We start from the raw sequence: 56,439 nt of genomic DNA, 5'->3' as shown, positions 1-56,439 counted from the left end.
CGGTGTCAGGAGTGCGATGCGGCGGCGCCCTCGGCGCGCGGCGCCGCGGTACGGCCGTGGGGGCGGTGGCGTCAAGGTCATCACTCATGTCTCGGTCGGCGGATGCGGCGCGGGCGGATCCGGGCATGCATTGTCATGCCCCGCACAAGGGTGGGACGAGAATCCCGACTGCCCCCGAAGGAGTCAAGGGTCCGGGACGGACGACCTGATGGAGCGTCGGCCCGCGCGGAGCCCGCCGGGCACGGCCGCGGCCGGGGCGGGAAGGCGACCGGACAGCGGACAGTGGCCGGATCCCGCCGGTCCCGGCGGGGGCCGATCCTAGAGTCGCCCGTATGAGCGAACAGAACGACATCGTCCAGGACGGCGGCTGGTCGCGGCGCGGAGTCCTGAGGGCCGCCGCGGCGGGTGCGGGCACGGTCGCCGCCGTGGGCGCCGGAGTCTCCACCGCGCACGCCGACGGCCGCCGGCGCGGCGCGCCCACCTTCGTCCTCGTCCACGGCTCCGCGAGCAACTCCTACGGCTGGGCCCCGGTCCTCGCCGAACTGGGCCTGCGCGGACACCGGACGATCGCCGTCGACCTCCCCGGCCACGGCCTCGGCGCCTACTTCCCGCTCTCCTACCAGGCGCCGCAGGACCTGGAGCGGCTGGGCACCGAGCCCTCACCGATCGGCAAGGTCACGCTGGCGGACTTCGCGGAGCACGTCGAGGGCGTCGTGCGCGCCGCCCACCGCAACGGTCCCGTGATCCTCGTAGGGCAGAGCCTGGGCGGAGCGACGCTGAACGCGGTCGCCAACCGGGTGCCCGAACTGATCGCCCACCTGGTGTACGCCTCCGCCTTCTGCCCGACGCGGCACATCTCGGTGCTCGACCTGATGAGGGCCCCCGAGGGCTCCTCCAGCTCCCTGTTCCGGATCCCGGCCGTCAGGACCCCGCCGGAGCTGGGCGTCAACCGGGTCAACTGGCGCTCGGCCGACCCGGCCTTCTTCGCCGTGATGAAGGAGGCGCTGGCCGCCGACCGGCCGGACGCCGAGGTGTGGGCGCTCCTCAACACCCTGGAGCCCGACGAGTCCGCGGCGATCGCGACCGCCGACTCCCGCGGGCTGGCGGACCGCTGGGGCAGGGTGCCGCGCACGTTCCTCCGGTTCACCGAGGACCGCTCGATCCCCCTCGCACTCCAGGACCTGATGATCCGCGAGGCCGACGGGACCACCCCCCGCAACCGCTTCCGCGTACGCTCGGTCGCCGCCCCGCACGTCGGGCCGCGCGACGCGGCCGTATGGGGGGACGAGCTGGAACGGGTCGCGGAGCTGTCCCGCTAGGTCGTCGTGGCCGGGGCGCCTAAGGTCGAGGTATGAGCGCGACGGTCGTGGTGTACGAGTACGACGACACCGCGGGAGCGGCGCCCGGGGACCGGGCGCCGGTCCGCGTGCACGCGGCGCCCGCCGCCCCCGGGCAGAGCACCGTACCGGGGCCCAGGACGCTGTGCGGCAAGGACACCTTCGCCATGGGGACGGCCCCCTGGCGGCCCGCCGAGCACCCCGGGTCGGGCTGGTACCCCCCGGAGCACGCGGACCGGACCTGCCCCGCCTGCGACGACGCGGCCTCCGGGGGATGATCAGCGGCCTGGTGCCATGTCGTAGGTGACCCACATGGTCCGCGTCGCCACCTGGTCGTACTTGGACCGCGCCCGGTGGTTGTCGTCGGCGGTGATCCAGCGCACCACGCTCCAGCCGCGCTCGGCGGCGAGCTCGCGCAGGGCCCCGAGCAGCAGGTCGGCGGCTCCGGACCCGCGGTGCTCGGGGGCCACGAACAGGTCGTCCAGGAAGCAGCCGACGGTCGCGGACAGCGGCCGGGCGAACGGCCGGTAGTGCGCCAGCCCCAGCAGCCGGCCTCCGGCGTCCTCGGCGACCAGCGCGTTCACCTCGTGCCCGGGGTCGTTCACCCACGCCCACACCGTGCCGGCGGCCTCCTCCGTCTGCTCCACCCGGTAGAAGTCGGCATAGCCCCGGTACAGGGCGCGCCACTGGGCGAAGTCCCCGGGCCGGACGGCACGGACCTGGATGTCGGACATGTGCGGCAGCTCCTGTGATCGACGGACCGGCGGACCGATGGACCGGCGGCCGACGCAACGTAGCAACCCGCCGTCCGCCCCGTACCTGTCCACTGAGGTGCCCCGCCCACCGGCGTTTTCTCCACGGCGGAGGGTTCTGGCCGCCGGCGGCGGAGCCCGGCTGCCGCCCCAGGCACCCGGCCCCGGCGGCGGTCGGACGGTCCCCCCTTGAAGGAACGATCCGGCGGGGGGTTAGCATATGAGCGCCGCCTAGCTCGAAAGATAAAGTCTGTGACTGTCAACGAGGACTCGTTCGCCAACTGGAAGACCCGCGAGGAGATCGCGGAGTCGATGATCCCCCTCATCGGGAAGCTGCACCGGGAACGGGACGTCACGATCCTGCTCCACAGCCGTTCCCTGGTGAACAAGTCGGTCGTGAGCATTCTCAAGGCCCACCGCTTCGCCCGGCAGATCGACGGCGAGGAGCTGTCGGTCACCGAGACGATGCCGTTCCTCCAGGCCCTCACCGCCCTCGACCTGGGCCCGTCCCAGATCGACATCGGCATGCTCGCCGCCACGTACAAGACCGACGACCGCGGTCTGTCGGTCGATGCCTTCACCGCCGAGGCCGTCGTCGGCGCCACCGGCGAGAACAAGATCGAGCGCCGGGAGGGGCGCGACGTCGTCCTCTACGGCTTCGGCCGCATCGGCCGCCTCGTCGCCCGCCTGCTCATCGAGAAGGCCGGCTCCGGCAACGGTCTGCGCCTGCGCGCGATCGTGGTGCGCGGTGGCGGCGAGCAGGACCTGGTGAAGCGGGCCTCGCTGCTGCGCCGCGACTCCATCCACGGCCAGTTCCAGGGCACCATCACGGTGGACGAGGCGACGAGCACGATCCTCGCCAACGGCAACACCATCAAGGTGATCTACGCGAACGACCCGTCCGAGGTCGACTACACCGAGTACGGCATCAACGACGCCATCCTCATCGACAACACGGGCAAGTGGCGCGACCGCGAGGGCCTCTCCAAGCACCTGCGCCCGGGCATCGACAAGGTCGTCCTGACGGCCCCCGGCAAGGGCGACGTCCCCAACATCGTCCACGGCGTCAACCACGACACCATCAAGCCGGACGAGCGGGTCCTGTCCTGCGCCTCCTGCACCACCAACGCGATCGTCCCGCCGCTGAAGGCGATGGACGACGAGTACGGTGTGCTCCGCGGCCACGTGGAGACCGTCCACTCGTTCACCAACGACCAGAACCTGCTGGACAACTACCACAAGGCCGACCGCCGCGGTCGCTCCGCGCCGCTCAACATGGTCATCACCGAGACCGGCGCGGCCTCCGCCGTCGCCAAGGCGCTGCCCGACCTCAAGGCCCCGATCACCGGCAGCTCGATCCGCGTCCCCGTCCCGGACGTCTCGATCGCCATCCTGAGCCTGCGCCTGGGCCGGGAGACCACCCGCGAGGAGGTCCTCGAGTACCTCCGCGGCGTCTCGCTGCACTCGCCGCTCAAGCGCCAGATCGACTTCACCACCGCTCCCGACGCCGTCTCCATGGACTTCGTCGGCTCGCGCCACTCCTCGATCGTCGACGCGGGCGCGACCAAGGTGGACGGCGACAACGCGATCCTCTACCTCTGGTACGACAACGAGTTCGGCTACTCGTGCCAGGTGATCCGCGTGGTCCAGCACGTCTCCGGGGTGGAGTACCCGACCTACCCGGTCCCGCAGGTCTGATCCCGCCCCACCCGCGTGATCCGGTGCCCCGCCGACTGCCGTCGGCGGGGCACCGCCGCGTTACCTGGACTGCGGAGCCGACGGTCACGACACCGACTGCAAGATCGAGGGCGGCTCCATGCAGCTCAGGTCGGACGCCGGCCACCTCACCCGGAACCCGCTCCTGACCGGAGCCTCCCTCGGCCTGGCGGGGGCCCTTGTGCGAAGGCACGGAGCGGGCCGTGCGCCGAAGGGAAATCCCATGGTTTCCCCCAGTGGGTCTGGAGGATCCCGCCCCGATACGTTCGCCAGGTTCTGTACGTGGTGAAGGGGGGAAGTCGTGGGAGCAGTGGCGTCCGTACTGGCGGCGGCGGTGCTGTGGGGGACGGTGGGGCCCGCCCAGCTGTGGGCGGACTCCGGCGTGCACCCGGTGTCGCTCGGAGCCTGCCGGATGCTGCTGGGCGGGCTCGTGCTCAGCCTGCTGACGGTGCGTCCGGCGGGGCTGCGCACCCTGCGCGGGCCCGGAACGGGCCGGTGGCTCGGGCTGAGCGTGCTGGTGACGGCCGCCTTCCAGGTCTCCTTCCTCCAGGCGGTGGAACGCGGCGGGGCGGCCCTGGCGACGGCCGTCGCCTTCGGGACCGTGCCCGTGGCCGGCGGGCTGTGCGCCCGCCGGCTCTCCGGTGAGCGGCTCACCCGCCGCTGGCTGTGGGGGACGGGCTGCGCCGTGCCGGGCATCGCGCTGTTGCTGCTGCCCGGCAGCGGGGCGCGCGCCGATCTGCCGGGCGTGGCCTTCGGCGTGGTGGCCGGGGCGAGCTTCGGCGTGTACATCGCCGCGTCGAAGCGACTGGCCGCAGGGGGCGCGGACCTCGGCGCGGCGGCCCCGGTGAGCGTGCTGTGCGCGGGGCTGCTGGTCTCCCCGTACCTGATGGTGGCTCCCGAGGGGCTGGCCACCGGCCGCTCGCTCGCGCTGATCGGCTGGCTGGGCCTGGGCACCACCGCCCTCGGCTACCTGCTGTTCACCCGGGGCGTCGGCCGGCTCAGCGCCGCCACGACGGGGACGCTGAGCCTGACCGAGCCGCTGGTGGCGACGGTGCTGGGGGTCGCGGTGCTGGGCGAGCGACCCGGGACGCCGGCGGCGGCCGGCGCGGCGCTGATGCTGCTCGGGCTGGTCCTCGTATCCCTGCCGGAGCGGCACCGGGAACCCGCACGCCCGTCGCAGCCTTCGACCCCCTCGCGGCGGGAGCCGGTCTAACGGTCGTGGTAGGCGGTCATGTTCGTCCGGACGCGGTCGGAGAAGAACATCGGGCCTATCGCGTCGGCCCAGGCCATGCCGTCCGGGGTCAGTCCCAGCGTGCCGCCCTTCTCCCGCAGCCAGTTCCGCTTCAGCAGGAAGTCGAGCCGGGGCCCGAAGTCGTCCTCGAAGCGCGTCGCGAAACGCCGCTCGTAGGCGCTGGTGCTCAGGCCCGTGGACTCCAGCAGGTGCTGGAGGACGTACATCCGGCGCCGCTCGCCGTCGTCCATCGCGAACGCCCACTGCGCGCGCCGGAACCGCTCCGTCGGAGTGGCGATGTAGTCGTCGATGATCCGCCGCACCTCCGGCACCGCGACCGCGTAGTCGGTGGTGTAGTGCAGGCCGGTGGTGAAGGAGCGGGCGCCGACGCCCAGGCCGACCATGCCGGCCTGCTGGTTGTACTCGCTGATGCCGCTGCCGTCGGTGTCCTCGGCGGCGGCGGTGCCGGAGCGGCGGAAGACCCGCATGGAGGTCTGCTCGTACCCGGCGGACAGCAGGTGGTCACGGCCGTAGCGGTAGAGCCGCAGCCGCTGGTCGTTCCAGTCCTGGAGGGTCTTGGCGTGGCGGGTGCTCAGCCCGGTCAGCGGGCGCACGTACAGCGGGTAGAGGTAGATCTCCTCCGGCTCCCAGGCGAGGGCGGCGTCGAGCGAGACCCTGAAGGTGCGCTCGGTCTGGCCGTCGATGCCGTAGATGAGGTCGATGTTGAGGATCGGGAACCGCGCCTCCTTGAGGCGGGCGAGCGAGGCCTCGACCTCGGCCCGCTTCTGGGGCCGTACCGCCGCGCGGGCCTCCTCGTCGACGAAGCTCTGCACACCGATGCTCAGCCGGGTCGCGCCGCGTTCGGCGAGTACGGCGATCCGGTCGGCGGTCGCGGTCGCGGGTGAGGTCTCCACGGACCAGGAGGCGGCCTTGAGGTCGGCTCCCATGATGTTCTCGCTGATGTCGCAGAGGCGGGTGAGCTCGTCCGCGGTCAGGTAGGTGGGGGTGCCGCCGCCGAACGCGGCGAGGGTGAAGCGGATCGGCTCGCCCTTGGCCTCCAGCGCCTCGCGGGTGACGCGGGCCTGCCGCTCCAGGGTGGCGAGGAAGTCGCGGGTGACCTCCTCGGGGGCTCCGGTGCGGGTGAAGAGGTTGCAGAAGCCGCAGCGCATCTCGCAGAAGGGGACGTGCGCGTAGAGGGAGAGCGCGTCGAGGCGCTCCCCGGCCCACAGGTCGCTGAGCAGCGGGCCGTTCTCGAGCAGGCGGTACGCCTTCTGGTGCGGGTAGGCGTACACGTACTGCTCGTACGGGGTTTCGGGATCCGTGTCGGAGGAGGAGCCCGGGAAGGTCGGCGTCGGCAGCAGAACGGGCGTCGTCATAACGGGAAGCGGCTCTCTTTCGGAAGGGATCTCACGCGGATGACGTCACTCTTGGTGACAGGGCGTCACCTTAGGTTCGTGCTCGGGCCGTTTTCTGTAGTGCAATTCCCATGAACCGGCTTTCGGTGTGTAGAGCTTCATATGTACTTTTTGTGGAAGCCGGGGTTCCGTACCGGAACGGCCCGGTATGGGAATCCGCCGCGCTCGCGGCGGCACCGGGTGCTGGGGTATCCGTGTCCGGCATGGAGAGCACCCAGAGCACCCAGAGCACCAAGAGCACGAAGAGCGCGAAGAGCGCGCGGAGGCTCCTCGTCGCCGCCGGCGGTGGCGGCGACGCGATCACGGCCGCCATGGTCCACGCCGCCCTGCACGGTGCGGACACCCCGGCCCTCGTCCTGACCTACGCGTGGGAGCGGCTGGTCGTCGACCCCGTCCCGGGGCCCCGGCGCACCACCGACTTCCACGGCACCGAGTCCGTCGCACCGGACCTCGCCCTGGTCACCCCCGCGACGCGGCCCGCCGCTCCGGCCGGCTCCCTGCTCCCGCGCCTGTCCGGCGAACTGCGGCCGCGGCTCGGGCTGCTGGACCCCTACGGCGGCACGCTCGGCCTGACCCGCCAGATCGCGGCGGCCGCCCGCTGGTGCCGGGCCGACCGGATCGACCTCGTCGACGTGGGCGGCGACATCGTGGCGCGGGGCGACGAGCCCACCCTGCGCAGCCCGCTCGGCGACGCCCTCGCCGTCGCCGCCTGCGCGGGCACGGGACTGCCGGTCCGCGTGTACGTGGCCGGGCCCGGCCTCGACAACGAGGTGCCCCCGCACGCCCTGCTGCCACGGCTCGGCGAGCCGGCCTTCACCCTCGACGCCGCGCACACCGAGCCCGTGAACGGGGTCTTCCACTGGCACCCCTCCGAGGCCGGCGCCCTGCTGGTCGCCGCCGCCCGCGGGGTGCGCGGGGTCTGCGGCACCCGGGACGCACCCCAACCCGTACGCCTGGACGCCCGGGCCGCCGGCGTCCACCGGCTCACCCTGGACCGCGTCCTCGCCCTCAGCCCCCTCGCCCGGGCGCTGGCCGGCACCCGCGGCCTGGAGGAAGCCGAGGAGGCCTCCCGCGCCGTGTGCGGCTTCTCGGAGATCGAGCGGGAACGCCGGCGCGCGGCCGCCCTGCCCGCCGCCCAGCCCGCCCCGCGCCCGGACCGGGACCCCGCCCGGGTCGGGGCCCGCTTCGCCGCCTGGGAGCGTGCGACGCTGGCGGAGGGGATCGCGTACGTCACCACCCGCAGGATCACCGAGGAGCTCGGACTGAGCGGCGGCGAGGCCCGCGGCCTGTTCGCGGCCCTGGGCGACCGCCGCACCGGGCCGCTGTGGCGGCTGGGCCCGGCCGCCGGCGACCGCGGGCGGGACGGGGCTGTCGGCGCGGGCCGCTAGGCTTCTCGGATGGCCCTTCCGGACGCTTCCCCCGAGATCTCCGACTCCCTGCAGGTACTGCACCGCGTATTCGGATACAGCTCCTTCCGCGGCGAGCAGGAGCAGATCATCGAGCAGGTCGCCGGGGGCGGCGACGCCCTCGTGCTGATGCCGACCGGCGGCGGCAAGTCGCTCTGCTACCAGATCCCGGCCCTCGTTAGGGACGGCACCGGCATCGTGATCTCCCCGCTGATCGCGCTCATGCAGGACCAGGTGGACGCGCTGACCGCCCTCGGGGTGCGGGCCGGATTCCTCAACTCCACGCAGGACCCGTACCAGCGGCAGGCCGTCGAGCAGGCCTTCCTCGCCGACGAGCTGGACCTGCTCTACCTGGCGCCCGAGCGGCTGCGCACCGAGGGCACCCAGCGGCTGCTCGACCGGGGCAAGGTGTCCCTGTTCGCGATCGACGAGGCGCACTGCGTGGCCCAGTGGGGCCACGACTTCCGGCCCGACTACCTGGCCCTGTCGATGCTGCACGAGCGGTGGCCGAAGGTGCCGCGGATCGCCCTCACCGCCACCGCCACCGAGGCCACCCACGCCGAGATCGCGGCGCGGCTGGGCCTGGAGGACGCCCGGCACTTCGTCGCCAGCTTCGACCGGCCGAACATCCAGTACCGCATCGTCGCCAAGGACAAGCCGCTGGCGCAGCTGCTGGAGCTGATCAGGACCGAGCACGACGGGGACGCCGGAGTCGTCTACTGCCTGTCGCGGGCCTCGGTGGAGAAGACCGCCGCCTTCCTGGTGGAGCAGGGCATCGACGCCGTGGCCTACCACGCCGGCATGGACGCCCGTACGCGCGCCGCGAACCAGTCGCGCTTCCTGCGGGAGGACGGGGTCGTGGTGGTGGCCACGATCGCCTTCGGCATGGGCATCGACAAGCCCGACGTGCGCTTCGTGGCCCACCTGGACCTGCCGAAGTCGGTCGAGGGCTACTACCAGGAGACCGGCCGCGCCGGCCGCGACGGGGAACCGGCCACCGCCTGGCTGGCGTACGGCCTCCAGGACGTGGTCCAGCAGCGCAAGCTGATCGACGGCTCCGAGGGCGACGAGAACCACCGCCGCTCCCTGGCGGCCCACCTCGACGCCATGCTGGCGCTGTGCGAGACCGTCGACTGCCGGCGCGTCCGGCTGCTCGCGTACTTCGGGCAGACCGGCGAGCCCTGCGGCAACTGCGACACCTGCCTGACGCCCGCCGAGTCCTGGGACGGGACGGTGGCGGCGCAGAAGCTGCTGTCCACGGTGTGGCGGCTGGCGCGGGAACGGCGCCAGAAGTTCGGCGCCGGCCAGATCATCGACATCCTCCAGGGGAAGAAGACGGCCAAGGTCATCCAGTTCGACCACGACGCCCTGTCGGTGTTCGGGATCGGAGCGGACCTGAGCACCGCCGAGTGGCGCGGGGTCGTACGCCAGCTGCTGGCGCTCGGACTGCTGGCGGTCGAGGGCGACTACGGCACCCTCGTGCTGACCGACGCCAGCGGCGAGGTGCTGGGCGGGCGCCGCACCGTCCAGATGCGCAAGGAGAAGGCACCGGCCGCCCCCTCCCGGAAGGAGTCCGGCTCGCGCTCCGGCAAGAGCGCCCGGGTACCGGTCGACCTGCCCGCCGCCGCCGTGCCGGTCTTCGAGGCCCTGCGCGCCTGGCGGGCCGCGACGGCCCGCGAGCAGGGCGTCCCGGCGTACGTCGTCTTCCACGACGCCACGCTGCGGGAGATCGCCACGCGCCTGCCCGGCACGGTCTCGGAACTGGCCGGCGTCGGCGGGGTCGGCGAGGCCAAGCTCACCAAGTACGGCGAAGGGGTCCTCGAGGCCCTGGCCGGCTTCGGCACGGCACCGGCCGCGCCCGCCCCGCTCCCGGCCACGGCGGATGCCGCCGCCGAACCCCCGCCGCCCCAAGAGCCGCCGTACGGCGAGGAGCCGCCCTACGACCTGGACGAGGACCCGCCCTGGGACGACTGGCGATAGCGCCTGCCGTCAGAACGGCGCGGGCCCGGCTTTGCGACCGGCCCCGTTCCGGCCGGGTCCGGGCCGCTCCCTCGCCGGACGGGCACGTCAGGGCCGTGTCAAAGATCGGTCCGCTTGTGCGAAGGGGACGTCAGGAAGTACCCCCGGAGGAGTCGGCCGGGCACAGACTGGTGATGCGACGGAGCCGGCCGACGGCCGACGGCGCGCCCGCCGGAGCACGGTCCACCGTGGGGGTAAGACCGTGCGCCGGGGCCGCGCGCCGTTTCCGGTCGCACCACAGGGGCCGTCCGGCCTCCGGTATGGGGATACCGGCGACCGGACGGCTCGGTGCTTGCGGGGGCCCGGAACGGGCGCCCGTTCAGACGCCCGCGTAGGCCGCGAGGTGCTCCGCGGTGAGGGTGGAACCGGCGGCGACGAGGTCGGCGGGAGTGCCCTCGAAGACGATCCGGCCGCCGTCGTGTCCGGCGCCCGGACCCAGGTCGATGATCCAGTCCGCGTGCGCCATGACCGCCGGGTGGTGCTCGACGACGATCACGGACTTCCCGGAGTCGACCAGCCGGTCGAGCAGGCCGAGCAGCTGCTCCACATCGGCCAGGTGCAGCCCGGTCGTCGGCTCGTCGAGGACGTAGACCCCGCCCTTGTCGGCCATGTGCGTGGCCAGCTTCAGCCGCTGCCGCTCACCTCCGGACAGCGTGGTGAGCGGCTGGCCGAGGGTCAGGTAGCCGAGCCCGACGTCCGAGAGCCGGCCGAGGACGCGGTGCGCGGCCGGGACGCGGGCCTCGCCGGACCCGAAGAACTCCTCGGCCTCCCGCACCGGCATCGCCAGCACCTCGCTGATGTCACGGCCCCCGAGACGGTAGTCCAGCACGGACGCCTGGTAGCGCTTCCCCTCGCAGTCCTCGCAGGTGGAGGACACGCCGGCCATCATCCCCAGGTCCGTGAAGACCACCCCGGCGCCGTTGCAGGCCGGGCAGGCGCCCTCGGAATTGGCGCTGAACAGGGCCGGCTTCACGCCGTTGGCCTTGGCGAACGCCGAGCGGACCGGGTCGAGCAGCCCCGTGTACGTCGCCGGGTTGCTCCGGCGCGAGCCGCGGATCGGGCCCTGGTCGACGCGGACCACGCCCCCCTCCGCGGGGATCGACCCGTGCACGAGCGAGCTCTTGCCGGAGCCGGCCACCCCGGTGACCACCACCAGCACCCCGAGCGGAACGTCCACGTCGACCCCGCGCAGGTTGTGCGCGTCCGCCCCGCGGATCTCCAGGGCGCCCGCGGGCTTCCGTACGGTCTTCTTCAGACCGGTGCGGTCGCCCAGGTGGCGGCCGGTGACCGTGCCGGAGGCCCGCAGCCCCTCCACGGAGCCCTCGAAGCAGACCGTGCCGCCCGCCGTGCCCGCCCCGGGGCCGAGGTCGACGACGTGGTCGGCGATCGCGATCGTCTGCGGCTTGTGCTCCACGACGAGCACCGTGTTGCCCTTGTCGCGCAGCCGCAGCAGGAGCTCGTTCATCCGCTGGATGTCATGGGGGTGCAGCCCCGTGGTGGGCTCGTCGAAGACGTAGGTGACATCGGTGAGCGCGGATCCGAGGTGGCGGATCATCTTGACGCGCTGCGCCTCACCGCCCGACAGGGTGCCCGCCGAGCGGTCCAGCGCGAGGTAGCCCAGACCGATCTCCACGAAGGAGTCCAGGGTGTGCCGGAGCTTTTCCAGCAGCGGTGCCACCGAGGGCTCGTCGAGGCCGCGGACCCATGCGGCCAGGTCGCTGATCTGCATGGCGCAGGCGTCGGCGATGCTGATCCGCCCGATCCTCGAGGACCGGGCCTCGGCCGTGAGCCGGGTGCCCTCGCACTCGGGGCAGGTGGCGGAGGCCGTGGCCCGCTCCACGAACGCCCGGATGTGCGGCTGGAGCGCGTCGATGTCCTTGGACAGCATCGACTTCTGGATCTTCGGGATCAGCCCCTCGTAGGTGAGGTTGATGCCGTCGACCTTGATCTTCGTCGGCTCCTTGTGGAGGAGGTCGTCCAGTTCCCTCCTGGTGTACTCGCGGATCGGCTTGTCCGGGTCGAAGAAGCCGCAGCCGCCGAAGATCCGGCCGTACCAGCCGTCCACGCTGTAGCCGGGGACGGTGAGCGCGCCCTCGTTGAGGGACTTGGAGTCGTCGTAGAGCTGGGTGAGGTCGATGTCGGAGACGCTGCCGCGGCCCTCGCAGCGCGGGCACATGCCGCCGGTGCGGTTGAAGGTCGCCTTGACCGTCTTCTTGGAGCCCTTCTCGACGGTGATCGCCCCGCTCGCCCGGACCGAGGGCACGTTGAAGGCGTACGCGCCGGGCGGGCCGATGTGCGGCCGGCCGAGGCGGCTGAAGAGGATGCGCAGCATCGCGTTGGCATCGGTGGCGGTGCCGACGGTGGACCGCGGGTCGGCGCCCATCCGCTGCTGGTCGACGATGATGGCCGTCGTCAGCCCTTCCAGGACGTCGGCCTCCGGCCGCGCCTGCGTGGGCATGAAGCCCTGCACGAAGGCGCTGTAGGTCTCGTTGATCATCCGCTGGGACTCGGCGGCGATCGTGTCGAACACCAGCGAGCTCTTGCCCGAGCCCGAGACGCCGGTGAACACGGTCAGCCGGCGCTTGGGGATCTCGATGTCGACGTCCTTGAGGTTGTTCACGCGGGCGCCGTGCACGCGGATCAGACCGTGGCTGTCGGCGATGTGGGGCGCGGGCGACCGCGTGTCCGTCCTCTTGGCCATGCTCTTCGTGTCTCCATCGTTCGGTCCGGCCGCTTCCGAGCAGTATGTCCGCTACGGCTGCGCCGGTGCGGCGTGGCCGCCGCACCGTCCGACAGCCACGCTATGCCGGGTCGGGGCTCCGGCGCTTCTCGATTCCTGACCGGTCCGCCGCCGGGCCCGCGGTGCGAGTGCGGCGGCCCCACCGGCGGGTACGGGGCCGGCGCGCCGAGGAAGGCCCCGTCCGGCATCTGCCGGCGGTCGTTCCACAGCGCAAAGCCCACCTCAACGGCGCGCCCGGCAAGGCTGCTTCCGGCCAAACGGACCGGTGCGACCCGGCGGATACCTGCCGGGCGGCGGCACCCCTCGCGCTAGTGTGCGTACGTGAACTCTCATGTCGTCATAGGCTTCGGGCCCGCCGGAGCCGCCACCGCTCGGCTGCTCGCCGAACGGGGCCACTCAGTCAAGGTCGTCACCGCCTCGGGCCGGGCCCCGGAGCCCGGCATCGAGCACGTCGCACTGGACGCCCGGGACACCGGGCGGCTGACCGAGGCGGCGCGCGGCGCGGTCGCGCTCTACCACTGCGCCGCACCGCCCTACCACCGCTGGGCGGGTGAATGGCCGGCGCTGGTCGCGTCGGTGTGCGCGGCCGCCGAGGCCACCGGTGCGGTCCTGGTCATGCTGGGCAACCTCTACGGGTACGGCCCGGTGGACGTCCCCATGACGGAGGACCTGCCGCTCGCCGCGACCGGTCCCAAGGGGCGGGTCCGCGCGGCCGGCTGGGAACGGGCGCGCGCCCTCCACGAACAGGGCCGCGTCCAGGCCGTCGAGGTGCGGGCCTCCGACTTCTTCGGACCCGGCGTCACCGACGGCGGGCACCTGGCCGCCCGGGTGGTTCCCGCGCTGCTGCGCGGCAAGCCGGTCTCCGCCCTCGGCGACCCCGACGCCCCGCACAGCTGGACCTACCTTCCCGACGTGGCCAGGGCCCTGGCCGAGGTCGCGGGCGAGGAACGGGCCTGGGGCCGGGCCTGGCACGTGCCGACCGAGCCCCCGCTGTCCGTCCGGGAGATGGCCGGCCGGCTGGCCGCCGAGGCGGGAACCGGTCCCGTCGCCGTACGCGGGCTTCCTCCCGCCGTCCTGGGCATCGGGTCGCTCTTCTCCCCGCTGCTGCGCGAACTCAAGGAGATCCGCTACCAGTTCGACCGCCCGTTCGTCGTCGACGCGAGCGCCTACGAAGCCGCGCTCACCGAGCGGGCCACCCCCGTCGACGAGCAGGTGAAGGCCACGGTGGCGTGGTGGCGCGAGCGGCTGGCGGCCGGCCGATGACCCCGCCGGCCACCGTGACCCGCGACGACATCGCCGTCGTCGGCATGGCGTGCAGGTTCCCCGGCGCCCGTGACGTCAACCAGTACTGGCGCCTCCTGACGGACCCGCGCCCCCAGTTCTCCCCGGTACCCGACTCGCGGTGGCGTGCCGCCGCCTTCCTCAGCGACGACTTCCGCGACACCTCGGCGGCCTACACCGACACCATGGCCCTGCTGCCGGACGTGGACCGCTTCGACGCCGCCCACTACGGCATCCCGCCGCGCCGGGCCAGGGCGATGGACCCCCAGCACCGGCTGCTGATCGACCTCGCCCGCGAGGCCCTCCAGGACGCGGGATGGGAGGCGGACGGTTTCGACCGCGAGGAGACCTCGGTCATCACCGCGCTCACCGAGAGCGGCTACCGCCAGCTCAGCACCATGCGGCTGCGGATGCGCCAGCTGGCCGGGGGCGAGTTCGGGGCGCGGGCGGCCGACCCCGGCTGGCGCGAGACGGTCCGCGCGGTCGACGGGCTGCACGGCACCTCCGCCGCCGGACTGCTGCTCAACATGGGCCCGAACACCATCAGTTCGGTCTTCGACCTGCACGGCGAGAGCTATGCCCTCGACTCCGCCTGCTCCGGCGGCCTCATGGCCGTGGCCAACGCCGTGCACGCGCTGCGCGCGGGCCGCTCCCGCATCGCGCTCGCCGGCGGCGCCCAACTGGTCCTCACCCCCGACCTGCTGGTGGGGCTGTGCCGGATCGGCGCCATCTCGCGCAGCGGCCGGTGCCTGCCCTTCGGGGCGAAGGCCGACGGCTTCGTCCTGGGCGAGGGCGCCGGCGTCCTGGTCCTGCGGCCGCTCTCCGACGCCCTGGCCGCCGGCGACCGCGTCTACGCGGTGATCCGCGGCGTGGGCACGGCCAACGACGGGACCGTGCAGGGCGGTATGCACCCGCAGGCCGCCGGCCAGCTCCGGGCCCTGCGCCGCGCCTACCGCGACGCGGACCTGACGCCGGACGCGGTGGGCTACCTGGAGGCGCACGGCACCGGCACCACGGTGGGCGACCCCGTCGAGCTCGCCGTCCTGCGCGAACTGCGCGGCGAGGAGGCACCGCCGGCCTACCTCGGGGCGGTGAAGGCGGTGGTCGGGCACTCGCTGAACTCCGCCGGCATGGCCGGGCTCATCAAGTCGGTACTGGCCGTGCACCGGGGAGTCATACCCCCGCAGCCGGAGTTCCAGCCGGCCGACGCCTCCCTCCTCGACGGCGCGCGGCTCACCGTCCCCACGGCGCCGGTCCGCTGGCCGGAGAGCGGCGGACCGCGGCGGGCCGGGGTGAGCGCCTTCGGCTTCGGCGGCACCGGCGTCCACATGGTGGTGGAGGAGGCCCCCGCACCGGCGGCACGTACGGCGCGGGCGGAGGGCCCGCACGTGCTGGTGCTCACCGCCCGCGACCGGGCGGGGCTGGCCCGCCACGCGCGGGAACTGGCGGAGGTCATCGCCGAGGACAGGCCGGAACCGGCCGCGGTGGCGGACACCCTGGCCCGCCGCGCCCCCCTCGGGGAACGCCTCACCCTGGTGGTGGAGGACACCGTCGACGCCGTCGCGCGGCTGACTGAAGCCGCCGCGCGCGTGGAGGCGGGCCGTACGGGAGATCCCGTCGCGCGGCCGCTCCCGGTGCCGGGGGAGCGAATACCCCCGTGCACGCTGCCCCCGAGCCCGCTCGCCCCGCGCCGCCACTGGGCCGTGGACGAGTCGGCGCGGGAGCTGTCCGGCCCGGACGCGCCCGCGGACGCGTACGGGACGGACCGGCCGGAAGCGGGCCGGGCGGCCCCGCACGGCGGCGGCTCCGTCGCCACCGCCGTGCTCGAGGAGGTGTCGCGGGCCGGCGTCTTCCCGCTCTCCGACCTGCACCCCGGCATGACGCTCGTGACCGACCTCGGCTTCGACTCCCTCATGCTGCAGGAGCTGGAGGTCACCATCGGCAAGCGCGTGCCGGGCTTCCGGACCGAGGAACTCTTCTCGGCCGGCCTCACCATCGGCCGGCTGATCGCGCTGGCCCGCGGTGATGAGGACGGCACGGCGACGACCGTCCCCGTCACGGAACCGGTTCCCGCCGAAGCGCCGCCGACGTGGAGCGCCGACTCCGCCGACATCGACGAGTTCCCCGAGGTGGCCCGGTTCGAGGAGCGGCTCGATGCGGTCACCGGCAGCACGGAGGGCTCCCCGTACTTCCGCGTCCACGAGGGCACCATCTCCGACACCACGGTCATCGGGGGCCGCCCGTACCTGTCCTTCGGCAGCTACAACTACCTGGGGATCTCCGGCCATCCGGCGGTCAACGAGGCCGTGCACGAGGCCGTGGACCGGTACGGGACCTCGGTCTCGGCGAGCCGCGTGCTCTCCGGCGAACGGGACCTCACCGTCCGCCTGGAACGGGCCCTGACGGACTTCCTCGGCGTCGGGGACTGCCTGGCGCTGGTGAGCGGCCACGCCACCAACGTCACCGCCATCGGCCACCTCGTCGGCCCCGGGGACCTCGTGGTGCACGACGCGCTCGCCCACGACAGCATCCTCCAGGGCTGCGCCCTGTCCGGTGCCGCCCGGCGCCCCTTCGAGCACAACGACATGGGCCGGCTCGAGCAGATGCTGAGGCTCAACCGGTCCCGGTTCCGGCGGGTCCTGATCGCCGTGGAGGGCGCGTACAGCATGGACGGTGACCTCGTCGACCTGCCCGCCGTGATCGAGCTGAAGAAGCGCTACGGAGCCCTGCTGATGGTGGACGAGGCGCACAGCATCGGAACGGTGGGCGAACGCGGCCGGGGCGTCGGCGAGTTCTTCGGCGTCGACCGCTCCGATGTGGACCTGTGGATGGGCACCCTCTCCAAGGCCTTCGCCAGCTGCGGCGGTTACCTCGGCGGCTCGGCCCGGATGGTGCGCTGGCTGCGCCACACGCTCCCCGGCTTCGTCTACAGCGTCGGCCTCACCCCGGCCAACGCGGCCGCGGCGCTGGCCGCCGCCGAGCTGATCGCCGCGGAGCCGGAGCGGGTGCGGGCGCTGAGACGCAACTCCGAGCTCTTCCTGGGCCTCGCCGGCGCGGCCGGTCTGGCCACGGGCTCCAGCGCCGGAACGCCGATCGTGCCGTGCATCCTGGGGGACTCGGCGAAGACGCTGCGCGTGGCGGGCGGACTCTTCGGACGGGGCGTCGTCGCCGATCCGATCTTCCACCCCGCCGTGGAGGAGGGGCTGTCGCGGCTGCGCTTCTTCATCACCAGCGAGCACCGCGAGGACGACATCCGGCGCGCGGTCGCCCTGCTGGCCGAGGAGGTGGCGTCCGCCAGGAGGTAAGCCCATCTCAGATCAGGGTGCGTTCGATGCGGCTGAGCGTGGCGCTCTTGACGGGCCGGTCGCCCTCTTGTGCGTCCGCGTCGGTGCCGTGCCGCTGTTCGGCGCTGCCCATCCGCTGGGAGAGCAGGTAGGCGATGATCTCCGCCTCCTGCTCCTGGACGTCGTCGTAGGTCGCGCGCAGGAGCATGTCGCGCACGATGTCGGGGTCGAGGTCGGGGAAGAGGAGGCGGGCGGCCGCCTCGTCCAGTCCGCCGGCCCCGCGGTGGCAGCAGATGATGTGGCCCAGCTCGTGCAAGATGATGTGCTCCTGATGCGCGCTGGTGGTGTTGGCGTCGTAGAAGATCAGGTCCTCGTCGCGGGCGGCGACCCACATGCCGCAGGGGTGCGACGAGGGCATCTGCATCGGGACCAGGATGATGGGGCGGTCGCGGACCTCGCCGAGGTGGCGGCAGAGCTCGGCCACGTCGGGGGCCTCGGGGAGGTCGAGTTCGGCGATCCGCCGGGCTCCGGCCTTCCGGAGCTTCTTGAGCCGGCTCCGGCGGTCGTGGTCGGCGGCCCGCTCCTTCCAGGCGCCCCTCATTCGGGTTCGCTGGAGTCGGTGACGGGGGGAAGGCCCTGCAACTGCCGGTACTGGTCCATGATGGCCGTGATGGCCTGGAGGTTCTCCTTCTTCATCCCCGCCGCCCGCATCGCCACGGCGCGTACCCCGGACTGCCGCAGCGCCTCGATGGCGGCGACCTGGCTGAGCACGGACTCGGCGACCTTGTCGTCGAAGAAGTAGGCGACCGAGACGCCGAAGAAGCGGGCGAGGGCCGCCAGCAGGTCGGGCGAGGGGTTGGAGCGCTTGCCCGTCCGCAGCTGGGACAGGTACACACCGCCGACCTTGAGTTCGGGATTGGCCCGCTTGAGTTCCTCCGCGACCTCGGCATTGGTCCAGTGCTTGCCCTTGGGGCGAACGGTCTTGAAGAGGTCGTCGAGGCGCACTGCGAGCAGGGGCCGGTCGCCGGCCTCGGTCTCAGTCTCGGTCATTGGTGATCCTTCCTCCCGTCACCTCCTCGGTATAGCCCTTGGCTATACGTCAGTTTCACAGATTAGCGGTCAGTTGACAATTGGGCTGGACTCCGCCAACGTTGGGTCTCGCCGATAGCTGGCAGTTAACTCGACTCACGGGGGTTCGTCGGTTGGCTTGCCGGTGAAAAACGGACTGGCCCGGCCCTCGGGGGATGGGCCGGGCCAGTCCGGGCGGTGTCCGCCCGTCCCGCCCCGTGCGGAGACGGGGGGCAACGGGGGAGCTGCCCGCCCGGTTTGACGGGGGATGCAAACCGGGCGGGAGCTTCAACTCGCGGTGCCGAGCTTACTGTAGGCGGCCGCGACTTGGGTGAGCCATGCCACCTCCGCCGTGAAGTTGTCGGTGTCGCGGTCGTCGAAATCGCCGGCGTCCTTGTTGTCGTGAGGGACTGTCCCGTTCCGCTTGGCGAGCAGAGCCTGCTTGATCTGCGCCGCCTCCGTGAAAGCCTGCCGCGACTCCTCGCTGGCCTCCTGGCCCGGACCCCCGGCACCCGGTGCGGTGCGGTCGATGTAAGGGCGCAGATCGCGCCATCCGTCGCGTATCTCGACGACCCGGCGGTGGAGGCGGTAGTCCATCTCCGAGACGGAGGCGCCCGGCGGCTCCAGCGCGATGTCCGGGGAGGACTCGTACAGGTCCCGCCACAGCGGGTAGAGGGCCCGGTAGGACCGGTAGCTGCTCGCCCAGCCCAGGAGCCTGGTGGCCGAGGGGCCCCAGGAGGAGTTGGTGAGGCTCAGCGAGAGGATCACGATGCCCGCGGCGCTGAAGATGTTCGACGCGAGCTTCCAGACGCCGATGTCGATCCCGGCCGCCGCCGTCAGGATGTTGACCGTCCGCGCCGAGCAGTACAGGAAGAGGACCACCGCGGCGACGCGGAGCATCCGCAGCGCCTGCCGCAGCGAGGCGTTGTCCGTCATCCGGGCGTAGGGCCCGCACTGGCGGAAGATCGTGACGCACGGAACGGCCTGCGACACGATGAAGGCCAGGAGGTACGTGAGGACCAGCGGCTGGCCGCTGCCCGTGTCGAAGTCCGACGACGGCCGGCCCGGGCCGTCGGCGAGCAGGAACAGCGCGACGAGGAGCACGTTCAGGCCGATGCCGGTGACCGTCCACCAGCGGGCCCTGCGGACCGCCTCCTCGTCGGCGTCCGCCCACTTGAGCAGGATGATCTGCGAACTCACGCAGAAGGCGACCGCCGCCAGGTGCATGAGGAGGATGGCGAGGTTGCCGACGCCGAGGAAGCTGCCGCCGCCCATGGCGACCGCGCCCATCGTGAAGGTCAGGCACTGGAGCAGGAGGGTGGTGATCAGCGCGCGGTAGGCACTGTCCTTCCAGCTGCGCCGTGCCTGGCACAGCCGGTAGACGAGCGCCGCGTACGAGGACAGCGCGGCTATGACGAAGCAGAGGGTTCTGGTGGTGTTCACGTCCTGGATTTTCTGCGGGTGCCGCGGGGGCGGCGGACGGTCAGTCGGTCGTCTCGGCCAGGGGGACGTCGAGGCCGACGGCCTCGGCCGCGACGGCGATCGCGTAGTCGAAGAAGGCGGCCTCGTCGCTGACGCTGTCGTGGGTGCGGCTGAAGACCTGGAAGACCAGCAGGCCGATCAGGTTGCTCCAGAGGACGATGCCGCGTTCGATGATGTCCGAGAACGGAGCCCCCGGCACCCCGCCGAAGGCCGCCACGGCCTCGGGCAGGAGCAGCTGCCGGGCGGGCGGCGTCCGCCGGGGCGGAGTGAGTTCACCGGCCTCCAGTGCCGACCGGATGATCCCGGCGAGGACCGCGGGCGTACGCGAGGCGGGCGGGACCGTGTCCTGCGGGGCGTGGTACCCCGGTACGGGCGAACCGTAGATCAGCGTGAACTCGGCCGGGTTCTCGAACGACCAGCGCCGCAGTGCCCGGGTGGCCGCGAGGAGACGCGCACCGGCCGGGGCCCCTTCGGCCGCGGCGGCCGCGTCGGCCCGCTCCATCGCGGCGCCGGAAGCGTCGTACGCGTCTATGACCAGGGCGGTCAGCAGGTCGTCCCGGTGCGGGAAGACGGCTTCCACGTCGCTGACGGCGAGACCGCTCTCGTGCGCCACGGCCTCCGGGGACAGCGCCGCCGCCCCCAGCTTCGCCAACTGCGCACGCGCGGCGTCCTTGACCACGGCCGCCCGGCCCGTGTCCTCTGCGTTCGAACTCGTTGTGGAAACGTCCATGCCGGAACCGTACCCGCCGCACGACGGCGGCCGGGAGCACGGCCTCCCGGTCACCGGGGCAGGGTGTCGAGTTCCGGCCACCGCCGGACCGGGCCGCCGCCCCCGGACTCATCGCGGCGTCGCCGGAGCCGGCAACGGAGCCCCCGGGCCGGGGGCCGGGCCGGGGTGGCGTACCGCCGGCCGGGGCGGGTAGGGACCCGGCAGGAGCCGCTTCCAGCAGCCGGAGGAGCCATGACCCGCAGCGTCCACGAGGTGATGACCTCGAACCCGGTGACGGTGGAGAAGCTGACCTCGCTGGCCGAAGCCGCACGCGTGATGCGGGACGCCGGCATCGGGGACGTCCTCGTCGTCGACGGGGGCCGGCTGCACGGCATCGTGACCGACCGCGACCTCGTCATCCGGGGCATGGCCGAGAACCGGGACCCGGCCGAGACGACCGTGCACGCGATCTGCAGCACCGAACTGCTCACCGTCGGACCCGGCGACGACGTCCACCACGCCGTCGCCCTCATGCGCCGCAACGCCCTGCGCCGCCTGCCCGTCCAGACCGAGGACGGAGAACTGGTGGGCGTCGTCACCCTCGGCGACCTGGCGGTGGAAAGCGATCCGGGCTCGGCCCTCGCCGCCATCGCGGCCGCCGAGCCGGACACCTGAAGCGCGCCCGTCGGCGGAGGAAGGGAGGTGGTGCCGTCGTGAACGCGTCCATCCCCCTGATCTCCGTCCCTGACGGCCGGGTACTGATCCCCGCCGACGAGGTGACCGCCCTGTTGCGGCACGTCGCGGGGGAGTGGCTGCACACCGTGAGCCGGGGCGGGGCGCAACTCGACCCCGGAACGACCCTCCGCCTGGCGGGCGTGCTGGCGGCCTTCGCGGACCAGATCGACGTGGAATGCATCGGTTTCATGCCCGTCCCCGGCGAGAACCCCCGCCCCGGGCCCTGAGCGCCGGACCGTCGGCCCCCTCCCGTGTTACTGCGCGGTAAGCAATGATGGCGGGCGACCACTCAGAGGGCGGGGGCTGATCAGCGGTGACCACTTTCGAAGAACGGGCCACGGTGCACGCGTTCCGGGACGACGCCCTGGGCGAGCACGACGCCGTCGGTCTCGCCGCGGCGATCCGGCGGGGCGAGGTCTCCGCCGCGGAGGCCGCCCGCGACGCGCGGGAACGGGTACGGGCGGTCGAGGCCCGGCTGCACGCGGTCCAGGCGTACGCGGACACCGCCGCGCGCACCGGCGCCGCCGTCGGGCCCTTCGCCGGGGTGCCGACCTTCGTCAAGGACAACACCGACTACCGGGGGCTGCCCACCGGCCACGGCAGCGCCGCCTTCCGGCCCAGGGAGGCCCGGCGGCACGCGCCGTTCGCCCGGCAGTTCCTGAGCAGCGGGGTCACCGTGCTGGGCAAGACCCGGATGCCCGAGTTCGGCTTCAGCCCCACCACCGAGTACGAGGGCGCCGAGCCGGTGCGCAACCCATGGCACACCGGCCACTCCGCCGGCGGCTCCTCGGGCGGCAGCGCGGCGCTCGTCGCCGCCGGAGCGGTGCCCGTCGCGCACGCCAACGACGGCGGCGGCTCGATCCGGATCCCCGCCGCCTGCTGCGGGCTCGTCGGCCTCAAGCCGACCCGCGGGCGGGTCGTGCCGAACGAGCAGAGCCGCCGGCTCCCGCTCGACCTCGTCACCGACGGCGTCGTGAGCCGGTCGGTCCGCGACGCCGCCGCCTTCCTCGCCTCCGCCGAGACGTACTGGCGCAACCCCGGGCTGCCGCCCGTCGGCCTGGCCGAGGGGCCCTCCGGGCAACGGCTGCGCGTCGGCTTCCTGCTGGACTCCCCGAACGGCGTCCGCTCCGACCCCGCCACCCGGGCCGCGGTCAGCCGGACGGCGGCCACCCTCGAAGGGCTCGGCCACACCGTGGAGCCGGTGGAGATCGCCATCGACCCCGGCTTCACCGACGACTTCCTCACGTACTGGGGGATGCTGTCCTTCCTCCTCGGCGTCACGGGCCGCACCCTCGGAGCGGACTTCGACCGCGGCCGCATGGACGGCCTCAGCCGGGGGCTGCGCGAGACGTACCTGGAGAACTGGCGCCGCACGCCCGGAGTGCTCAGCCGGCTGAAGCGCACGAGGGAGGCGTACGCGGCCGCCTTCCGCGGGCTGGACCTCGTGCTGTCCCCCGTGCTCGCCCACACCACGCCGCCGATCGGCCACCTCAGTCCGGCCGTTCCCTACCCGGCGCTGATCGAGCGGATCCTCGCGTACGTGGCGTTCACTCCGGTCGACAACGTCGTCGGCACACCGTCGGTGTCGCTCCCCGCCGAGACGACCACGGAGGACGGACTGCCCGTCGGGGTGATGTTCTCCGCCCGTCCCGGCGGCGAACGCACCCTGCTGGAGGTCGCGTTCCAGCTGGAGGCGGAGCGTCCGTTCCGGCGCATCCAGGACCGGTGACACGGCGGGCGCCGGGCGGGTGACCGCCGCGCCCCGGGCGCCGGCCGTCCGTGTGCGGGCGGCTCCTGACGGCGCGTTCAGTTGGTGGGGTGCCATTCGGACAGGACGATGGTGGCGTCGTCGTGCAGCCGCTGGTCCTGGTGGGTGAGGAGGTCCAGGACCAGGCGGCGCAGGGCCTCGGGGGCGGTGGCGCCCGAGGCCATGGAGCGGATGACGGTGTCGGCCAGCCGGTCCTCGCCGAACAGCTCCCCCGCGGCGGAGCGGGCCTCGATCACGCCGTCGCTGTAGAGCAGCACCCGGTCACCGGGCTGGAGCCGTGCCCGGTCCTGCCGGGGAGGCTCGTGGGCGTGGGAGCCCAGGCCGAGGGGGAGTTGGGCCGGGCGTTCCAGTGCTCCGGGCAGGACGTGGCCGTTGCGGATCAGCAGGGGCGGCGGGTGGCCGCAGTTGACCCAGGTGAACTCTCCGTGCCCGGTGTCGAGGTTGGCGAGGATCCCGGTCATCAGCCGGTCCGGGATCCACTGCTGGAGGGTGCGTTCGATGGTGACGGCGATCTCGGTGAGCGTGCCGCCGGAGCGGCGGGTGGACCGGCAGGCGGCCAGGCCGGCCGCACTGGCGCCGCCGGAGGCGAGGTCGTGCCCCATGGCGTCCAGCAGGGTCACGTGCAGCAGGCCGTCGCTGAAGTTGTGGTCGAAGGCGTCACCGCCGATGTCGTACGCCGGTTCCAGGACGGCGGTCGAGGTCGCCTGGCTGGTACCGATCGTCCGCGGCGGCAGGAACCCCCACAACAGCTCCGCCTGCAGCGTCATGGGCCGGCTGCGGCTCCTGACGACGAGGGGGTCGTTGTGCGCGGACTTGGAGACGACGATCAGCGTGGCCAGCGCCGCCAGGGCCCGGCAGACCTCCAGGCCGCCCTCGTCCAGGGCCGCTCCGGAAGCCTTCATGACCCCGATCCGCTCGACCCCGTCGATCATCGGCAGCCATGCGGTGGTGCGGTCGCGCGAAAGCTGCGTGCGCTGACCGCGGTACGCCAGACCGGCCAGGGAACCGTCGATGTCGAGGGCCTCCGCCTCCCGGTCCGCCTCCGCCGCTTCCGCCGGGCCGGGCCGGGGGGTGGCGAGCTGGGGCAGGGCCAGCAGGCGCACCTGCTGCACGTCGGCCACGTACAGGCGGGTCCCGGCCAGCCCCAGCCGCTGTGCGGCCTGGTCGACCAGCGCCGGTACCTGGCGTGCCGAGGCGTCGTGCGAGCGCTCCAGCACCCAGCCGAGGACGGAGCCGGGCAGGTCCTCCCCCCGCCGCGTGGTCACGGGGCGGCTCCTGCCGGCGGGCCCGGGGTGCGCGTCGGGCCTTCCCGCACCCGTGCCGGGACGCTCACGGCTCGCGCCAGGCGTCGGTCTCCAGGTGCGAGCCCGCCATCGGGCCCATGCGGAGCATCCCGCCGTCCACCGCCCAGGAGGCCCCGGTCACGTAACCCGAGCCGGGCCCCGCGAGGAAGGCGACGACCGCCGCGACCTCACGCGCGTCGCCGGGGCGCCCGAGGGGGATCCCGGGGCGCGCGACCGAGCGGACGTCGACGTCCTCCTGGCCGGTCATCGGGGTGGCGATCTCGCCCGGGGCGACGGAGTTCACGGTGATCCCGTACTCGGCGAGTTCCAGGGCCATCACCTGCGTGAGCAGGCCCAGCCCGCCCTTGGCGGCGCAGTACGGAGCGGTACCGACGCGGGGCTGGTGCTCGTGCACCGAGGTGATGTTGACGATGCGCCCGCCCCGCCCCTGCGCGATCATCCAGCGGGCCGCCCGCTGGCCGCACAGCAGCGGTCCGACCAGGTCCACGTCCAGGATCCGGCGCACCGTGTCCAGGTCCAGCTCCAGGAAGGGCTCCGATACGCCGGTGCCGGCGCAGTTCACCAGGACGTCCAGGCCCCCCAGCTCCCTCGCGAGACCGTCCACCGCCTCCGCCGCCCCGGGCAGCCGTGACAGGTCCATCCGGGCGACGGCGGCCCGGTGCCCGGACCGGGCCACCTCCTCGGCGGTCTCCCGGGCCCCGGCCTCGTCGGAGTGCCAGGTGATGCCGACGTCCGTCCCCGCGTCGCGGGCGAGCGCGACCGCGATGGCGCGGCCGATCCCGGAGTCGGACCCGGTCACCACGGCCGTGTGCGGAGCGAAGGGCCGCGGCCCGCCGGCGCCGGTCACGGCAGTCCCCGCCGGGGCGCCGGGCCCGCGCGCCGTCCGACCGCCGGCGCATGCCCCCGCGCCGGCTTCGCAGGGCGTTCGCGGGAGCGCCGCACCGCCTTGAGCCGTCCGTCCATGACAAGCACCGCCTCGTACTCGGTACGCCGCCCCGCCCGCGTCCGCGGACGGCGGCGGCTGTGCGTCAGAGGGCCAGCACGATCGCGTACACCAGGAAGAACAGGGCCACCAGGACCGCCAGGGCGACGATGACCGCGAGCGGGCCCTTGGCCCACCCGCGCTTCAGCGGGCGGTAGGGGCCGGCGCCGGAAGAGGTGCTCGCCTCGCCGGGAGGGGTCTCGCCGGGCGGAACCGAGCCGCCCGGTTCCAGGCCGGGGGTGGTGCGGGGATCGGGGTCAGGATTGTGGGTACTCATGTCCGGCGTGTCCCCGCAATCCGGACACCCATGCCGGGCGGGGCGGAGTTCCCGAGGAGACCTGCACCGACCTGGTGTCCGGCGGCGAAGCCCGGGCAGACGGGCCACCAAGAGCGTCGTCGGGCCCCGCGGACGCGGGGCCCCGGGCCGGCCGGGTGCCGATGCCCCAGGACCGCGCCCCCCACCGAACCAGCGGGAGAGAACATGCCCGAGAAGTACGAGCCGGAGCAGCCCGTGGCCGCCGACACCACCCCCGCGGACCACGTACCCGGCAAGCCCGCCGCCGCCTCCCCCCGGCGGGAGGAACCGACCAGTCCGCGCCCGCCGCTGCCCCCCAAGGCGGACCAGGAGGGCCCCGAGACGGTCAGTCCCACCGGCCAGGCCACCGGGGCGGAAGGAGCGCGCGACGCCCAGAGCGGGGCGTACCTGACCAGTGCGCAGGGCACCCGGCTGTACGAGACCGACCACTCGCTGAAGGCGGGCCCCCGGGGGCCCGTACTCCTGCAGGACCACCACCTGCGCGAGAAGATCACGCACTTCGACCACGAGCGGATCCCCGAGCGCGTCGTCCACGCCCGCGGGGCCGGCGCGCACGGAGTCTTCCGCGGTTACGGCGCCGCGGGCGAGGTCTGCAGGGCGGCCTTCCTCGGCCGGGACGTCGAGACGCCCGTCTTCGTCCGGTTCTCCACCGTGCTGGGCTCGCGCGGATCCGCCGACACCGTGCGGGACACCCGGGGCTTCGCGGTGAAGTTCTACACCGAGGAGGGCACCTTCGACCTGGTGGGCAACAACATCCCGGTGTTCTTCATCCAGGACGCCATCAAGTTCCCCGACGTCATCCACGCCGGCAAGCCGCATCCCGACCGGGAGATCCCGCAGGCCCAGAGCGCGCACGACACCTTCTGGGACTTCGTCTCCCTGCACACCGAGGCGACCCACCACACCCTCTGGAACATGTCCGACCGGGGCATCCCCCGCTCGTACCGGATGATGGAGGGTTTCGGGGTCCACACCTTCCGGCTGGTCAACGAGGCGGGCGAGACCGTACTGGCCAAGTTCCACTGGAAGCCGAAGCTGGGCGTGCACTCCCTGACCTGGGAGGAAGCACAGATGATCGGCGGGACGGACCCGGACTTCCACCGCCGCGACCTCTTCGACGCCATCGAGTCCGGCGCCTTCCCCGAGTGGGAACTGGGCATCCAGGTGTTCCCCGACACCCCGGAGCAGACCTTCGAGGGCATCGACCTCCTCGACCCCACCAAGATCGTGCCGGAGGAACTCTCCCCGGTGCAGGCCATCGGCCGGCTCACGCTGAACGCCAACACCAAGAACTTCTTCGCCGAGACCGAGCAGGTCGCCTTCCACCCCGGGCACCTGGTGCCGGGGATCGACATCACCGACGACCCGCTTCTCGCCGGCCGGCTGTTCTCGTACCTGGACACGCAGATCAGCCGCCTCGGAGGCCCCAACTTCGCCCAGATTCCGGTCAACCGCCCGCACGCCCCCGTCAACGACATGCTGCGGGACGGCATGCACCAGACCGCCGTGCACACCGGCGTGGCGCCGTACCGGCCCAACAGCCTGGACGGCGGCTGCCCCTTCCTGGCGGGCGCGGAATCGGCCGCCTACATCGAGGCGCCCGTGCGGGTGCCCGAGGCGAGCAAGAGCCGCGAGGCCGCCGCCTCCTTCTCGGACCACTTCAGCCAGGCGCGCATGTTCTGGCTGAGCATGAGCCCGCCGGAGCGCGAGCACATCGTCGCCGCGTACAGCTTCGAACTGGGCAAGTGCTACGAACAGGCCGTCAAGGAACGGATGCTGGGCAACCTCGCGAACATCGACCCCGAACTGTGCGCCCAGGTGGCCGCCGGGCTCGGGCTGCCCGCTCCCGCCCCCACCGTCCCGCTCGCCGAGGTCGAACCCAGCCCGGCCCTGTCCCAGCTGGGGCGGACCTGGCCCGTCGACGGCCGGGTGATCGGCATCGTCGCCGACCCCGCCGGGGAACCCGCCGAGGTGCGCGCCGTGCAGCGGGCCGCCTCCGCCCGGGGCCTGCTCCCGCTCGTCATCGCCCCGGCCGGCGGCACGCTCGACGGCGAAGGAGAGCCGGTGGCCGTCCAGCGCACCTTCGCCACGGCGCGGTCGGTGGAGTACGACGCCGTCGTCCTCGCCGGCGCCCCCCGGCCCGCCGCCGACGCCCGGGGCGCCCGTGACGCCAAGGCGGGCACGCCCGGCGCGACGGAAGTCGACCCGCGCGTGCTGCTGCTGATCGCCGAGGCCTACCGGCACGGCAAGGTCCTCGCCGGCTGGAACGGGGGCGAGCTGGCGCTGGAGGCCGCCGGCATCGCCCCCGACGAGCCGGGAGTCATCGTCGGGGACTCGGGCTCCTCGGTGCTGGACGCGCTCACCGGGGCACTGGAGAAGCACCGGGTCTGGGAACGCTTCCCCGCGCCGGCCGCCTGAGAGCGGAGCCCTGCCGGCCGGCGCGGTCGCGCCGGCCGGCACAGGCCTGATCGGCGGCGTCCGGACGGGTGACGGAGCACCCGCCACGGCGGGTCGCCTGACGGGGAGCGCCCGGGCCGAGACGATGGCGGGCGTTCGGCGGGCCCACCGCCCCCGGCCCCGACACCGACAGGGAGCACTCCGTGCTGGAAAGAAAGCGTCGCAAGAACGCCACCGAGGTCACCTTCGTGCTGCCCGAGGGTGACCCGCCGGGACCGGTCAGCGTCGTGGGGACGTTCAACGACTGGCGACCGGGCACACACGTGCTCGCACCCCGCCCCGACGGCAGACGAGCGGTGACCGTCGAGCTTCCGGCGAAGGCCACGCACGCCTTCCGGTACCTGGCCGCGGGGGACTACTGGTTCAACGACGAGAGCGCCGACGGACACGACGGCGCCAACAGCCGCCTGCGTACCTGAACGCCCGCGCACCTGAACGCGGCGGAGGGAGCCGTGCCGTGCACGGCTCCCTTCTGCGATCGGAGCGCTGACCCGCGAGCGGTGTCAGGACTCCTTGCCGCGCCCGCTCATCGCGTCGCGCAAGCGGTCCACCAGCCCCATGCCGGGCGCCAGGAGCTTGTTGGCGGGCGGAGTGTCGGGAGCCGAAGGGTGCGGCCGGGTCGGCGCGGTCTTCTTCGCCGTCCGGACCTTGTCACCGAGCGTGCCGAGCATCTCCGGGCCGCACGCGGTCCGCAGCCGGGGGAACAGGTTCTGCTCCTCGTCGGCCACGTGCTCGCGGATCTCCGCCATCAGCTTGGAGGCCAGCATGTCGAAGCGGGGGTCGCCCACCTCGCAGCCCTCCAGGTCCTTCATGATGCGCTCGGCCTCGGCGTGGTCCTCGAGCTCCTTGTCGGCGAGCGCGTCGCCGTTCGGCAGCTTCTCCCGTACGGCCGGGTACAGGTAGGACTCCTCCGCCACGGAATGGCGGACCAGTTCCATGATCGCCTGGTCTGCGTACTCCTTCCTGCGGGCATCACCCGGAGGAAGGGCTTCCATCTTGCCGAAGATCTTCTCCACCTCCCGGTGGTCGGTGGTCAGCTCTGCGATGACGTCACCGCCGTGTCCCATCGTGTCCCTCCTCGATCGGTCGGAATGAGCCGCGCCTTTCCATTCCAATGGCGTTTATTCGGTCATTAAGGTGAGGGGAGGAAGCCCGCACCCCGCCCTGGAGGCCGCCGTGTCCACGGACAGCGCGCTGGCGCCGCTCATCGCGGCCACGGCGCAGTGGTTCGACCGCGCGTACCCGTCCGGGCGCGGCGCGCTCCAGCGGGGCCTCGCGCAGGCCCAGTCGCGCCAGGCCGTCACGCTCGCCGCCTGGCTCCGCTATCCGACGCGGCTCGACGTGCACCTCGTGGCCCTGACCGGACCCGGCGGCTCGGGCAGACTCGACTGGATCACCGGATCGGACTTCGCCCGCGCGGCGGAGACCGCCGACCCGCGGGCCGTCGCGTGGCGGACCTGGGTGGACGAGGTGGTCGCCAGCTGGGCCGCGTGCCTGCTGGGTACGCCGTCCCTCGCCGAGGCGGCGGCGCGGGCGGTCACCGGCACGGAGCACGTGGGGACGGTGCCCGTCTCCTTCCGCCGGCTGACCGAGCCGGACCCGTACGACCACCGGGGCGCGGCGCTGCTGCGCCACCCCGACCTGCTGGCCCCGGTGGCGGACCTCCACCGGGGCCGGCTCCTGGCCCGTCTGGAGGCCCCGGCCTGAGCCGCCGGCGGGGCCTCGTACGAGTCGGCGGAACGGCCCGTCCCGCGCTCCTGCGGCCGCCGTGCCCACTGGAACCGGACGTGCGGGAGGTGTGAGGATGGGGGCATGGGCGATTGGCGGGAGATGGAGCGTCGTGGACCCCGTACCCTCCGGTGACGGCCGGCCCCCCTCCGGCGAGCGGGAGGTACGCCGGCTTTCCGAGGCCTTCGCGGGAGCCGTGACGGGCGTGCCGCGACCGGACGCCCCCGCCGCTCTCTGCCGTGCCTGCGTCGACCTGCTGGACATCACCGGGGCGTCCGTCTCCCTCGCCGGGGACGCGGACGCGCGCGTGCTGTGGTGGTCCTCCGACGAGCGGGCCGCCCGGCTGGCCGAAGCGCAGTACACCCTCGGGGACGGCCCGTGCCGCACGGCGATCGCACTGGCGGCGCCGGTCCTCGCCGCGGACCTGACCGGTGGCCAGGACGCCCGCCGCTGGCCCGTCTTCGCCGAGCAGGCCGTGTCCCTGGGCGTCAGGGCGCTCTTCTCCCTGCCCCTGGGCGGCGGGGGGATCGCCGTGGGGACCCTCGACCTCTACCGCGACACCCCGGGGCCGCTGTCGGAGCGGGACCAGTCGTTCGCCTTCCCGGCGGCCGACGCGATCACCACCGCGCTGCTCGCCCTGCACGCCGGGGAGGCGACGACGGGCGGGCAGCCCGACGGGTGGCTGGACGGGGCGGAGACCGACCACGAGGAGGTCCACAACGCCACAGGAATGATCATGGTGCACCTCGGGGTGTCTCCCGAGGACGCCTTGGCCCGCCTGAGGGCACACGCCTTCGGCCACGGACAGACCGTGACCGAGACGGCTCGCGACGTCATCGCCGGGAGGATCAGGTTTCATGAGTAGGCCCGCCCCGTGGCAGGACCGCGACAGGGAAACGGTGACGGCATGAGCCGCGAAGAGAGCATCATCGAGGCGTTCGTGAGCCTCAACGACATCACGGCCGACGACATCGATCCGCTGGTCCTGCTCCGGCGTCTCATCGACAGCAGCGTCCGGCTCACCGGCATGGACGCCGCCGGGGTCATGCTCGTCAACGCCCGCGGACAGCTGCGGCCCGTCACCGCGACCTCCGACGTGGTGGCGGTGACCGAGATGTTCCAGGGGCAGATCGCCCAGGGCCCCTGCGTCGACGCCTTCACCACCGGAGAGCCGGTCCACGCCGGGGACCTCGCCGAGCACGAGGACCGCTGGCCGGACTTCACGGCCCTCGCGGCCGCCGCCGGATACCGGGCCGCCCACGCCCTGCCCCTGCGGGTGCGCCACCAGCAGGTGGGAGCCCTCAACCTCCTCGCCCACGCACCCACCGGGCTCACCGAACCGGAAGCCCGCCTCCTCCAGGGACTCGCCGACACCGCGGTCACGGCCGTGGTCACCTGGCAGTCGGACACGCCGCGCCCCTTCGACATCGTGACCCGTATCCAGAGCGCCCTCTCCGGCAAGGCGGTCGTCGACACCGCGGCCGGCATGCTCGCGGCCGCGGCGGGCATCACCCCGGCCGAGGCCTCCCAGCACCTCGTGGCGTACGCGGCGGCGCACGGCCGGCGCCCGACCGAGGTCGCCGACCGGCTCGTACGGCGCACGCTCACCCCGGAGGCCGTCCTGCGGCCGGAGCCGGCCGTGTAGCCCCCGCCTTCCCGACCGTCCCCCGGCGGCGGACGCGCACCCGGTGCCCGGCGCCGCGTGCCCGACGCGGCCCACCGGTGGCGGACGGGGCCGGTCCGTGAACGGGCCTGGCGGCCCTCTCGGCGCTGCTGGAGGCGGGCTGAGTGCGGACCCCGGGGAACTGCTCGCGGTCCTGGCGCGTTGACCAGGGCGGAAGCATTCGCGGGGCCGCCGGGGCGGCAGGGGGGACGCAGGCCTTTCTCATGAGCACCACCGAGCACGAGCCCAGCACCGAGCAGATCAATACCGGGCACAGCAGCACCGAGCACCTCAGTACCGAGCACATCGGCGCGGGGGACGGGGCGCGGGCCGCACGCGTCGTGGCCGTCAGCAGCAATGCCGCGTACTCGTTCAGCAAGCCGAACCGGGAGAGCATCACGCTCCTCACCGGCCTCGGCGTCGAAGGCGACGTGCACGCCGGCGTCACCGTCAAGCACCGCTCCCGCGTGGCCCAGGACCCGACGCGGCCCAACCTCCGTCAGGTGCACCTGATCCACCGGGAACTGTTCGACGAGGTGGCGGAAGCCGGCTTCCGCGTCGAGCCGGGCCGGCTCGGGGAGAACGTGACCACCGAGGGCCTGGACCTGCACGCGCTGCCGACGGGGACGCTGCTGCGCCTGGGCGAGGAGGCGGTGGTGGAGGTGACGGGCCTGCGCAACCCGTGCCCGCAGATCAACGCCTTCCAGGACGGCCTGCTCAAGCAGGTCGTCGGCCGGGACGAGGAGGGCCGCGTGGTCCGCAAGGCCGGGATCATGGGCGTCGTCCACCGGGGCGGCAGGGTCCGCCCCGGTGACACCATCACCGCCACCCTCCCGCCGCTGCCGCACATACCGCTCGAGCGCGTCTGACGGGAGGGGCGCGGCTCCGGTCCCCCGCGGTGGGAGCGAGGGTCAGTAGTAGTCCCGCATCAGGGCCGTCGACCACTCCGGCTGGCGGGTCTCGCCGCGCGGGCCGAATTCCTCCATGTACGGCTTGAGGTCGAGCACGGGGGTGCCGTCCACCGCGTCCAGGCCCTCGACGTGCACGTCCAGGCCGTCCACCTTCAGCACCCTGCACCGTGACAGGCCGATGCGGTTGGGACGGTTCTTGCCGCGCTGGGCGAAAATGCCCACCAGGGGCCAGTCCTGGTTCCCCCGCGGGTGCCGGGCGCCCGTCTCGATCTTCTCCACCGGCACCCGGTCGAAGTGGTAGACGACCTCGACGTGCGAGAAGTCCTCCAGTCCGTAGAGGGCTTCGGGGCCGAACCGGCCGGAGTCCAGCCGGATCACCGCCCGCTCCCGTCCCCAGTCGTCGTCGACGGCCTCCGCCCGGCCGCCGACCACCACGCCCACCGGCTGCGACTCCACCATTGCGTTCCCCCGTCCGTCGTTCCCGTGTTCCGCACCGCGCGCTCAGGCCGGCCGTACCGCCACGCCGTCCAGTGCGGCCAGCAGGCCGGGCAGCTCCGGCAGTCCGGTTTCCCCCTCGAGGGGGACGGCCAGGACCGCGCCCGGTTCCTCGTCCAGCAGGACGAAGGCCGGGCCGCCGGTCCGGGCCACCAGCGACCAGCCGGGCCCGTCGGCCCGCAGGGTCCGTACGCCCTCGCCCGCGAAGGCCGACCGGACCCGCCCCGGCGGCGGTGCCTGCCGGGCGTAACCGGCGGCCTCCCGCAGCGCCCGCGCGAGCCCGGGGTGCACGGCTGCCGCCGCCCCGCCGTCCTCCGCGACGCGCTCGCTCCAGTCCGCCCACTCCCGGCCGACCTGGTCCGCGCCCAGCCGTCGCTGCACCGGCCCCCACCCCTGTGCCGAGGGGGGAGACAGCGGCACCCGACCCGTGCCGTCCGCGCCCTGCTCCGGGTCGTGGGGCTCCGGAATGCCAGCCGTCGACACCGTCAGCTCCAGCGGCCAGCCCGCCAGCGAGGCGACGATCGTGCGCTCGTCGGGCGACAGGTCGTAGTCCATGCCGCAGTCCCAGGAGGCGATGGCGGTGGCCACGAGCGAGACGTCGTCCACGACGACCGTCCAGCGCGCGCCCTCCTCGTCCTGTCCCAGCACCAGCCCGTACCCGTCGGCGACCGGCGGTACCCCCAGCAGCGCGCAGGCCTCCGGGAAATCGTCGCCGAACACCGCCGGGAACTGCGTGGGGGTCAGCAGCACGGCCGTCAGCACGTACAGCGAGCCCCCGTCCTCCTCGTCGGACACGTGGCCTCCCGATCGCGTTCTCGTCGGCGCACCTTAACCAGCCGGTAACTCGCGCGTCGAGACCCGGCGGGCGTCGATTTCCAAGCCCGCTACCTGCACGTAGAGTTGGGGCCCCGCCACGGAAAGGGAGACCGGTGCAGCGTTACGACCGGCTGAGGGAGATCCTCCGGCTCGACCCCGACCAGGACTTCCTGGCCATCTACCGGCTCACCGCCACCTACGAGTTCCCCTGGGACTTCACCCGCGCCCTCGAGCTCGCCCTCTTCCGGACCTACGCCGTCCCCTCCATCGGCGCGCTCCTCGCCGAGACCGCCGAGTTCACCGACCGCGCGCAGAAGCGTTACGACGACACCGCGCTGCTCCTCGACGCCGTCGTGGAGCACGGTTTCGAGAGCGACACGGCGCGCACCGCGATCCGCCGCGTCAACCAGATGCACCGCAGCTACGACATCTCCAACGACGACATGCGCTACGTCCTGTGCACGTTCGTGGTGATTCCCGCACGATGGCTCGACGTCTACGGCTGGCGCCCGCTGACCCACCACGAGCGCCGGGCCTGCGCCAACTACTACACCGCACTCGGCCGACGCCTGGGCATCACGGACATCCCGGGCTCCTACGAGGAGTTCGAGGCCACCCTGAACGCCTACGAGGAAGCCCACTTCGGCTGGGACGAGGGCGGCCGCAAGGTCGCCGACTCCACCCTCGACCTGATGGCCTCCTGGTACCCGAAGCCCCTCGCCCCCGCGGTGCGCGGCGCGAGCCTCGCCCTGCTCGACGAGCCGCTGCTGAGCGCCTTCCGGTACGAGACCCCGAACCCCGCCGTCCGGCGGCTGGTCCGGGGCGCCCTTCGGCTGCGAGGCCGCGCGGTACGGCTGCTGCCGCCGCGCGCGGCCCCCCACTACGCCCGCCAGAACCCGGAGATCAAGGGATACCCCGACGGCTACGACGTCGGCGAGCTCGGCACCTTCCCCGTGCCCGGCGCGGGCGGCTGCCCCGTGCCTCACCCGCGCCGTCCGGCCGGAGCCGAGGCCCAGCCCCCGGCGTAGCCCCCGGGGCCGGGCGGGTGCGGGCGCGCGGGCCGGCGTACGACATGGTCTCCTCGGGCGTCGTGCCGCTTACCGGATGCGCTCGGCCAGGACGAGGAAGCGGGTGTCCTCGTCGGCGTAGGAGGTCATCCGCCAGCCGGAACCGGACAGCAGCGGGCCCAGGTTGTGCTCGGCCCGCAGATCGTCCGGGGTCAGCTCGCGGCCGTGGCGCGCGGCGAGTGCGACTCGCCCGATCGGGTGAAAGAGCGCGAGCCGGCCGCCCGGGCGGACGACGCGGGCGAGCTCGCGCAGGTTCGCGGCGGGATCGGGCAGGTGGGCGATCAGTCCGGCGGCGAAGACCGCGTCCAGTGCCCCGTCGCGCAGCGGAAGCCGGGCCACGTCGGCGCGCAGCAGCGCCCCGGCGCGGTCGCGCCCGGCCTGCCGCGCCTCGGTCAGCATCTCCTCGGTCAGGTCCACGCCGATCACGGTTCCGGACGGCCCGACGGCTGCCCGGAGCGGGACCATGGCCCGGCCGGTCCCGCAGCCCGCGTCGAGCACCCGGTCCCCGGGCCCCACGCCGAACTCCGCCACGGCGGTCGCGAAGGCGGGCCCGTCCTCCGGGAACTTGCTGTCCCAGGCGGCTGCGCGTGCCCCGAAGAACTCCTGCACATGTGTGTGGTCTTCGTTCGTACGGCTCATACGGCTCATGCCCCCATGATCCCGCACCAGCCCCGGCCCCTGCGGACGGTGCGCAAGGTGGCACGTGGTGTGATCGGAGATGAACGTCTCTCTGTCATATTCCAGCAGTTACAGCTGCTTTCGAAATGCTCCCCTTGTTCGCGCCCTCACCCGGACTAGCGTCCCGTGGCCATGGGACACCTGGACCACGCCGCCTATGGCTGGCTGACACCCGCACTGTCATATGTGATGGCATCGATCGGCGCCGCCCTGGGCCTGCGCTGCACCGTCCGCGCACTCGCCGCGACCGGCGCCTCCCGTCGCAACTGGCTCCTCACCGCCGCCTCCGCCATCGGCACCGGCATCTGGACGATGCACTTCATCGCCATGCTCGGCTTCCACGTCACCGGCACCGAGATCCACTACGACGTGCCGATGACCCTCCTCAGCCTGCTCGTCGCCATGGCCGTCGTCGGCGCGGGGGTGTTCGCCGTCGGCTACGGCAAGGACCGCCGCCGCTCCCTCGTCCTCGGGGGCCTGACCACCGGACTCGGGGTCGCGAGCATGCACTACCTCGGCATGGCCGCCCTGCGCCTGCACGGCCGGATCGAGTACGACCCGCTCACCGTCGGGCTCTCGGTCGCCATAGCCGTCGTCGCCGCGACCGCGGCGCTCTGGGCCGCCCTCAACATCAGGTCACCGCTGGCCGTCGCCGTCGCCTCCCTCGTCATGGGCGTCGCCGTCAGCAGCATGCACTACACCGGAATGGCGGCCGTCGCCGTCCGCGTCATGCCCTCGGACGCGGCCCTGCCCGGCGCGAGCGCCATGCAGTTCATCTTCCCGCTCGCGGTCGGGCTCGGCTCCTACCTCTTCATCACCGCCGCCTTCGTGGCGCTCTCCCCGACGGCGGACGAGTGGACGGCGCCGGCGGCCCAGCGGACGGCGGCCCGGCGGACGGCGTCGGCTCGGGCGCACGCACCGGGGGCGCCGGCTCCGGCCGCCGCGGCTCCCGGCTCCGGTCCCGGCTCCGGTCCGGGCCCGGTGCCGCGCTCCGGGTCCGCGCCCGCTGCCGGGCGCCTCGGGGAGGGCGCCGTCCCCTCCCGCTGACACCCCGCCCACCCCGTGGATCCGTACCGCCCCGGAACGAGGAGCCATGCGCACACCCCGCAGAAGACCGGAGCCGGCGCCGCCGCGGCTCCCCGCGCCCGCCTCGCGCGGCCGCCGCGCACACGCCGGTCCCCCCGCGACGGAAGCGCCGGAGTCCGAGTTCCGGCGCCCCGCCCCGCCCGGAGGCGCCCGGGCCCGCGGCGGGCCGTGGATCCGGCTGCGGCCCGCCACCGTCCGGGCGAAGATCGTCTCGCTGCTGATGGTCCCGGTCGTCTCGCTGCTCGCCCTCTGGGGCTTCGCCACCGTCGGCACCGCCCAGGACATGGCCCGGCTGGGCCGTGTCCGCGAAGCCGACGCCGCGATACGCGCGCCCCTCGACGCCGCCCTCGCCGAGATCCAGGCCGAACGCCGCGCCGCCGTCCGCTTCCTGGCCGACCCCGCCTCCGGGGAGGCGTCCGCCCTCGGGCAGCAGGCCCGGCGCACCGACGAAGCCGTACGCCGGCTGCGGCTCGGCGACCGCCACACCGTCGCCGACTCCGGCGGCCACCGCCCCGACACGGTCGTGCGGCTCGGCGCCTTCGTCGCCGCCGCGGAGGCGCTCGGCCATGCCCGGAAGGACATCACCGCCGGCCGTGCCACCCCGGAGGGCGCCTACGAGACCTACACCCGCGTCGCCGACTCCGCCCTCGCCGCCGAGGGCGCCCTCTCCGGTGGCCCCGACTCCGAACTCGGCGCCGACGCGCGGGTCCTGCTCGAGTTCGCCCGGGCCGGCGAGCTGCTGTCCCGGGAGGACGCGCTCCTGGCCCTGCCCGGCCCCCGCACCGCCGACGCGCTGCGCCGTCTGGCCGGCGCCGTGGAGACCCGCCGCACCCTCACCGCCGCCGCGGCGCGGGACCTGCCCGCGGACCAGCGGTCCGTCTGGGACGCCGTCTCCAAGGGCGCGTCCTACGCCGAGCTCACCGCCGCCGAGGACAAGGCACTGGCCGTCACCGCCGCCCCCGCCGGGGCGGCGTCTCCGGCTTCGCCGCCCCGTGAGGCGCACGGGGTCCCCGCCGGCTGGGACACCGCCCACGCGGCGGTGAGCGGGTCCATGCGGGAGGTCCGGCAGGCCGCGCACGCCCGGGCCGCCGAGCGCGCCGATCCGCTCGCCGAAGGGGCTCTCGGCCCGGCCGGTGCCGCCGTCCTGCTGGGTCTGGTGGCGGTCGCCGCCTCGCTGGTGATCTCCGTGCGCATCGGCCGCGCCCTGGTGGTGGAGCTGGTGTCCCTGCGGAACACCGCCCTGGAGATCGCCCACCGGAAGCTCCCGCAGGCCATGGAACGGCTCCGGGCCGGACGTGCCGCGGACATCGACGTCGAGGAAGAGGCCCCGCCCGGGCCTCCCGCCGAGGACGAGATCACCCAGGTCGGTGAGGCCCTGTCCACCGTCCACCGGGCCGCCCTCGGCGCCGCCGTCGAGCGTGCCGAAATCGCCGGCGGGGTGAGCGGCGTCTTCGTCAACCTCGCCCGCCGCAGCCAGGTCCTGGTCCACAAACAGCTCGACCTCCTCGACTCGATGGAGCGCCGCGCCGACGACCCGGGCGAGCTCGGCGACCTCTTCCGGCTCGACCACCTCACCACCCGGATGCGCCGCCACGCGGAAAGTCTGATCATCCTCTCGGGCGCCGCCCCGGGACGGGCGTGGCGGATGCCGGTGCCGCTGACCAACGTCGTGCGCGCCGCCGTCTCCGAGATCGAGGACTATCCGCGCGTGGAGGTCCGCCGGCTCGCCGGGGCCGCCGTCACCGGCGCGTCCGTCGCCGACCTCACCCATCTGCTCGCCGAACTGATCGAGAACGCCGCCCAGTTCTCTCCGCCGCACACCATGGTCCGGGTCAGCGGCGAACCCGTCGGCGCCGGTTACGTCCTGGAGGTCGAGGACCGGGGACTCGGCATGGGCCGCGAGGCGCTCGCGGAGGCCAACCGGCGGATCGAGCACTGCGAGGACCTCGACCTGTTCGACAGCGACCGCCTCGGCCTGTTCGTGGTCAGCAGGCTCTCGGCGCGCCACGGGATCCAGGTGCACCTGAGGCCTTCGCCCTACGGCGGCACCACCGCCGTGGTGCTGCTGCCCCACTCCCTGCTCCAGGACGCGGTCGGTGCCCCGCCCGCCGCCGAGCGGGAGCCCGTACCAGCGCCCGTGCCCGCGCCCGTGCCCGGGCCGCGGCAGGATCCGGTCCCCGCCCCGGTGGCGCCGCTGCGGCCGCGCGGACCCGGCGGCGCGGTCATCCGTACGGCACCGGCACCCGTGCCCGCGGCCGTGCCGGAGCCGGCCGTCCCCGCCGCCCCGGTGACCGCACTGCCGCGCCGGGTACGCCAGGCCAGCCTGGTCCCGCAGCTGCGGGAGGCCCCCGCCGCCGACCGGGCCCCGACCGGTTCGCGGCCCCCGGCGGAGCCCCCGGACCGCAGTCCGGAGCAGGCACGGGACCGGATGGCCGCCTACCGGGCGGGATGGACGCGCGGCTCCCAGGACGACTCCCCCCAGGCAGGCAGCGAAGGAGAAGTGTGATGACCGAACACCACAGGACCGCGCTCGACGGGGTCCGGGGATCCGGCGAACTGGACTGGCTGCTGGACGACCTCGTCCGGCGGGTCCGTGAGGTCCGGCACGCGGTGGTGCTGTCCAACGACGGGCTGGCGGTGGGCTCCTCCACGGCCCTGAGCAGGGAGGACGCGGAGCACCTGGCGGCGGTCGCGTCAGGTTTCCACAGCCTCGCCAAGGGCGCGGGCCGCCATTTCCACGCCGGTGGCGTACGCCAGACGATGGTCGAGATGGACGAGGGGTTCCTCTTCGTCGCCGCGGCCGGGGACGGCTCCTGTCTGGCCGTCCTCAGCGCCGCCAGTGCCGACATCGGGCTGATCGCGTACGAGATGGCCCGGCTGGTCAAACGGGTCGGCGAACACCTGGACACGCCGACCCGGTTCGCGGTCCGCCCCCCGGCCGCCGGGTGAGGGCGGCGGACGGGCACGTGGAAGGCCAGTGGTACGACGCCGAGGCGGGCCCGCTCGTCCGCCCGTACGCCATGACCGGAGGGCGTACGAAACCGGGCCCCCACGGGGTCCGCTTCGACCTGATCGCCCTGGTCGTGGTGGATCCGGAGGCGGCCGGCGCGGGGGACGAGGCCCTGCTCGGCCCGGAGCACCGGACGCTGCTCGGGCTCTGCCGCTCGGAGACCCAGTCGGTCGCGGAGCTCGCCGCCGAGGCGGACCTTCCGGTGGGTGTGGTGCGCGTGCTGCTGGGCGACCTGCTGGAGGCGGGACACGTGCGGGTCAGCCGGCCGGTGCCGCCCGCCCGACTGCCGGACGAGCGGATTCTGCGGGAAGTCGTCGAGGGATTGCGAGCACTGTGATGGGACTGCACGACAACGGCACGACGGGCGAGGGGAGTTCCGGTGCCGCAGCCGGCGCAGGCTCCGGAACCGAGGAGGAACTCGCCGCACTGGCCCTGAAGATCCTCGTGGCCGGCGGCTTCGGGGTCGGCAAGACCACGCTCGTGGGCGCGGTCAGCGAGATCAGGCCGCTGCGCACCGAGGAGCTGCTGAGCGAGGCGGGCCAACTCGTCGACGACACGGGCGGAGTGGACCACAAGACCACGACCACCGTGGCCATGGACTTCGGCCGGATCACCATCAGGGCGGGCCTGTCGCTCTACCTGTTCGGGACGCCGGGCCAGGACCGCTTCTGGTTCCTGTGGGACGAGCTCGCGCAGGGCGCGCTGGGGGCGGTCGTCCTCGCCGACACCCGGCGGCTGGAGGACTGCTTCCCGGCGGTGGACTACTTCGAGCACCGGCGGATCCCCTTCGTGGTGGCCGTCAACTGCTTCAGCAGTGCCCGCGGTTACGGCGCGGACGAGGTCTCGCGCGCACTGGACCTGGAGCAGGGGACACCGGTGGTGCTGTGTGACGCGAGGGACAAGGACTCGGGGAAGGAGGTGCTGATCAGGCTGGTGGAATACGCCGGCCGGGTCCACACGGCCCGGCTGCTCGACTCGGTGGGGCGCTAGGCGTATTGACCTGCAGCGTTGTTTACGCGGCTGATGGGCGGGTGTCCGTCGAGTGCGGTGTGGCAGCGGTGGTGGTTGTAGGTATCGAGGCCACCGTGCTGGTTGCGGCCATCAACCAATGGCTGTGACCTGGGGCTCCGGCGGAGACTGGAGAAGGGTGATGGTGTCCCCGGTCTGCAACAGCCCTGGGACCGTGACGACCGCCAGGGCGTCCAGGAGTGTCTCGTGGGCGTTGGCGATGGCTCGCAACACCAGCGGCGAATGAGGCAGGTCCTGCTGGGCCTCATTGGTCATCACGCATCGCTCGCTGGATCGCACGAACTCGATGCACAGGGCGGCACCGACCCGCGCCCTTCTCCCGAACCACTCGTCCTCGACGAAGGGAGGGGTGCCGGGCGGAGTTCGAACCAGGAGATTCGGCCGGAAGCGTCGCTCGTCGACAGGCACTCCGGGAACGACCGAGCGCACCCAATCGAGCGTGGCCGTGGTCAACACGCTCAGCGGGAGTTGATCGAAGTGGGAGACGGTGCCCTCGCGTGCTACTTCGACGTCATCGCGGCCGAGGTAGCCGCGAAGATACATCGTGGGGTTGGGGACAGCGACGCCTTGCGGGTCCCACAGTTCCAGGTCGTCGATGTCGTCGGCGTAGCGGGATCGCAGGTGCAGCAGGCCGGGCATCCTGCGGAAGCGACGAGTGTTCTTCCCCGAGCCGAACTTGCCCTCGGCGTCACGCACCGCGAAGAGACGATCCCCGAGCAGTCCCCTCGCGTCAACGCCCACACGCTGGAGCAACTCACCGCCAGTCGACTTGAGCGGATATCGCCAGACTCGTTCGACTACGCCTATGACGTCCGCCATCCGGCAGAGGCTACACCAGCCCAGTTGCACCACTTCGAAACAGGCCCTAGCTGATGAGGTGGGAGCAGCGTCCCACGACGCTGCGGTGCTTGCGCCCGGACGACTGTGGAGGCGACCGAGCCGAGCCGGTCGATGCCGCCCGCCGCATCGGCTTTCGCCTGGGCGCACCGGAGCATCCGGCCGAACGTGCCGTCCGCCGGCCACCTGCGGAAAAACGTATGCGGCTGGGCCACAGACCATGGCGCTCGGGCACGTCCCGCCAGGGTGGTGCCGGGACCGGGGCCGGATCCGGGAGCCCTGGCATTCAGCGCGGCAGGTTCGAGGCCGATGACGTGAAGTCGGGGCAGGCCACGGCCTCTGCCGCCCGCGGCTCGGCGGCGTACCTCGACGGCGACCTCGCCCCGCACCGGCGTGCTTACCTCTTCTGGTTCGAAGAACAAGCGCCCCGCGACGCCGTCAGACCTGCTGCCGCAGCTGTAGGGGTCAGGAAATGCCCCAGTCCCGCAGGACCTTCACGGCCCGGTCGAAGGCCGAGTCCTTGTTCTGGTCGAACTCCTCCGTGGTGAAGACCGGCTCGGTGAGGTGCGGCGGGATGCCCGCGCCGTCGAAGGTCCTGCCCGACCGGGTCAGCAGCTCCTCGTTCGGCAGCCAGACCGACATGCCGTTGGGGAGCTTGCGCACCATGACGTCCGAGAAGACGCCCTGCGTGGGCTGCCCGATCCGCACGGTCCGGCCGGGCCGGTCCATGAGGGCCTGGGTGAAGGTCTCTCCCGCGCTGACGGTCGAGCCGCCGGTCAGCACGGCGACCGGTCCGGTGTAGCGGGGGCCCGGGGCGGGCGTCACGTACAGGGGCTGGGGGCGCGTGTGCCGGGTGGGGTCCGCGGGATCGTTGCGGGCCCGCTTGGAGTAGGCGAGGTAGGGGGTGTCGGTCAGCCGCCCGGCGATGTGGAGCCCCATGGCGTCGGAGCCACCGCCGTTCATTCGCAGGTCGATGACCAGGCCCTTCAGATGCCGGGTGCGCGCCTGGTCAAGGACCGTGTCCAGTGCCTTGTCGAGCTCGGCCAGCTCGGCGGCGTAGGAGGCCCCGTCGCCCGCGTAGCCGCCGAAGCCGGAGATCCGCAGGTAGCCCTGCCCGCCGGGGAGGTCGGCGTAGGTGATCCGCCCGGCGGCGAAGTCCTGGAGGTTCCGGGCGTTCTCGAGGTCGCGCTCCACCACGAACTTCTTGACCTTGGCATCGAGCTTCCCGTTGGGCAGGACGGTGCCGGGGCGGACCTGCGCGAAGAGCCGGTCGGGAATGCCGTTGCCGTCGGCGTCGACGTCCCCGACGGCGACGTGGGCGTCATGGAAGGGCTCGATCATCTTGCTGAAGACGGCGAAGAGTTCGTCCGGGGTCGTCCCTTCGTGGACCGTGGGCCGGTACCGGTCGCGTACGGCGTGCCAGTCGATGCCCTTGGCGGCGAAGAAGGGGTAGTTCTCCTCGAAGGACTGCCAGAAGACGTCGAAGGAGGCGAGCGGACCCCCGGGGGCGGAACGCGTGCAGGCGTCGGGCAGTTCCGTCATCCGGCGCAGGTTCCGTTCGCCGACGTCGCCGTCCAGCCGCACGGAAGCGCGGTCGCGGTCCCCGCGGGTGCGCACGGTGAGGACGGTGCCTCCGGACGTGGTGTAGGCGCCGGGGCCGGTCCGCTGAGCGGTGTCGCCCGCGAGGCAGCTGACGGCGGTGGTCTGGTACTCCTGGAGGGTCCCGTTCCGGATGGACAGCACGGTGCCGTAGCCGTCGGTGCGCCAGATTCCGTCCGTGGCCGGCTGGTGGGCGGTGGCGGCCGGCGCGGCTGCGCCGACGAGGGCCAGGGCGACGGCGGTGGCCGTTACGATGCGCACGATCTTGCCTTCTCTGTAGGCGACTTGCTGGGTACGCCCCACCGTCGCCGACACGGGATCCACCGGGCCATCCGGCTGTCCGGCCGATCGGGGGTGGGGCCAGCCCCCGCCACCCGCGGTACCCGGGCAGGGGCCGGATTCCGCCCCTTGACGGACTCCCGGCCGGTGGCAAGAAGGAGGAACCGCCGCAGGGAACCGACCAGATGGGAGCGGTGTGCGGGCTTCCGTCCTCGGAGTCCGTGGACGGGGTTCCGGTGCGCGTGGAGTGCCTGCCGAACGCCCGGCAGTCCTCTTGAGTCATCTTCTGTGCCATGCGTCCATCCTCCTTGCCGGAAAGCCCCTGGTGGGGAAGGCTGGCGGGACGACCAAGCGGGGTGGGGCGCGGCCACGTCGGCCGGGTCAACGGGGAGGGGCTGGACATGGCACTGGACAAGCAGCTCGACTGGTTGCTGGACGATCTGACGCGCAGGGTCCAGCAGGTCCGGCACGCGGTGGTCCTGTCGAACGACGGGCTGGTGACGGCCGCGAGCGCGGGACTGGCCCGGGAGGACGCGGAGCACCTGGCGGCCGTCGCGGCCGGTTTGCAGAGCCTGGCGAAGGGTTCGGGGCGGCACTTCCGGGCGGGTGAGGTGCGCCAGACGATGGTCGAGTACGACGAGGGGTTCCTCTTCGTCGTGGCGGCCGGCTCCGGAAGCTGCCTGTGCGCGTTGAGCGCCGCGGAGGCCGACATCGTGCAGGTGGCGTACGAGATGACGCTGCTGGTCAACCGGGTCGGCGAGCACCTGGGGGTCGCGGAGCGGCGGATCACCGGGGGCTGAGTTATCCACAGGCCTCGCGCGGCGTCGTCACCTCTGGTTACGGTCTTCACGCAGAGTGATCGTCGTGTGTGGGGGAGGACTGTGATGAAGGTGCAGACGCTGGAGCGCCCGTCCATCGGACCGGAGCGGGATCCGGGTTCGGACGTACGAGGGGACGCGCGGCCCGAACCATCGCTCAGCGGAATCCGCGCGGCCGGAGAACTGGGGCTGAGCCGGGGCGAGTTCGCCCGGGCCGTCCAGCTGGGGCTGGTCCGCGCGGGCCCCCGGGCGGCGAGCGGCGCCGCCCGCTTCACCCGGGCCGAACTGGACCGGGTCCGGGCGGCGGCGGGATTCCCGCAGGAGCTCCGCGCCCGGGTCGAGACGGTGGCCGGGACCGACGCGGCCGCCCGGGTGCTGGAGGTGGGTCCGAGCCGGTTCACCCGGCTCGCGCGCTGCGGGCACCTCATGCCCGTCGGCTACCGGATCAACCGCTACCGGGCCGTCGTCTGGCTCTACCTGGCCATGGAGCTGCGGGAGTTCGCCGCCCGGGAGCCGGGCCTGCTCAGCGGGGCCGCGCCCCCGCGGGACCGGGAGCTGATGGCGGCCGGGGCGGACCTGCGGCCGCGCAGGTGGCGGGCCCGGCATGTGGGCCTGCTGCTGAGACGAACCCCCGACCTGTGGGAGCGGGCGGCCGTACTGGCCGCGGTGCTCCCGGACGACGAGGTGCGGGCCGCCGTGCCCGACCCGGCGGAGCGGATCGTGCTCGCCGCGCTCGCACCGCCCCCGCCCTACGGCCACCCACGGGTTCCGGCGGCCGCGGCGGTGGCCCGGCGACTGCTGCTGGCCGAGCCGCCGCAGGAGGCCCTGTGGTACCGCGAGGGCCTGGACTTCGCCCTGGCCCGGGCGCGCGGTCAGGTGAAGTCGACGGGGGAGAGGGGGCCGACGTAGACCCAGGCCCCGCCTTCGCGGGAGAAGGAGCTGTGCTCGTGCAGCGAGCCGGTGTGGCCGCCCTCGCGGTAGTGGGCGCGGAACTCCACCGACCCCTCCGTCTCGAACATCCCGCCGCGCTCGGTCGCGAGGATCTCCAGGCGCTCCCAGCGCTGGTCCGGGTCCAGGTCGAGCCGGGCCGGACGGGTCGAGGGGTGCCAGGAGCGCATCAGGTAGGCGGTGTCGCCGACCGCGAAAGCACTGAAGCGCGAACGCATCAGCAGCTCGGCGGTCGGCGCCTGCCGGGCGCCGGAGTGGAAGCGGCCGCAGCAGTCCGCGTAGGAGGCGGGCAGCCCGCAGGGGCAGGGGAGGGCCGGGGTGGGCATCGGTGCGATCAGCTCTTCGGTGAGGAGACGGGGGAAGGAGACGGGGCCTGACGCCGCTCCGGGCGTCGTCGGGACCGCGGCCGCTACTGGGGCGAGACGGCCGGCCTGGCCTTCTCGGCCGGGTACGGGCGGAAGAGGCCCTCCTGGACGACGGAGACGAGCAGCCTGCCCTCCACGTCGTAGATGCGGCCGCGGGCCAGGCCACGACCGCCGTGCGCGATGGGCGACTCCTGGTCGTACAGGAACCACTCGTCCGCCCGGAACGGCCGGTGGAACCACATGGCGTGGTCCAGGGAGGCCATGTCGAAACCGCGCATGCCCCACAGCGGCTCGACGGGGATGCGCACGGCGTCGAGGAGGGTCATGTCACTGGCGTAGGTGAGGGCGCAGGTGTGCACGAGCGGGTCGTCGCCGAGCGGGCCGACCGCCCGCATCCACACCGCGCTGCGCGGGTCGGCGTCCTTGAGGTCCTCGGGGGTCCAGCGGAGCCGGTCCACGTACCGGATGTCGAAGGGCTGGCGGCGGGCCATCCGCTCCAGCGCCTCGGGCAGCGCGCCCAGGTGCTCGCGGATCTCGTCCACGACCTTCGGGAGCGTGTCCGGGTGGGGGAAGTCGAGGCGGGGAGGCAGCTGGTGCTCGATGCTGCCCTCCTCCGGGTGATGGAAGGAGGCGGTCAGGTTGAAGATGGTCTTGCCCTGCTGGACGGCGGTGACCCGGCGCGTGGTGAAGGAGCGCCCGTCACGGACCCGCTCCACCTGGTACACGATCGGAACCCCGGGGATGCCCGGGCGCAGGAAGTACGCGTGCAGGGAGTGGACCGGCCGGTCGCTCTCGGTGGTCCGGCCGGCGGCCACCAGCGCCTGGCCGGCGACCTGGCCGCCGAACACGCGCTGGAGGGACTCCTGGGGGCTGACCCCCCGGAAGATGTTGACCTCGATCTGCTCCAGGTCGAGCAGATCGACCAGTCTCTCGGCGGGGTTCGTCATCAGAGGTTCTCCACTGTCGGTTCCGGCGGGCCGGGCGGGGCCGCCCGCGGTGGCTTGCGGATTCCGGTCAGAGCGCGCCGAGCTCGCCGACCGAGGTGACCCGGATGACGGCCCGGCCCTCCTCGTCGGAAGCGGCGAGGTCGACCTCGGCGCTGATGCCCCAGCCATGGTCGCCGTTGGGGTCGGCGAAGGTCTGGCGGACGCGCCACAGGCCGTGCGCCGCGTCCTCCTCGATCTGGAGCAGCTTCGGGCCGCGCGCGTCGGGACCGGTGCCCAGGTCGTCGTACTCGTCCCAGTACGCGTCCATGGCCTCGCCCCAGGCGTCGGCGTCCCAGCCGGACTCGGCGTCCAGCTCGCCCAGCTGACCGACGTGGTCCAGGGCCGCCAGCTCGACCCGGCGGAACATCGCGTTGCGGACCAGCACGCGGAAGGCGCGCGAGTTGGCCGTGACCGGCTTGACCTGGTCGGCCTTCTCCTGGGCCTGCTCGGCCGTCTCCACCTCCGGGTTCGCCAGCTGCTCCCACTCGTCGAGGAGGCTGGAGTCGACCTGGCGGACCAGCTCGCCCAGCCAGGCGATGAGGTCCTCGAGGTCCTCGGACTTCAGGTCGTCCGGGATGGTGTGGTCCAGCGCCTTGTACGCGCTCGCCAGGTAGCGCAGCACGATGCCCTCGGTACGGGCCAGCTCGTAGAAGGAGGTGAACTCGGTGAAGGTCATCGCCCGCTCGTACATGTCGCGGATGATCGACTTCGGGGAGACCGGGTGGTCCCGGACCCAGGGGTGGCTCTTGCTGTAGACGTCGTACGCGTGGACCAGGAGCTCCTCGAGGGGCTTGGGGTAGGTCACCTCCTGGAGGCGCTCCATCCGCTCCTCGTACTCGATCCCGTCGGCCTTCATCGCGCCGACCGCGATGCCCCGCTCCTTGTTCTGCTGGGCCGCCAGGATCTGGCGCGGGTCGTCCAGCGTGGACTCGACGACGGAGACCATGTCCAGCGCGTAGGAGGGGGATTCCGGGTCGAGCAGCTCGAAGGCGGCCAGCGCGAAGGTGGACAGCGGCTGGTTCAGCGCGAAGTCCTGCTGGAGGTCGACGGTGAGCCGGATGGTGCGGCCCTCGGCGTCCGGGGTGTCGAGCTTCTCGACGACGCCGCCGTCCAGCAGCGAGCGGTAGATGGCGATGGCGCGGCGGATGTGGCGCAGCTGGGCCTTGCGCGGCTCGTGGTTGTCCTCCAGGAGGTGGCGCATCGCCTTGAAGGCGTCGCCCGGCCGGGCGATCACCGAGAGCAGCATGATGTTGGTGACCTTGAAGCGCGAGGTCAGCGGCTCCGGGTCCGCGGCGATCAGCTTTTCGAAGGTGGTGTCCGACCAGGCCACGAAGCCTTCGGGGGCCTTCTTGCGGACCACCTTGCGGCGCTTCTTCGGGTCGTCGCCGGCCTTCGCGAGGGCCTTCTCGTTCTCGATGACGTGTTCGGGTGCCTGTGCGACCACGAAACCGGCCGTGTCGAACCCGGCCCGGCCCGCCCGGCCGGCGATCTGGTGGAACTCCCGCGCGCGCAGCGTGCGGACGCGGTTGCCGTCGTACTTGGTGAGCGCGGTGAACAGTACGGTGCGGATCGGGACGTTGACGCCGACGCCCAGGGTGTCGGTACCGCAGATGACCTTCAGCAGGCCGGCCTGGGCCAGCTTCTCGACGAGGCGCCGGTACTTGGGCAGCATGCCCGCGTGGTGGACGCCGATGCCGTGGCGGACGTAGCGGGAGAGGTTCTGGCCGAACTTCGTGGTGAAGCGGAAGTTGCCGATCAGCTCCGCGATCTTGTCCTTCTCCTCGCGGGTGCACATGTTGATGCTCATCAGCGACTGCGCCCGCTCGACCGCCTGGGCCTGGGTGAAGTGCACGATGTAGACGGGCGCCTGCCGGGTCTCCAGCAGCTCGGTGATCGTGTCGGTGATCGGCGTGGTCACGTACTCGTAGGACAGCGGTACGGGCCGGGTCGCGGAGCGGACCACCGAGGTCGGGCGGCCGGTCCGGCGGGTCAGGTCGTCCTCGAACCGCTTCACGTCGCCGAGGGTCGCCGACATCAGGACGAACTGCGCCTGCGGCAGTTCCAGCAGCGGGATCTGCCAGGCCCAGCCGCGGTCCGGTTCCGCATAGAAGTGGAATTCGTCCATCACGACCTGGCCGATGTCGGCGTACTTGCCGTCGCGCAGCGCGATGGAGGCCAGCACCTCGGCGGTGCAGCAGATCACCGGGGCGTCGGCGTTCACCGACGCGTCACCGGTCAGCATGCCCACGTTCTCGGTGCCGAAGAGCTTGCACAGGTCGAAGAACTTCTCCGACACCAGCGCCTTGATGGGCGCGGTGTAGAAGGTGACCTTGTCCTGGGCGAGCGCGGTGAAGTGCGCCGCGGCCGCGACGAGGCTCTTGCCGGAGCCGGTGGGGGTCGACAGGATCACGTTCGCGCCGGAGACGACCTCGATCAGCGCCTCCTCCTGTGCCGGGTACAGGGTGATGCCCTGGTCCTCCGCCCACGAGGAGAAGGCCTCGAAGAGGGCGTCGGGGTCGGCGGTCGGCGGGAGCTGATCAATGAGGGTCACGCCCCCCATCTTGCCTGGCTTCCCCCCGGAAGAGGGAACCGGCGGACGGAACGAAGATCACCACGGGTACGCTGTGCCGTCGAGGCGGCCCGACCGAATCCCTCCACAGGGCCCCATCACGACAGGACCGGGGCGGGAAACGAGCATGATGGGTCCGGCGCACTCACTGTCCGGGGCCGCGGCCTGGCTGGGGGTGGGCGCGGCGGTGGCCGCCGCCGGACACCCGATGCCCTGGCCCGTACTGGTCGTGGGCGCCCTCATCTGCGCCGGCGCGGCCCTCGCCCCCGACCTCGACCACAAGTCGGCGACGATCTCACGCGCCTTCGGACCGCTGTCCCGGGGCCTGTGCGAGGTGGTCGACAAGGTCTCGTACGCCGTCTACAAGGCAACCCGCACCCCGCGCGACGCCCGCCGCAGCGGGGGCCACCGCACTTTGACCCACACCTGGCTCTGGGCCGTCCTCATAGGCGCCGGATCCTCGGCGGTCGCGGTCGGCTTCGACCGCTGGGGCGTGCTCGGGCTGCTCTTCGTACACCTGGTGCTGGCCGTCGAAGGGCTGCTGTGGCGGGCGGCCCGGATGTCCAGCGACGTCCTCGTCTGGCTGCTCGGCGCGACCAGCGCCTGGATCCTGGCCGGGGTGCTCGACGAGCCGGGCAACGGCGCGGGCTGGCTGTTCACCGGCCCCGGCCAGGAATACCTCTGGCTCGGCCTGCCGATCATGCTCGGCGCGCTGGTCCACGACATCGGCGACGCGCTGACCGTCTCGGGCTGCCCGGTCCTGTGGCCCCTGCCCATCGCCGGGAAGCGCTGGTACGCGGTGGGCCCGCCGAAGATGATGCGCTTCCGCGCGGGCAGCTGGATCGAGCTCAAGGTGCTCATGCCGGTCTTCATGCTCCTCGGCGGCATGGGCGGCGCCGCCGCCCTCGGCTTCATCTGAGACCCGTTCATCTGAGACCCGCCGGCCCGCCCGCCGCGGCCCGCGCCGGGCGGGGGCATCCGCCCGGCGCGGCGGCTCAGCCGTGCCAGGACCGCCACAGGGCCGCGTACGCCCCGTCGGCGGCCACGAGCTCGTCGTGCGAACCGAGTTCACTGATCCGCCCGCCCTCGACCACCGCGATCACGTCCGCGTCGTGCGCGGTGTGCAGGCGGTGCGCGATCGCGATCACCGTACGGCCGTCCAGCACCCGCGCCAGCGAGCGCTCCAGATGCCGGGCCGCACGCGGATCCAGCAGGGACGTCGCCTCGTCCAGCACCAGCGTGTGCGGATCCGCCAGCACCAGCCGGGCCAGCGCCACCTGCTGGGCCTGCGCCGGCGTCAGCGCGCTCCCACCGGAACCGACCTCGGTGTCCAACCCCGACTCCAGGTCCCGCGCCCAGCCGTCCGCGTCCACCGCGCCCAGGGCCGCCCACAGCTCGGCGTCCACGGCACCCGCCCGGGCCAGGCGCAGGTTGTCCCGCAGGGTGCCGACGAACACGTGGTGTTCCTGGTTGACCAGCGCCACGTGCTCGCGGACCCGCTCCGCGGGCATCCGCGACAGCCGGGCCCCGCCGAGCGTGACCTCACCCGCCCGGGGCGCGTAGATGCCCGCCAGCAGCCGGCCCAGCGTGGACTTGCCCGCCCCCGAAGGCCCCACCAGCGCCATCCGGGTGCCCGGCGGCACGGACATCGACACCCGGTGCAGGACGTCCACGCCCTCCCGGTATCCGAAACGGACCTCCTCGGCCCGTACGTCCCGACCCTGAGGGGCGACCGACCGGTCACCCGCGTCCGGCTCGATCTCCCGCACGCCCACGAGCCGCGCCAGCGACACCTGGGCGATCTGCAGTTCGTCGTACCAGCGCAGGATCAGCCCGATCGGGTCGACCATCATCTGTGCCAGCAGCGCCCCGGTGGTCAGCTCGCCCACCGACATCCAGCCCCGCATCACGCAGTAGCCGCCGATCACCAGCACCGAGCCGAGGACCGTCACATAGGTGACGTTCACGACGGGGAACAGGACCGTCCGCAGGAAGAGGGTGTACCGCTCCCAGGCCGTCCATTCCTTGATCCGCCGCTCCGACAGCTCGATCCGGCGCCCGCCGAGACGGTGCGCCTCGACGGTGCGCCCCGCGTCCACGGTCTCCGTCAGCGCCGCCGCGACCGCGGCGTACCCGGCCGCCTCCGACCGGTACGCCGAGGGAGCCCGCCGGAAGTACCAGCGGCACCCGATGACCAGCACCGGGAGCGCCACCAGCGCGGCCAGCGCCAGCGGCGCCGCCGTGACCGCGAGGGCGCCGTAGAGCAGCCCGGCCCACACCACGCCGATCGCCAGCTGCGGCACGGCCTCGCGCATCGCGTTGGCCAGGCGGTCGATGTCGGTGGTGATCCGTGACAGCAGGTCGCCCGTGCCGGCCCGCTCCAGGACACCCGGCGGCAGCCCGACCGAACGCACCAGGAAGTCCTCGCGCAGATCGGCCAGCATCTCCTCGCCGAGCATCGCCCCGCGCAGCCTCACCAGCCGGACGAAGCAGGTCTGCGCGGCCAGCGCCAGCGCGAAGAGCAGCGCCACACGCCCCAGATGGAGATCCCGCGTCCCCGCGGAGAGCCCGTCGACGACCCTGCCCAGCAGGTAGGGGCCGACCATCGAGGCGGTCACCGCGGCCGCGTTGACCGCGACCAGCACCGTGAAGGCCCGCCGGTGCCGCCGCAGCAGCCCGCGCACGTATTCCCGTACGGTCGCCGACGTGCCCACGGGCAGGGTCGCGGCCGTCTCGGGGGCCGCCGGATCGTGTTGCGGCGGAGCCACGCCGATCATGCCGATTCCTCGATCCCTGTGAGTTCCTGCTCCTCGGCCGGCCCGGCCGCGCCGGGCCTCGCCGACCTCTGTTCCTCTTCCGTCTCCCGGGTGACGACCGCCCGGTAGCGCGGTTCGTCCCTCAGCAGCTCCCGGTGCCTGCCCGCCGCCACAGCCCGGCCCTCGTGGACCAGGACGACCCGGTCCGCCCGGTCCAGCAGCAGCGGTGACGAGGCCAGCACCACCGTCGTGCGCCCGGCGCGCAGTTCCGCGACCCCGTCCGCGATCCGCGCCTCGGTGTGCGAGTCCACCGCCGAGGTCGGCTCGTCCAGTACCAGCACCTCCGGGTCGGTGACCAGGGACCTGGCCAGCGCCAGCCGCTGGCGCTGCCCGCCCGACAGGGACCGGCCGCGCTCGGTGATCCGGGCGTCCATGGGGTCCTCCACGCCGTCGGGCGCCGACTGCAGCAGCGCGTCCAGGACGTCACCGCACTGCGCGGCGGCCAGCGCGGCCCCCGCCGTGACCGACCCGGAGGCGGGTACGTCGAACAGCTCGCGCAGCGTCCCGGACAGCAGCACCGGGTCCTTGTCCTGCACGAGGACCAGCTCGCGCGCCGTGTCGAGCGCGAGTTCGTCCAGCGCGACCCCGCCCAGCAGCACCGGGGGCGTCCCGCCGTCGCCGTCCACGGGGTGCCCGCCGAGGCGCTCCGCGAGCCGCCCCGCCAGGTCCGGGTCCCCGCACACGACCGCCGTGCACAGCCCGGCCGGGGCCAGCAGCCCGGTCCCCGGGTCGTACAGGTCCCCGCCCGGCGCCGGAGCGGCCGCCCGGCCGGTGACCGGGCCGTCCGCCCCGTCCTGCGAGCGCGTCAGCGACAGCACCCGGGCCGCCCGCTCGGCGGAGGGCCGCGAGAAGGAGTACGCCATCGCGATCTCCTGGAAGTGCTGGAGGGGGTAGAGCATCGTGGCCACCGCGCTGAAGGCCGCGACGAGTTCACCGACCGCCAGGCGGCCGTCCAGTACGAGCAGCGCGCCGTACCAGACCACGGTGATCAGCAGGGCCCCCGGCAGCAGCACCTGGATCGCGGAGATCAGGGCCCACATCCGGGCGCTGCGCACGGCCGCCTCGCGGACCTCCTGCGAGGCCTCGCGGTAGCGGCCCAGGAACAGCTCCTCACCGCCGATCCCGCGCAGCACCCGCAGGCCCGCCACCGTGTCGGAGGCCAGCTCGGTGGCCTTGCCGGCCTTCTCGCGCTGGAGGTCCGCGCGCCGGGTGGCACGCGGCAGCAGCGGCAGTACCGACAGGGCCAGCACCGGCACGCCCGCGGCGACGACCACGCCGATCGCGGGTGCGTAGAGGACCAGGCCCACGCAGAGGGCGACGACCGCGAAGGCGGCGGCGAGGAACCGGGAGACGGCCTCGACGAACCATCCGATTTTTTCCACGTCACCCGTGGACACAGCCGTGACTTCTCCGGCCGCGACCCGGCGGGTCAGCGCGGAGCCCAGTTCGGCGGTCTTGCGGGCGAGGAGCTGCTGCACCCGCGCGGCCGCGGTGATCCAGTTGGTGACGGCGGTGCGGTGGAGCATGGCGTCGCCGACGGAGACGGCCGCGCCGAGGATCAGGAGCAGCCCGCCCGCCAGCAGCAGCCCCCCGCCGTCGCGGTCCACGACGGCCTCGACGCCCAGGCCGACCGTGTACGGGAGCCCGGCGATCCCGCAGAAGTGCACGAGGCCCCAGGCCAGGCTACGGGCCTGGCCGCCGAGTTGGCCCCTCCCCAGCCACCAGAGGAAACGGGGGCCGGAACGGGCGTCGGGTACCCCGGGATCCGGATAGGGAAGATCGCTGATCTGCATGACGCCCCACGAACTGGTCGATGACTGCAACCTGCGCAAGGTTCGTCCTCCCGACCGGGCCCGGGCAATCGATTTTCCGGCCCGGGGGCGCGCGTACGGCGCCTGCTCCGGCGCGCGCGACGGCTGCGCCTCCGCGTGCGCCGGTGCGTTCAAGGGCGCGTGGCGCGCTCCAGCTCGATCAGTGCCGAGTGGTAGGGGCGGCCGGTGGCCAGGTCCATGCCCACCTCGCACATCCGGTTCGCCGACAGGTGTGCGTCGAACTGCCGTGCCGTCACCTCCGCGGCCTCCCGCGCCGTCGCCGAGGCGGGCAGTTCCGGGTGCAGCATCCCCCGGTCGCCGGCGAAGGCGCAGCAGCCCGCGTCGTCCGGGACCACCACCTCCCGGGCGCAGGCCCCGGCCACCGCGCGCAGCTGCGCCTCGTCGCCCAGGTGCCGCATCGAGCAGGTCGGGTGCAGGACCGCCGAGCCGACGGTGCGCCGGATCTCCAGGTGTGGCAGCAGCTCCTCCGCCGCCCATACGACGGAGTCGACGATCCGCAGCTCCCCGTGCAGGGCGAGGTTGTCCGCCGTGAGGAAGGGGACCACCTCGTGCGCGAGGCCCAGGGTGCAGGAGGAGGCGTCCACGACCAGCGGGAGCCGGCCCCCGGCGGTCCAGCCCCAGGCGGCCTCGACGACGCGGTTGGCCATCAGCCGGTTGCCGGCCTCGTACCCCTTGGAGTGCCAGATCGTGGCGCAGCAGGTCCCGGCCACGTCGCCGGGGATCCACACCGGCTTCCCGGCCCGCTCCGACACGGCCACGACCGCCTCCGGCAGCGAGGGGCCGGAGTGGCCCTCGGGACCGCCGAAGATCCGGTTGACGCAGGCCGGGTAGTACACGGCCGCCGCCCCCACCCGCCGGGTCACGGGCAGCCGCCGGGCGGCGGCCCCGGGGATCCGCGGCAGCCACTCCGGCACCAGGTCGGGGCGTACGGCCTTGCGCGCGGCGGCCGTGACGGCACCCAGCGCCCGGTCCCCGAGCACGCGCGTGATCTGGTCGGAGGCGGCCACGGCCAGCCGGGCACCGGCTTCGACGGCACGGAAGCGCCGGGCGGCCAGCTCGGCGGCCCGCTCCTCGCGCGGGCCGTGCCTGCGGTGGCGGAAGTCCCTCATCAGCGCACCGGTGTCGATCCCGACCGGGCAGGCGAGCTTGCAGGTGGAGTCGCCCGCGCAGGTGTCGACGGCGTCGTAGCCGTAGGCGTCCAGCAGCCCCGCCAGCACGGGGGAGCCCGGCCGCTGGCGCATCATCTCCCGCCGCAGCACGATCCGCTGGCGCGGCGTGGTCGTCAGGTCCCCGCTGGGGCAGGTCGGTTCGCAGAAACCGCACTCGATGCAGGGATCGGCCACCTCCTCCACCCTCGGGATCGTCTTCAGGCCCCGCAGGTGGGCCAGCGGATCACGGTCCAGGACGATGCCCGGGGCGAGGACCGAGTCCGGGTCGATGAGCCGCTTGGTGCGCCACATCAGATCGGTGGCCCGGGGCCCCCACTCCAGTTCCAGGAAGGGGGCCATGTTGCGGCCGGTGGAGTGCTCGGCCTTCAGGGAGCCGTCGAACCGCTCCACCGTGAGGTGGCAGAAGGCGTCCATGAAGGCCGCGTACCGCTCGACGTCGGCGGGCTCGGCGGCGTCGAAGGCGAGCAGGAAGTGCAGGTTCCCGTGGGCCGCGTGACCGGCGACGGCCGCGTCGAAGCCGTGCTCGGCCTGGAGCGCGAGGAGGGCCTCGCAGGCCTCCGCCAGGCGGGACGGCGGAACGGCGAAGTCCTCGGTGATCAGGGTGGTGCCGGGCGGGCGGGCCCCGCCGACGGCGGTGACGAAGGCCTTGCGGGCCTTCCAGTAGCCGGCGATGGCGGCCGGGTCGCCGGTGAAGGCGTTGGTGACGGAGGCGACCGGCGCGACCAGCTCCAGCGCGGGCAGGATCGCGGCCGCGCGGCGTTCGTACGCGGCGCGGCCCGCCGCGTCCGGGGCCCGGAACTCCACCAGCAGCGCGGCGGTGTCCCTGGGCAGCTCCGCCCAGTCGGCGGGCACGCCCGCGACGCTGACCGAGGCGCGCAGGGTGTTCCCGTCCATCAGCTCGACGGCGAGGGCGCCCGCGTCGTTGAAGAGCGGTACGGCGGCGGCCGCGGCCGGCAGGGAGGGGAAGAAGAGCAGGGCCGTGGTGAGCTCGCGGTCCAGGGGGAGGGTGTCGAAGACGACCTCCGCGATGAAACCGAGCGTGCCCTCCGAGCCGACCATCAGACCGCGCAGGATCTCGACGGGGGTGGTGCCGTCCAGGTAGGCGTCGAGGCGGTAGCCGGTGGTGTTCTTGATCTCGTACTTGGCGCGGATCCGGGCGATCAGGGCCGGATCGGCCTCGATCTCCCCCTTGAGCGCCATCAACCCGTGGCACAGGGCCGGTTCCGCCCGGGCCAGCTCCTCGTCGGCGAGCGGGTCGGCGGTGTCCACGACGGTGCCGGTCGGCAGGACCAGGGTGAGGGAGGACAGGGTGCGGTACGCGTTCCTCGTGGTCCCGGCCGTCATGCCGGAGGAGTTGTTGGCGACGACCCCGCCCAGGGTGCAGGCCACGGCGCTGGCCGGGTCGGGACCCAGGACGCGGCCGTACCGGGCGAGGGCGGCATTGGCCCGGAACACCGTGGTGCCGGGCTGGATCCGGGCGCGCCGGCCCTCTTCCAGGACCTCCACGCCGGCCCAGTGGCGGCGTACGTCGACCAGGATGTCCTCGCCCTGCGCCTGGCCGTTCAGCGAGGTCCCGGCGGCGCGGAAGACCACCTCGCGCTGTCTGCCGTGGGCGTACGAGAGGACCGCGGAGACGTCGTCGACGTCCTCGGCGACCACCACGACCTGCGGCACGAACCGGTACGGGGAGGCGTCGGTGGCGTAGCGGACCAGGTCGGAGACCTTCCACAGCACCT

At 73.3% G+C, this 56,439-nt stretch carries 48 protein-coding genes (1 of these 48 only partly in view); 26 read left to right on the top strand and 22 right to left on the bottom strand.

Annotation, left to right across the window (positions count from 1 at the left end; all coding sequences use genetic code 11):
* The first annotated feature begins 332 nt into the window (after positions 1-332).
* Both ACZ4WZ_RS02455 and ACZ4WZ_RS02450 read left to right on the top strand, forming a co-directional pair.
* Complete coding sequence (locus ACZ4WZ_RS02455; RefSeq protein ID WP_467884183.1) at positions 333-1,319, top strand: alpha/beta fold hydrolase; 987 nt, start codon at positions 333-335, stop codon at positions 1,317-1,319.
* A gap of 32 nt (positions 1,320-1,351) precedes the next feature.
* Positions 1,352-1,615, top strand: a complete 264-nt coding sequence (locus tag ACZ4WZ_RS02450) for a hypothetical protein (protein WP_467884181.1) — start codon at positions 1,352-1,354, stop codon at positions 1,613-1,615.
* On the opposite strand, the gene ACZ4WZ_RS02445 is transcribed toward ACZ4WZ_RS02450, so the two are convergent.
* Positions 1,616-2,071, bottom strand: a complete 456-nt coding sequence (locus ACZ4WZ_RS02445) for a GNAT family N-acetyltransferase (RefSeq protein WP_467884179.1) — start codon at positions 2,069-2,071, stop codon at positions 1,616-1,618.
* Positions 2,072-2,341: 270 nt separating this feature from the next.
* Between ACZ4WZ_RS02445 and ACZ4WZ_RS02440 the strand changes: the two genes are divergently transcribed.
* Both ACZ4WZ_RS02440 and ACZ4WZ_RS02435 read left to right on the top strand, forming a co-directional pair.
* Complete coding sequence (locus ACZ4WZ_RS02440; RefSeq protein ID WP_467884178.1) at positions 2,342-3,787, top strand: glyceraldehyde-3-phosphate dehydrogenase; 1,446 nt, start codon at positions 2,342-2,344, stop codon at positions 3,785-3,787.
* Positions 3,788-4,106: 319 nt separating this feature from the next.
* Entirely contained in the window at positions 4,107-5,018 is a 912-nt protein-coding gene (locus ACZ4WZ_RS02435) for a DMT family transporter (RefSeq protein WP_467884177.1), read from the top strand.
* Here the strand turns inward: ACZ4WZ_RS02435 and ACZ4WZ_RS02430 are convergent.
* Positions 5,015-6,412: an STM4012 family radical SAM protein gene (locus tag ACZ4WZ_RS02430; protein WP_467884176.1), complete on the bottom strand. Its 1,398-nt coding sequence runs from the start codon at positions 6,410-6,412 to the stop codon at positions 5,015-5,017. The genes ACZ4WZ_RS02435 and ACZ4WZ_RS02430 overlap by 4 nt on opposite strands.
* 242 nt (positions 6,413-6,654) lie before the next feature.
* Between ACZ4WZ_RS02430 and ACZ4WZ_RS02425 the strand changes: the two genes are divergently transcribed.
* Both ACZ4WZ_RS02425 and recQ read left to right on the top strand, forming a co-directional pair.
* Positions 6,655-7,839, top strand: coding sequence for a DUF1152 domain-containing protein (locus ACZ4WZ_RS02425; protein ID WP_467884174.1), 1,185 nt, complete (start codon positions 6,655-6,657; stop codon positions 7,837-7,839).
* A 9-nt stretch (positions 7,840-7,848) separates the two neighbouring features.
* A complete protein-coding gene (gene recQ / locus ACZ4WZ_RS02420; protein WP_467884172.1) occupies positions 7,849-9,837 on the top strand; it encodes a DNA helicase RecQ in 1,989 nt (662 codons plus the stop codon).
* A gap of 358 nt (positions 9,838-10,195) precedes the next feature.
* On the opposite strand, the gene ACZ4WZ_RS02415 is transcribed toward recQ, so the two are convergent.
* Positions 10,196-12,577 (bottom strand): ATP-binding cassette domain-containing protein, encoded by a 2,382-nt coding sequence (locus ACZ4WZ_RS02415; protein WP_467884170.1) that lies wholly within the window; start codon positions 12,575-12,577, stop codon positions 10,196-10,198.
* A gap of 360 nt (positions 12,578-12,937) precedes the next feature.
* Between ACZ4WZ_RS02415 and ACZ4WZ_RS02410 the strand changes: the two genes are divergently transcribed.
* Positions 12,938-13,879, top strand: coding sequence for an NAD-dependent epimerase/dehydratase family protein (locus ACZ4WZ_RS02410; protein WP_467884168.1), 942 nt, complete (start codon positions 12,938-12,940; stop codon positions 13,877-13,879).
* Positions 13,880-13,923: 44 nt separating this feature from the next.
* Positions 13,924-17,202, top strand: a complete 3,279-nt coding sequence (locus ACZ4WZ_RS02405) for an aminotransferase class I/II-fold pyridoxal phosphate-dependent enzyme (protein WP_467884220.1) — start codon at positions 13,924-13,926, stop codon at positions 17,200-17,202.
* Between the two features lie 7 nt (positions 17,203-17,209).
* On the opposite strand, the gene ACZ4WZ_RS02400 is transcribed toward ACZ4WZ_RS02405, so the two are convergent.
* The 4 genes from ACZ4WZ_RS02400 to ACZ4WZ_RS02385 form a co-directional block, all read right to left on the bottom strand.
* Positions 17,210-17,782, bottom strand: coding sequence for a toxin (locus tag ACZ4WZ_RS02400; protein WP_467884166.1), 573 nt, complete (start codon positions 17,780-17,782; stop codon positions 17,210-17,212).
* Entirely contained in the window at positions 17,779-18,231 is a 453-nt protein-coding gene (locus tag ACZ4WZ_RS02395; RefSeq protein WP_467884165.1) for a helix-turn-helix domain-containing protein, read from the bottom strand. The genes ACZ4WZ_RS02400 and ACZ4WZ_RS02395 overlap by 4 nt, the downstream gene beginning before the upstream one ends.
* 306 nt (positions 18,232-18,537) lie before the next feature.
* On the bottom strand, positions 18,538-19,692 hold the full coding sequence (locus ACZ4WZ_RS02390) for an MAB_1171c family putative transporter (protein WP_467884163.1): 1,155 nt from the start codon (positions 19,690-19,692) through the stop codon (positions 18,538-18,540).
* Positions 19,693-19,732: 40 nt separating this feature from the next.
* Positions 19,733-20,461 (bottom strand): TetR-like C-terminal domain-containing protein, encoded by a 729-nt coding sequence (locus ACZ4WZ_RS02385; RefSeq protein ID WP_467884161.1) that lies wholly within the window; start codon positions 20,459-20,461, stop codon positions 19,733-19,735.
* Between the two features lie 231 nt (positions 20,462-20,692).
* On the opposite strand from ACZ4WZ_RS02385, the gene ACZ4WZ_RS02380 reads away from it, so the two are divergent.
* The 3 genes from ACZ4WZ_RS02380 (at position 20,693) to ACZ4WZ_RS02370 (ending at position 22,904) form a co-directional block, all read left to right on the top strand.
* Positions 20,693-21,115 (top strand): CBS domain-containing protein, encoded by a 423-nt coding sequence (locus tag ACZ4WZ_RS02380; protein ID WP_467884160.1) that lies wholly within the window; start codon positions 20,693-20,695, stop codon positions 21,113-21,115.
* A 38-nt stretch (positions 21,116-21,153) separates the two neighbouring features.
* Positions 21,154-21,402 carry a DUF6213 family protein gene (locus ACZ4WZ_RS02375; protein ID WP_467884158.1) on the top strand — a complete coding sequence of 83 codons (249 nt, stop codon included), beginning with the start codon at positions 21,154-21,156 and terminating at the stop codon, positions 21,400-21,402.
* Positions 21,403-21,488: 86 nt separating this feature from the next.
* The gene (locus ACZ4WZ_RS02370) at positions 21,489-22,904 is read left to right on the top strand and encodes an amidase (RefSeq protein ID WP_467884156.1); all 1,416 of its coding nucleotides are present in this window, start codon (positions 21,489-21,491) and stop codon (positions 22,902-22,904) included.
* Between the two features lie 77 nt (positions 22,905-22,981).
* Here ACZ4WZ_RS02370 and ACZ4WZ_RS02365 read toward each other — a convergent pair whose 3' ends face one another.
* The 3 genes from ACZ4WZ_RS02365 to ACZ4WZ_RS02355 form a co-directional block, all read right to left on the bottom strand.
* Positions 22,982-24,208: a PP2C family protein-serine/threonine phosphatase gene (locus ACZ4WZ_RS02365; protein ID WP_467884154.1), complete on the bottom strand. Its 1,227-nt coding sequence runs from the start codon at positions 24,206-24,208 to the stop codon at positions 22,982-22,984.
* A 64-nt stretch (positions 24,209-24,272) separates the two neighbouring features.
* A complete protein-coding gene (locus ACZ4WZ_RS02360) occupies positions 24,273-25,094 on the bottom strand; it encodes an SDR family oxidoreductase (protein WP_467884153.1) in 822 nt (273 codons plus the stop codon).
* A gap of 181 nt (positions 25,095-25,275) precedes the next feature.
* Entirely contained in the window at positions 25,276-25,506 is a 231-nt protein-coding gene (locus ACZ4WZ_RS02355) for a DUF6480 family protein (RefSeq protein WP_467884152.1), read from the bottom strand.
* Between the two features lie 204 nt (positions 25,507-25,710).
* Between ACZ4WZ_RS02355 and ACZ4WZ_RS02350 the strand changes: the two genes are divergently transcribed.
* Both ACZ4WZ_RS02350 and ACZ4WZ_RS02345 read left to right on the top strand, forming a co-directional pair.
* Entirely contained in the window at positions 25,711-27,963 is a 2,253-nt protein-coding gene (locus tag ACZ4WZ_RS02350) for a catalase (protein ID WP_467884151.1), read from the top strand.
* Positions 27,964-28,145: 182 nt separating this feature from the next.
* Positions 28,146-28,421: an isoamylase early set domain-containing protein gene (locus tag ACZ4WZ_RS02345; protein WP_467884150.1), complete on the top strand. Its 276-nt coding sequence runs from the start codon at positions 28,146-28,148 to the stop codon at positions 28,419-28,421.
* 84 nt (positions 28,422-28,505) lie between these two features.
* On the opposite strand, the gene ACZ4WZ_RS02340 is transcribed toward ACZ4WZ_RS02345, so the two are convergent.
* The gene (locus tag ACZ4WZ_RS02340) at positions 28,506-29,069 is read right to left on the bottom strand and encodes a hemerythrin domain-containing protein (protein WP_467884148.1); all 564 of its coding nucleotides are present in this window, start codon (positions 29,067-29,069) and stop codon (positions 28,506-28,508) included.
* Between the two features lie 109 nt (positions 29,070-29,178).
* Here ACZ4WZ_RS02340 and ACZ4WZ_RS02335 point away from each other — a divergent pair, with 109 nt between their 5' ends.
* From ACZ4WZ_RS02335 to ACZ4WZ_RS02320, 4 genes are all read left to right on the top strand, one after another.
* Positions 29,179-29,709, top strand: coding sequence for a hypothetical protein (locus ACZ4WZ_RS02335; RefSeq protein WP_467884146.1), 531 nt, complete (start codon positions 29,179-29,181; stop codon positions 29,707-29,709).
* Positions 29,710-29,842: 133 nt separating this feature from the next.
* Positions 29,843-30,595 carry a GAF and ANTAR domain-containing protein gene (locus ACZ4WZ_RS02330; protein WP_467884144.1) on the top strand — a complete coding sequence of 251 codons (753 nt, stop codon included), beginning with the start codon at positions 29,843-29,845 and terminating at the stop codon, positions 30,593-30,595.
* Positions 30,596-30,637: 42 nt separating this feature from the next.
* A complete protein-coding gene (locus ACZ4WZ_RS02325; protein WP_467884142.1) occupies positions 30,638-31,375 on the top strand; it encodes a GAF domain-containing protein in 738 nt (245 codons plus the stop codon).
* A gap of 242 nt (positions 31,376-31,617) precedes the next feature.
* Entirely contained in the window at positions 31,618-32,262 is a 645-nt protein-coding gene (locus ACZ4WZ_RS02320; RefSeq protein ID WP_467884141.1) for an MOSC domain-containing protein, read from the top strand.
* A gap of 42 nt (positions 32,263-32,304) precedes the next feature.
* Here ACZ4WZ_RS02320 and ACZ4WZ_RS02315 read toward each other — a convergent pair whose 3' ends face one another.
* Both ACZ4WZ_RS02315 and ACZ4WZ_RS02310 read right to left on the bottom strand, forming a co-directional pair.
* Positions 32,305-32,763: an SAM-dependent methyltransferase gene (locus tag ACZ4WZ_RS02315; protein WP_467884139.1), complete on the bottom strand. Its 459-nt coding sequence runs from the start codon at positions 32,761-32,763 to the stop codon at positions 32,305-32,307.
* Positions 32,764-32,805: 42 nt separating this feature from the next.
* Positions 32,806-33,594, bottom strand: coding sequence for a hypothetical protein (locus ACZ4WZ_RS02310; RefSeq protein ID WP_467884137.1), 789 nt, complete (start codon positions 33,592-33,594; stop codon positions 32,806-32,808).
* Between the two features lie 134 nt (positions 33,595-33,728).
* Here ACZ4WZ_RS02310 and ACZ4WZ_RS02305 point away from each other — a divergent pair, with 134 nt between their 5' ends.
* Positions 33,729-34,643, top strand: a complete 915-nt coding sequence (locus ACZ4WZ_RS02305; protein ID WP_467884135.1) for an oxygenase MpaB family protein — start codon at positions 33,729-33,731, stop codon at positions 34,641-34,643.
* 69 nt (positions 34,644-34,712) lie between these two features.
* Here the strand turns inward: ACZ4WZ_RS02305 and ACZ4WZ_RS02300 are convergent, their stop codons facing one another.
* Complete coding sequence (locus ACZ4WZ_RS02300; RefSeq protein WP_467884218.1) at positions 34,713-35,321, bottom strand: class I SAM-dependent methyltransferase; 609 nt, start codon at positions 35,319-35,321, stop codon at positions 34,713-34,715.
* Between the two features lie 171 nt (positions 35,322-35,492).
* Between ACZ4WZ_RS02300 and ACZ4WZ_RS02295 the strand changes: the two genes are divergently transcribed.
* From ACZ4WZ_RS02295 to ACZ4WZ_RS02275, 5 genes are read left to right on the top strand one after another with little or no spacing between them, the layout of a single operon-like run.
* Entirely contained in the window at positions 35,493-36,407 is a 915-nt protein-coding gene (locus ACZ4WZ_RS02295) for an MHYT domain-containing protein (protein ID WP_467884134.1), read from the top strand.
* Between the two features lie 46 nt (positions 36,408-36,453).
* A complete protein-coding gene (locus tag ACZ4WZ_RS02290) occupies positions 36,454-38,952 on the top strand; it encodes a sensor histidine kinase (RefSeq protein ID WP_467884132.1) in 2,499 nt (832 codons plus the stop codon).
* Positions 38,952-39,395, top strand: a complete 444-nt coding sequence (locus tag ACZ4WZ_RS02285) for a roadblock/LC7 domain-containing protein (RefSeq protein WP_467884130.1) — start codon at positions 38,952-38,954, stop codon at positions 39,393-39,395. The genes ACZ4WZ_RS02290 and ACZ4WZ_RS02285 overlap by 1 nt, the downstream gene beginning before the upstream one ends.
* 17 nt (positions 39,396-39,412) lie before the next feature.
* The gene (locus ACZ4WZ_RS02280) at positions 39,413-39,793 is read left to right on the top strand and encodes a DUF742 domain-containing protein (protein WP_467884129.1); all 381 of its coding nucleotides are present in this window, start codon (positions 39,413-39,415) and stop codon (positions 39,791-39,793) included.
* Positions 39,793-40,446, top strand: a complete 654-nt coding sequence (locus tag ACZ4WZ_RS02275) for a GTP-binding protein (RefSeq protein ID WP_467884127.1) — start codon at positions 39,793-39,795, stop codon at positions 40,444-40,446. The genes ACZ4WZ_RS02280 and ACZ4WZ_RS02275 overlap by 1 nt, the downstream gene beginning before the upstream one ends.
* Before the next feature lie 111 nt (positions 40,447-40,557).
* On the opposite strand, the gene ACZ4WZ_RS02270 is transcribed toward ACZ4WZ_RS02275, so the two are convergent.
* Together ACZ4WZ_RS02270 and ACZ4WZ_RS02265 are read right to left on the bottom strand one after the other, a co-directional pair.
* Complete coding sequence (locus tag ACZ4WZ_RS02270; protein ID WP_467884125.1) at positions 40,558-41,304, bottom strand: MOSC domain-containing protein; 747 nt, start codon at positions 41,302-41,304, stop codon at positions 40,558-40,560.
* Positions 41,305-41,787: 483 nt separating this feature from the next.
* Positions 41,788-43,182, bottom strand: a complete 1,395-nt coding sequence (locus ACZ4WZ_RS02265; protein WP_467884124.1) for a S41 family peptidase — start codon at positions 43,180-43,182, stop codon at positions 41,788-41,790.
* 419 nt (positions 43,183-43,601) lie between these two features.
* Here ACZ4WZ_RS02265 and ACZ4WZ_RS02260 point away from each other — a divergent pair, with 419 nt between their 5' ends.
* Together ACZ4WZ_RS02260 and ACZ4WZ_RS02255 are read left to right on the top strand one after the other, a co-directional pair.
* Positions 43,602-44,000 carry a roadblock/LC7 domain-containing protein gene (locus ACZ4WZ_RS02260; protein ID WP_042800536.1) on the top strand — a complete coding sequence of 133 codons (399 nt, stop codon included), beginning with the start codon at positions 43,602-43,604 and terminating at the stop codon, positions 43,998-44,000.
* Between the two features lie 84 nt (positions 44,001-44,084).
* Positions 44,085-44,927 (top strand): DUF6397 family protein, encoded by an 843-nt coding sequence (locus tag ACZ4WZ_RS02255; RefSeq protein WP_467884122.1) that lies wholly within the window; start codon positions 44,085-44,087, stop codon positions 44,925-44,927.
* Here the strand turns inward: ACZ4WZ_RS02255 and ACZ4WZ_RS02250 are convergent.
* The 3 genes from ACZ4WZ_RS02250 to ACZ4WZ_RS02240 form a co-directional block, all read right to left on the bottom strand.
* On the bottom strand, positions 44,891-45,292 hold the full coding sequence (locus ACZ4WZ_RS02250; RefSeq protein ID WP_467884121.1) for a YchJ family protein: 402 nt from the start codon (positions 45,290-45,292) through the stop codon (positions 44,891-44,893). The genes ACZ4WZ_RS02255 and ACZ4WZ_RS02250 overlap by 37 nt on opposite strands.
* Before the next feature lie 83 nt (positions 45,293-45,375).
* Positions 45,376-46,278 carry an acyl-CoA thioesterase gene (locus ACZ4WZ_RS02245; RefSeq protein ID WP_467884119.1) on the bottom strand — a complete coding sequence of 301 codons (903 nt, stop codon included), beginning with the start codon at positions 46,276-46,278 and terminating at the stop codon, positions 45,376-45,378.
* A 67-nt stretch (positions 46,279-46,345) separates the two neighbouring features.
* Positions 46,346-48,868, bottom strand: coding sequence for a DEAD/DEAH box helicase (locus ACZ4WZ_RS02240; RefSeq protein WP_467884117.1), 2,523 nt, complete (start codon positions 48,866-48,868; stop codon positions 46,346-46,348).
* Positions 48,869-49,013: 145 nt separating this feature from the next.
* On the opposite strand from ACZ4WZ_RS02240, the gene ACZ4WZ_RS02235 reads away from it, so the two are divergent.
* The gene (locus ACZ4WZ_RS02235) at positions 49,014-49,805 is read left to right on the top strand and encodes a metal-dependent hydrolase (RefSeq protein ID WP_467884116.1); all 792 of its coding nucleotides are present in this window, start codon (positions 49,014-49,016) and stop codon (positions 49,803-49,805) included.
* A 76-nt stretch (positions 49,806-49,881) separates the two neighbouring features.
* On the opposite strand, the gene ACZ4WZ_RS02230 is transcribed toward ACZ4WZ_RS02235, so the two are convergent.
* The 3 genes from ACZ4WZ_RS02230 to ACZ4WZ_RS02220 form a co-directional block, all read right to left on the bottom strand.
* A complete protein-coding gene (locus ACZ4WZ_RS02230) occupies positions 49,882-51,663 on the bottom strand; it encodes an ABC transporter ATP-binding protein (protein WP_467884114.1) in 1,782 nt (593 codons plus the stop codon).
* Complete coding sequence (locus ACZ4WZ_RS02225) at positions 51,660-53,495, bottom strand: ABC transporter transmembrane domain-containing protein (protein ID WP_467884112.1); 1,836 nt, start codon at positions 53,493-53,495, stop codon at positions 51,660-51,662. The genes ACZ4WZ_RS02230 and ACZ4WZ_RS02225 overlap by 4 nt, the downstream gene beginning before the upstream one ends.
* 149 nt (positions 53,496-53,644) lie before the next feature.
* Positions 53,645-56,439, bottom strand: partial view of an FAD-binding and (Fe-S)-binding domain-containing protein gene (locus tag ACZ4WZ_RS02220; protein ID WP_467884110.1) — the 3' portion only. 142 nt of this gene lie beyond the right edge of the window; 2,795 of the gene's 2,937 nt are visible here — the last part of the coding sequence; its start codon lies off the right edge, out of view — the gene reads right to left on this strand; the stop codon is at positions 53,645-53,647.

This window comes from Streptomyces sp. NPDC029122 (assembly GCF_055569445.1).
This window is presented reverse-complemented; position numbering and strand designations above follow the sequence as displayed.

Bases quoted from the DNA above. Each gene is read 5' to 3' on its own strand.
- ACZ4WZ_RS02455 (WP_467884183.1), top strand. From the start codon at position 333: ATGAGCGAACAGAACGACATCGTCCAGGACGGCGGCTGGTCGCGGCGC.
- ACZ4WZ_RS02450 (WP_467884181.1), top strand. From the start codon at position 1,352: ATGAGCGCGACGGTCGTGGTGTACGAGTACGACGACACCGCGGGAGCG.
- ACZ4WZ_RS02445 (WP_467884179.1), bottom strand. From the start codon at position 2,071: ATGTCCGACATCCAGGTCCGTGCCGTCCGGCCCGGGGACTTCGCCCAG.
- ACZ4WZ_RS02430 (WP_467884176.1), bottom strand. From the start codon at position 6,412: ATGACGACGCCCGTTCTGCTGCCGACGCCGACCTTCCCGGGCTCCTCC.
- ACZ4WZ_RS02425 (WP_467884174.1), top strand. From the start codon at position 6,655: ATGGAGAGCACCCAGAGCACCCAGAGCACCAAGAGCACGAAGAGCGCG.
- recQ (WP_467884172.1), top strand. From the start codon at position 7,849: ATGGCCCTTCCGGACGCTTCCCCCGAGATCTCCGACTCCCTGCAGGTA.
- ACZ4WZ_RS02415 (WP_467884170.1), bottom strand. From the start codon at position 12,577: ATGGCCAAGAGGACGGACACGCGGTCGCCCGCGCCCCACATCGCCGAC.
- ACZ4WZ_RS02405 (WP_467884220.1), top strand. From the start codon at position 13,924: ATGGCGTGCAGGTTCCCCGGCGCCCGTGACGTCAACCAGTACTGGCGC.
- ACZ4WZ_RS02400 (WP_467884166.1), bottom strand. From the start codon at position 17,782: ATGAGGGGCGCCTGGAAGGAGCGGGCCGCCGACCACGACCGCCGGAGC.
- ACZ4WZ_RS02395 (WP_467884165.1), bottom strand. From the start codon at position 18,231: ATGACCGAGACTGAGACCGAGGCCGGCGACCGGCCCCTGCTCGCAGTG.
- ACZ4WZ_RS02385 (WP_467884161.1), bottom strand. From the start codon at position 20,461: ATGGACGTTTCCACAACGAGTTCGAACGCAGAGGACACGGGCCGGGCG.
- ACZ4WZ_RS02380 (WP_467884160.1), top strand. From the start codon at position 20,693: ATGACCCGCAGCGTCCACGAGGTGATGACCTCGAACCCGGTGACGGTG.
- ACZ4WZ_RS02355 (WP_467884152.1), bottom strand. From the start codon at position 25,506: ATGAGTACCCACAATCCTGACCCCGATCCCCGCACCACCCCCGGCCTG.
- ACZ4WZ_RS02350 (WP_467884151.1), top strand. From the start codon at position 25,711: ATGCCCGAGAAGTACGAGCCGGAGCAGCCCGTGGCCGCCGACACCACC.
- ACZ4WZ_RS02340 (WP_467884148.1), bottom strand. From the start codon at position 29,069: ATGGGACACGGCGGTGACGTCATCGCAGAGCTGACCACCGACCACCGG.
- ACZ4WZ_RS02325 (WP_467884142.1), top strand. From the start codon at position 30,638: ATGAGCCGCGAAGAGAGCATCATCGAGGCGTTCGTGAGCCTCAACGAC.
- ACZ4WZ_RS02320 (WP_467884141.1), top strand. From the start codon at position 31,618: ATGAGCACCACCGAGCACGAGCCCAGCACCGAGCAGATCAATACCGGG.
- ACZ4WZ_RS02315 (WP_467884139.1), bottom strand. From the start codon at position 32,763: ATGGTGGAGTCGCAGCCGGTGGGCGTGGTGGTCGGCGGCCGGGCGGAG.
- ACZ4WZ_RS02300 (WP_467884218.1), bottom strand. From the start codon at position 35,321: ATGAGCCGTACGAACGAAGACCACACACATGTGCAGGAGTTCTTCGGG.
- ACZ4WZ_RS02295 (WP_467884134.1), top strand. From the start codon at position 35,493: ATGGGACACCTGGACCACGCCGCCTATGGCTGGCTGACACCCGCACTG.
- ACZ4WZ_RS02290 (WP_467884132.1), top strand. From the start codon at position 36,454: ATGCGCACACCCCGCAGAAGACCGGAGCCGGCGCCGCCGCGGCTCCCC.
- ACZ4WZ_RS02285 (WP_467884130.1), top strand. From the start codon at position 38,952: ATGACCGAACACCACAGGACCGCGCTCGACGGGGTCCGGGGATCCGGC.
- ACZ4WZ_RS02275 (WP_467884127.1), top strand. From the start codon at position 39,793: ATGGGACTGCACGACAACGGCACGACGGGCGAGGGGAGTTCCGGTGCC.
- ACZ4WZ_RS02270 (WP_467884125.1), bottom strand. From the start codon at position 41,304: ATGGCGGACGTCATAGGCGTAGTCGAACGAGTCTGGCGATATCCGCTC.
- ACZ4WZ_RS02260 (WP_042800536.1), top strand. From the start codon at position 43,602: ATGGCACTGGACAAGCAGCTCGACTGGTTGCTGGACGATCTGACGCGC.
- ACZ4WZ_RS02255 (WP_467884122.1), top strand. From the start codon at position 44,085: ATGAAGGTGCAGACGCTGGAGCGCCCGTCCATCGGACCGGAGCGGGAT.
- ACZ4WZ_RS02250 (WP_467884121.1), bottom strand. From the start codon at position 45,292: ATGCCCACCCCGGCCCTCCCCTGCCCCTGCGGGCTGCCCGCCTCCTAC.
- ACZ4WZ_RS02245 (WP_467884119.1), bottom strand. From the start codon at position 46,278: ATGACGAACCCCGCCGAGAGACTGGTCGATCTGCTCGACCTGGAGCAG.
- ACZ4WZ_RS02235 (WP_467884116.1), top strand. From the start codon at position 49,014: ATGATGGGTCCGGCGCACTCACTGTCCGGGGCCGCGGCCTGGCTGGGG.
- ACZ4WZ_RS02230 (WP_467884114.1), bottom strand. From the start codon at position 51,663: ATGATCGGCGTGGCTCCGCCGCAACACGATCCGGCGGCCCCCGAGACG.
- ACZ4WZ_RS02225 (WP_467884112.1), bottom strand. From the start codon at position 53,495: ATGCAGATCAGCGATCTTCCCTATCCGGATCCCGGGGTACCCGACGCC.